This window comes from Streptomyces sp. NPDC005551 (assembly GCF_042871785.1).
GTDB lineage: Bacteria > Actinomycetota > Actinomycetes > Streptomycetales > Streptomycetaceae > Streptomyces.
The window spans coordinates 1-56,686 of record NZ_JBIAJE010000006.1 but is presented as its reverse complement, the minus strand read 5'-3'; the positions used below and the strand labels follow the sequence as shown (position 1 = coordinate 56,686).

The window sequence follows — 56,686 nt, the reverse complement described above, 5'->3', positions numbered from 1 at the left end:
TCCTACCGGGTGGCCGGCTACCGGGTCGGCTGGATGTCGATCTCGGGGCCGCGGGCCCACGCCGACTCGTACATCGAGGGGCTGACGATCCTGGCGAACATGCGCCTGTGCGCGAACATGCCAGGGCAGCACGGCGTGGTCGCCGCGCTGAGCGGACGCCAGACGATCAACGAACTGGTGCTGCCCGGCGGGCGGCTGAAGGAACAGCGGGACGTCGCGTACGAGCTGCTGACCCGGATCCCCGGCGTGAGCTGCGTGAAGCCGAAGGGCGCGCTCTATCTCTTCCCGCGCCTGGACCCGAAGGTCTTCAAGATCAAGGACGACCGGCGGATGGTCCTCGACCTGCTGCGCCAGGAGAAGATCATGGTCGTCCAGGGCACGGGCTTCAACTGGCCCGAACCGGATCACTTCCGGGTGGTCACCCTGCCGTCGGTCGCGGACCTGACCTCCGCCGTCACCCGCATCGGCACCTTCCTGGACGGCTACGGCCAGCCGTGACGCGCACGCCGGTCGGGCACCGACCGGCCACCGGGAACCGACTCAACTTTAGACGCAATCCAAGGTAGGATGGTTTCCTGACAGCACAGGAGGCCTCCCATGTACGAACCGATCCGCTCCAAGTCGGTCCACAGCACGGCGGACGGCCCCAACCCCGGCTTCCCGCACCGCTCCCGCGAGGAGGAGCTGGACATCCAGCTCGCGGGGCATGTGGCGGCCCTGCTCGCGGTGACGGACGAGCTGCGCGCGCTCGCGCCCTCCGCCGACCTCGACCAGGCGGCCGAGCGGCTCGCCGGCCAGGTGACCCGGCTGCGCGGCGGGGCGGCGCCCGTGCGGGCCCCCGTGGCCGCCGCCCACGAACCCCGTCCGGCGATGCTCCACCGGCGGGCGCACGCGCTCGCCGGCCGCGCCCTGGTCGTCGCGGCCTCCCGCGCCGACACGGCCGCCGCGATCCTGGCGGCCGAGCGCATGGACGCCCATGCGGCGGCCATCGGCCCCCGGGCGCTCGCCGCCCGCTGAGCACCCAGGGCTCCCCCGATCGGCCCCGGTCCGCGCGCACCCGCAGCGACGTGCGGACCGGGCGCCACCTTTCCCGGCGCCGGGCGGCGCGACCCGCACTGTCAGCGCCTGCCCAGCACGCAGCCGACGGGCAGCACGACCCTGTGCCCGCGCCCGCGCACCACGACCTCCGCTCTCAGCGCCTGCGCACCACGACCTCCGCCGAGGCCGCCGCCCCCTCGTGCAGGGCGTCGCCCGCGTAGCTCACGGTGTAGGTGACCGTCCGCGTGGTCCGCGGCAGGTCCTCCACGGTGAACGTGCCGTCCGCCCCGACCGCCACCGACGACAGCGCGCCGGAACCGAGCCGGTCGGTGCGCCGCACCTGCACGGAGGCACCGGCCTCCAGGGCCCGCCCCTGCCAGGTCAGCGTGCCCGTGATCCGGACCCCGCCGTCCAGGGTTGCCTCGCTCGGGGCTTTCAGCGTGAGCGCCGTCGGCGCCTTGGCCACCGGGACCGTCAGGCTGACGTCCTCGGCCGGCCGGTGGGTGAGGTCCCCCAGGTAGGAGACGGTGTAGGTGGCGTCCCCCACCGCGTCCGGCTCGTCGAGCACCGTGAAGCTGCCGTCGGCCTTGGCCTCCACGGCGGCGAGGCGGTGCGTGCCGTCCGCGTCGGTGCGTACGGCGGAGACCTTCACCGGTTCCACCGGAGCGGTGCCGTCCAGGGTGAGCCGGCCGCGGACGGCGAGCGGCTCCCCCACGACGGCCCTGCCCGGCGAGTACGTCAGACCGCCGGTGAAGCGGGAGTCGTACTGGGCGGCGGGCGGCTGGATGACGTGCAGCCAGTACTGGCTGCCCGCCGCGTCGGTGGTGACGGCGAACAGCCGCGTCCCGTCCTTGGACCAGCCCAGTCCGCGCGGGGCGACCCGGTTGCCGTCGAGGCTGCCCTCGAAGGCGAACTCCAGCGGCGCGGCCGTGCTCCGCGGGTCGGCCTTCTGCACGAGCAGGTCGGCCGTGCTGCCCGGGGCGTCGGCGCCGCGGGCGAGGTAGGTGCCGTCGCCGCTGAAGGCCACGGCCGACGCCGTGGCACCGGCGGGCAGCGCCCCGTAGGAGCCGTCCGCGTCGGACAGGTCCAAGGTGTTGAGCAGCCTCGTCCCGTACCCGGCGTCGGCGACCGCGAGCAGCTTGCCGTCCGCCGACACCGACATGTCCTTGAAGTTGAGCGCGCCCTTGCCGTCGCCGTCCGCGAACCGGCGGGCGGCGCCCCGCACCAGGGTGTCGCCGCCGGTGTCGAACGACGTGAGGAAGGGGTCGCTCTCGCCGCCGCCGGGCGGCTGCCCCATGAACAGCCGGTCCGGGGCGCCCTCCCCGGTCGCCAGCTGGAGGCGTCCGCCGGCGGACCACTTGGTGTCGTACGCGGTGCCCCCGGTGACGCCGAAGACGCTGTTCGTGTACGAGTGGCAGTCGCCGGTGTTGTAGTTCTGCGTGTACCAGACCTTGCCGCCGGAACGGGCGACCTGCCGCCCGCAGTAGGCGTACCAGGGCGTGTAGGCGTACACGCTCCTGTCCAGCGTCTGCGTGTCGTAGGCGGCGATCATCTCGTAGTTGGACGCGTAGAGCGTGCCGCCGTCCTCGCTGAGCGCCATTCCGGAGACCGGGCCGCTGGAGGACAGCGTGGTCACCTTGCGGCCGGCGAAGTCGTAGACCTGGACGGCGCCGTCGGCGCTGCCGCGGCTGTCCTCGGTGAGGTAGACCCGTTCGTGCGCGGAGTCGATCACCATGGTCGAGTAGGAGGAGATCGGCAGCTTGGCCACGGAGTCCGTCGCGGCGAGCGCCGCGGGTGCCGCGGCCACTGTCAGGCCGGCCCCCGTCATCCCGATTGCGGCCAGCAGGGCCACCGTGCGCCCACGACTGTGTGCGGTTCTCAACTGTGCCCCCCACAGGCTGGAACGAGCGCCCCGCTCGCGTCGAGCGGGGCGCCTGGAGGGGCATGAAACAGCCGCGTGGACCGCCGGGGCAAGGCATTGCCCGGTGCGGCGTGTCGTCGTCACCGCGGCCGGCCTTGACGACGTCGCAGGTCAGGGCAACAGGCCGGCCGCGGAGCAGTGGGGGCGTCAGCCCAGGCGCTGCACCAGCGCGCGGTACTCGTCCCACAGTTCGGTGGGGGTGTGCTCACCGAAGGTGTTGAGGTGCTCGGGCACCAGGGCCGCCTCCTCGCGCCACACCTCCTTGTCGACCGTGAGCAGGAAGTCGAGGTCCGACTCGGACAGTTCCAGCCCCTTGGTGTCCAGCGCGCCCTTGGCCGGCAGCACACCGATCGGCGTCTCGACGCCCGCCGCGGTGCCTTCCAGGCGCTCGACGATCCACTTCAGCACACGGCTGTTCTCGCCGAAGCCGGGCCAGACGAACTTGCCCTCGTCGTTCTTGCGGAACCAGTTGACGTAGTAGATCTTCGGGAGCTTCGAGGCGTCCTTGCCCTTGGCGACGTCGATCCAGTGCCCCATGTAGTCGCCCATGTTGTAGCCGCAGAACGGCAGCATGGCGAAGGGGTCGCGGCGCAGCTCGCCGACCTTGCCCTCGGCGGCGGCGGTCTTCTCGGAGGCGACGTTCGCGCCGAGGAAGACGCCGTGGTTCCAGTCGAAGGACTCGGTCACCAGCGGTACGGCGGTGGCGCGGCGGCCGCCGAAGAGGATCGCGGAGATCGGCACGCCCCTGGGGTCCTCCCATTCGGGCGCGATGATCGGGCACTGTGCGGCGGGCGTCGTGAAGCGGGCGTTGGGGTGGGCCGCCGGGGTGCCGGACTCCGGCGTCCAGTCGTTGCCCTTCCAGTCCGTCAGGTGGGCGGGGGTCTCCTGCGTCATGCCCTCCCACCAGACGTCGTTGTCGTCGGTGAGCGCGACGTTGGTGAAGACGGAGTTGCCCCACAGCGTCTTGATCGCGTTGGCGTTGGTGTGCTCGCCGGTGCCCGGGGCGACGCCGAAGAACCCGGCTTCGGGGTTGATCGCGTACAGGCGGCCGTCCTCGCCGAAGCGCATCCAGGCGATGTCGTCACCGATCGTCTCGACCGTCCAGCCGGAGATCGTGGGCTCCAGCATGGCGAGGTTGGTCTTGCCGCAGGCGCTCGGGAAGGCGGCGGCGACGTACTTCGGCTCGCCCTGCGGAGGGGTCAGCTTCAGGACGAGCATGTGCTCCGCGAGCCAGCCCTCGTCGCGCGCCATGACGGAGGCGATGCGCAGCGCGTAGCACTTCTTGCCGAGGAGGGCGTTGCCGCCGTAGCCCGAGCCGTAGGACCAGATCTCGCGGGTCTCCGGGAAGTGCGAGATGTACTTGGTGGAGTTGCACGGCCACGGCACGTCCTGCTCGCCCTCGGCCAGCGGCGCCCCGAGCGTGTGCACGGCACGCACGAAGAAGCCGTCGGAGCCGAGCTCGTCCAGGACCGGCCGGCCCATGCGGGTCATGGTGCGCATGGACACCGCGACGTAGGCGGAGTCGGTGATCTCGACGCCGATGGCGGAGAGGTCGGAGCCGAGCGGGCCCATGCAGAACGGGACGACGTACATCGTGCGGCCGCGCATCGAACCGCGGAAGACACCGCCCTCGCCGTCCCGCCCCTGGAAGATCTCCCGCATCTCGGCGGGCGCCTTCCAGTGGTTGGTCGGGCCGGCGTCCTCCTCCTTCTCGGAGCAGATGAACGTCCGGTCCTCGACGCGTGCGACATCGGTCGGGTCGGAGGCGGCGTAGTAGGAGTTGGGGCGCTTGATCGGGTCGAGCTTCCGGAAGGTGCCCCTGCGGACGAGCTCCTCGCTCAGTCGCTCGTACTCCGCCTCGGATCCGTCACACCAGACCACACTGTCCGGCTGGGTCAGTTCGGCGATCTCGTCCACCCACGAGATCAGTTCCTGATGCTGGGTGGGGACGTCGGTGGGAGCCGCGATGTCGCGCGCCACGATTGCTCCTAAATGAGGGGTTTTGTTGTTGAATGCCCCTTGGGGGCCGCGACCCGGATGCTTCACGGTGATGGTTCATGGGCGCTCATCCGGTGCCGACCGCACTCATTTGATCATCCGACGCCGCCGCCCATATGTCCAGAGGGCCGCCCACCTGAGCGGCGTGAGCATCGCCACTCCGCCCGAGGTTTCCCCGCACGTATGACGGGCCCCTCCCCCGACCCCTACTCGAAGACCCCCGGCATCCTGTGAGACGCTGGCCGCTGCCGACCGGAGCGGCACGTCGTACTGACGCGTAACTTACGGTTCCGTAGGTACGATCGGCCGTATGACTGCGCCCGTCCCCGACGTGCCCACGGACTCGCCGCCCGCCGGCCGCGGCCCCGTCGAGCTCCCCCTGCCGCACCCCGTCAAGCCCAGGCTGCGAGGCTGGCTGCACCTGGGCATGTTCCCGGCCGTGCTCGTCGCGGGCCTGCTGCTCACCGCCCTCGCCGACACCGGCCGCGGCCGGCTCGCCTGCGGGATCTACACACTGACCGCCTGCCTGCTGTTCGGCGTGAGCGCCGTCTACCACCGCGGCGACTGGAGCCCGCGCATGGACGGCGTGCTGCGCCGGCTCGACCACGCGAACATCTTCCTGATCATCGCGGGCACCTACACACCGCTGACGATGCTGCTGCTGCCCGGCGCGAAGGGCCAGTGGCTCCTGTGGGGCATCTGGGGGGCCGCCGCGGCCGGCATCCTCTTCCGGGTGTGCTGGGTCGGCGCCCCGCGCTGGCTCTACACCCCCTGCTACATCGCCATGGGCTGGGCGGCGGTCTTCTTCCTCCCCGACTTCCTGCACGCGGGCGGGGTGACGGTCCTCGTCCTGGTCGTCGTCGGCGGCCTGCTGTACAGCGCCGGCGGCGTGATCTACGGACTCAAGCGCCCCAACCCCTCCCCCCGGTGGTTCGGCTTCCACGAGGTGTTCCACTCCCTGACCCTCGCGGCGTTCGTCGCCCACTACATCGGCATCTCGCTGGTCGCCTACTAGGGCCTGTCTGACAATTCCCGTCTGCCTCCCTCCTGGCGACGACGGGAATTGTCAGACAGGCCCTAGGCCTGGTGCGGCGAGTTCGGGTTGTCGGACAGGCTGCCCGGAACACGGCCTCCCCGCATCGAAACCGGGAGGCCACCGGCGTTCGCCCGTGGCATCCTGACCCGGTGAACGGACCGGAGATCCATGTCGAATTCGCCCCCGAACTGGGCCTGTTCGTGCCGCCCCCGCGCCGCGTCGGCGCCACCGCCGTCGTCACCGACGGCGCCTCCACCCTCGGGCACGTCGTCGAGTCGCTCGGCGTCCCGCTCACCGAGGTCGGTGCCCTGGTCGTCGACGGCCGGGAGGTGCCCGTGTCGCACATCCCCGCGGCGGGCGAGTCCGTCCACGTGCGGGCCGTCCGGCGCCCGCAGCCCGTACCCGGAGCACCGCTGCGTTTCCTCCTCGACGTCCACCTCGGGACCCTGGCCCGCCGGATGCGCCTGCTCGGCGTGGACACCGCCTACGAGTCCACCGACATCGGCGACCCGGCCCTCGCCACCCGCTCCGCGGCCGAACGGCGCGTCCTGCTCAGCCGGGACCGCGGGCTGCTGCGCCGCCGCGAGCTGTGGGCCGGCGCCTTCGTCTACAGCACCCGGCCCGACGACCAGCTCCGGGACGTCCTGAGCCGGTTCGCCCCCGCCCTGAACCCCTGGACGCGGTGCACCGCGTGCAACGGATCGCTCCGGGAGGCGACCAGGGGGGAGCTCGCCGGCCGGCTCGAAGACGGCACCAGCCGGTCGTACGACGTCTTCGCCCAGTGCGCGGAGTGCGGGCGCGCCTACTGGCGGGGCGCGCACCACGACCGCCTGGAGGCCATCGTGGGACGCGCCCTCGCCGAGTTCGGAAGCTGACCTACGGCTTCCGCAGGTCCCCCTTCCCGCAGGCCGTGCCGTTCCCGTCCCGGTCCAGGCCCAGCGGGTCGTCCCCGCCGTTGACCCTCAGCCGGCCGTACCCGTTCGTCCTGAGCCAGCCGCAGCGGGCGTCCGCCGTCTTCCGCACCCCGCCCGGGAAGACCGTCGGCACGCAGACGTCGACCGGCCCGTAGTGCCGGTCGCAGCCGGAGACGGTGGGGCCGACCTGCTGCGAGGCCCGTTTCCGCCCCGGCTCGCGGACGGTGCCCTCCAGCGAGCCGGCGAAGGCGTGGACGTGCGCCGAGGGGGCGTCCGCGGCCAGGGCGGACGGCCCCTGGAGGTGCACCCACTCGGCCACCGACGGCACCCCGTTGGCATCGACCGCGAAGAGCATGTACCAGCCGGGCGGCGCCAGGTTCGGGTTGCTCGTCACGTTCAGGTCGACGTTGTTCCCGTCCACGCTCAGCGGCAGGTCCACGAAACGCTGGTTCGGGTCGGAGGAGTGCGTCACCGCCGCCGGCCTGATCAGCTCCGCCCTGGCGACCGGCCGGTCGACCGTGATCCGCTGGGTGTCGCCGTACACCCACTCCTTGTCGATCACCGAAGTGATCGCCGGGCGGGGACCCTTGAGCAGATACGGCGGGGTGTAGACGGACACGTCGTGGTTCCAGGTGCCGTTGCCCGGGTTGTCGCCCGTCGTCATCACCCGGCCGTCGGGCAGCAGGAACGCGGACGAGTGGTAGCCGCGCTCCTCCGGGTCGGGCGCCACCGGATCGAAGGCCGAGGTCGCCGGATCGAAGATCGACGACTCGTAGACCGGGTCCGCCCGGTTGTGCAGGGCACCGCCGGTCTCCAGGACCTTGCCGTCCGGCAGCAGGACGGCGGAGACGTACATCTTGCCCTGGGCGCCGGTCTGCTCCGCCCTGCCGTTGCCGAGGTCGACCTTCCCCTGCGGGATCTGCGGGCCCGCGACGTACGCCGGGTCGGCGGACTTGAGGTCGATGATGTCCGTCAGCCGGTTCGCGTCCGGGTTGGAGTCGATGTTGCCGCCGCCGAGCGTCAGCACCCGCTGGTCCTGGGCCGGCGGCAGCAGCACGCTCGCGGACTGGTCGCGCTCGTCCTTGTTCCGCAGCCCCGGGACCGCGGTCGTCGTGTTGGCGTCGTAGTCGTAGACCGCCGAGCCCGTGCCCGGGGTGCCGTTGCCGAAGACATGGCTGCCCGAGTAGAACAGGCGGCCGTCCTGCATCAGGATCATCGACGGGTACAGACCCCAGTACGACCAGGTCTGGTTGACCTTCCACAGCGGCTGCCACCGCCGCTCCGCGTCCGACCAGCGCTCGGCGGCCACCGACCCGGTGGAGTCCTCGCGCAGTCCGCCGAAGGAGAGCACGTCACCGTTGCCCAGCACGGTCGCCGACGGGTACCAGTGCCCGTCGTTCATGTCGTTCGTCCTGCTGTACGTCTCGGTGACCGGGTCGAAGAGGTACGAGTCCCGGTACCCCTCGTAGCCGTGCCCGCCCGCCACCGGGTACGCCTTGTTGCCGCTCATCACCAGCACCCGCCCGTCGGACAGCTGGACGTGCCCGGCGCAGAACATGTCCTTCGGCGTCGGGACGACCTTGTACGTGCCCCCCACCGGGTCGTACACCGCGGAGGTGAACGTGCCCGCCCCGAACGCCTCCTCGCTGTTCCCGGAGCCCGCGATCAGCAGCACCTTGCCGTTGTTCAGCACGACGGAGTGCATGGACCGGACCGGGTTCCGGGTGGGCAGCACGTCCCACCTCCCGTTGGCGCACTGGTCGGCCGTGGCGGTGCACCGGACCGGCGGCGGCGCCTCGGCGACCTGCTCCATCGTGTAGTCGTCGGTGGTCACGGACCCGGTGCCGTAGACGGAGACACCCCACGTGATGCGGTCGGTGCCGGCCGGCACCGCGGGCGTACGGACCGACGCCTCGGTCCAGCCGCCCGCCATCTCCAACGTCTTCAGGTCGGTCCAGTACTGCCAGCCCGCCGTCGCGTCGTGCCGGAAGAGCGTGAGGGACACGTCCGGGGTCGTCGACCGGTACCAGAGCCCGAGGTCGTACTGCCTGCCCGCCGTGACCACCGGCGCACAGGCAGCGCTCTCGGTGATCAGCGCCTTGCGGTCGCCGTCGGCACGCCGGGTCAGCTCGACCTTCATCGCCCTGCCGCCGGAACGGGCGTCCGCGACGGTGGAGAAGGCGAAGTCGTTGTCGCCCCAGCCGGACTTCTCCCAGCAGTACGGCATCCCGTCCGTACCCGCCGTCTCGAAGCCCGGGTTCCGCACGAGGTTCGCCGCGGCGGCGGGCTGCGGTGAGACCAGGAGCAGTCCCGCGGCAAGACCCGTCACGGCCAGCAGGGACGTCCTGCGCCGTGCCCTGGAACGGAACGTCATGCGGCCCTCCCCACCGTGCGGTCGCTGCCCTCGCGCTTCGGCCCGGCACCCCGGCGCGGCAGATAGACCAGCGCCTCGGTCCCCGCGAAGCGCAGGACGAACGTCATCACCAGCGCCAGCGCGGTCGCGGACAGCGCACCCATCCCGAACTCGCGCACGAACAGCGCGATCAGCGGGATGCGCAGCACCAGATCGGCGTTGGCGAGCAGCACGAACCGGCCCGTACGGTCCCACCCGTTGCGATGCCTGCGCCGCTCGCGGAACAGCAGATGCTCGATGAGCAGGAAGTTCCAGACGACCCCGAACTGGTTGGCGACGATCTCGGCCGGCAGGTAGTGCACTCCGGCGGCCGTGAGCGCGTACAGACCGAGCAGGTTCGGCAGGAACCCGGTGGCGCCGATCAGGCCGAAGACCACCATCCGGGCGACGGGTGAGACGGTGCGCAGCCCGGCCAGGTGGCGCAGGAAGCGAAAGCCCTCCCGCGCCGTCGACTTGGACTCGCCCGCGTACCGGTCCTGGAAGACGAACGGCACCTCGGTGACCTCACGGGGGCGGCTGCGCACCGCGAGTTCGAGGAGGATCTTGTAGCCGAGCGGCTGGAGGACCTCCGCGGTGACCGCGCTGCGCCGGATGGCGAAGAAGCCGCTCATCGGGTCGCTGATGCCCCGCAGTCTGCCCGGGAACAGCGCCTTGGTGAGCCAGGTCGCACCGCGCGAGACGGCGACGCGGTAGCCGCCGGCCAGCCCCGCACGGCTGCCGCCCTCGACGTAGCGGCTCGCGACGACGAGCCCGGCGGACGCCCGCTCGCCCGTGGCCACCAGCTCCGGCACCAGGGACGGCGGATGCTGGAGATCGCCGTCCATGACGACGACCCAGTCGGAGGTCGCCGCCTTCAGCCCCTCGACCACGGCGCCGCCGAGACCGCCCACGGGCTCCTCCCGGTGCAGCACGGTAACCGGGAACGGGCAGTCCTGCGCCGCCCGGGAGATCACCTCGGGGGTGTCGTCGGTGGAGTCGTCCACGAAGACGACCTCGCAGGGCAGCCGGGCCGGCACCGACTCGGTGATGCGGCGCAGCAGTTCGCGGACGTTCGCGGACTCGTTGAAGGTCGGCACGACGATGGTCACGGCGCCGGGCTCGGGCACCTCGGCGGCGCGCACCGCGGGGCCGCCGAGCTCCTCGGGGACGGTGGACTCGTAGCTCATCGGGGACCTCCCACGGCCTGGATCCGACGGATCTCGATCCGGTCCTCGCCGGTGCCGAAGGTGGCGACCGGCGTCGAGTGCTGCATCGCGGCCGCGACGTTGGGCAGGTCGGCGGCGTCGCGCCGTACCGTCGGGGAGGCCACCACGTAGTCGAGGTCGCGCCAGCCGCGCGGCATCGTCCTCGTCACCGCCGGGTCCAGGTCGGCCTTGTAGAACCAGATGACGCCGAGCCCCGGCCGGTACCCGTCGTGCACCAGGTCGAGCCAGAGGGCGTCGTCGACCAGGACCCGGGTCTTCTTGGGGTTCTCGACCCGCGTGGCGAGCCAGTGGGACGCCGCCCGGTAGGGGGCGTTCGCGTCGGCGGTCACCGCGGTGCGGTCGCCGTCGTACCAGCGGGGCACGACGTACAGGGCGGCCGCCGCCGCCAGCAGGACCGCCGTCGCCCGGCGTCCCCAGGTGACGTACGGCATCTCCGCGGTGCTCCGCCGCCGGCGCAGCACCGCGTGCGCCACACTCGCGGCGCCCCCGGCGAGGACCAGCGCGAGGAAGGGCAGCGCCTGGATGACGTACATCGCGGGCAGATAGCCGTTCGGCCGCAGTGCCACCAGGGCGAGGACGCCGACGGTGAGCGCCGGCCCGGCCAGCGCGCGGGCGGTCACCGACCAGCGCCAGGTGAGCATGAGCAGCACGGCGCCCGCGAGACCGCCGAGGGGCAGGACGCGGTCGTAGTACAGCCAGGACCGCAGCACCCCGTTCGAGCCGGAGCCGGGGTCGAGGAGGAAACCGGAACCGGGGCGGCTCATCTGGTACACGATGCCGTCCCACAGCGAGACATGCCCGGAGCCGGGGAGCAACTCCCCCTTGAGCAGGGCGAAGAGCGGATACGCCAGGCCGATCAGGACGCAGGCGGTGACGGCTCCGGTGAGGGCGAACTTGCGGGTGTCGCGGTGGCCGTGGCGCCACATGGTGACCACCAGCGCGGGCAGGACGACGAGCATCGTCTCCTTGGTGAGCACCGCCGCCGCGGCCGCGACGCCCGCGGCGAAGTGGTGCCACAGATGACGGTTCGGCGAGGCGGCCAGGCAGAACGCGAGCAGCGTCCACATCACCGCGATGTTGTCCAGGAAGATCTCGCGCTGGAGCACGACCGACAGCGGCGACAGCCCGAAGATCGCCATGGCGAGACCGGCCGCCCAGCGCGGCAGCCGCAGCCGCCGCGCGAGGACGTACAGAAGCACCGCGCTCGCGGCGCTGACCAGCAGCATCGTCGTCCGCATCGGCCCGACCGTCATCGACGACGGGCTGATCTTCGCGGGGATCCAGGTGAGTGCCGCCAACTGGATCCAGCCGAGGGGCGGGTGGTCGTACCAGTAGGTGTAGTGGGCGAGCCCGCCGCCCCGCTGCACGGCCCACGCCTGGGCGAGGTAGGTGCCCTCGTCGTCGCTGAGGGTCGGGTAGTCGGCGATGTTCCAGCCCTGTACGACCATGATCGCCACGAGCAGCAGCCCGCAGAGGACCAGATCGGAACGCGACCGGCGAAAACGCGGGACCGGAAGGACGACGGGGACGTATCTGGGCGCACGAGGCCGCTGCACGGGGACCGTGCCGGTCACCGCGGGAAGGGTGGAGGTCACGCGGGAACGTCCTCTCGGATCGCTTCGGTGAGATGCGCGCCCACATGACTGGTCAACTCCCAGTCGTTGCTGCCCCGTTGCTCCCGCCACACCGCGCGGACGGCCGCGCCAGCCAGAAGCACCTGGTAGAACGGCCCGCCGGCGATGAGCTTGAGGTAGTGCACGAACCGGACCCGCAGCCCGTACTGCCTGCCGAAGTCGTGCAGGCCGACCAGCTCGAAGACGAAGGTGACCATGGCGGTGACCGCCGGCAGGAAGGTGATGAAGGCGATGCCGACCGGCACGTCGAGGAAGAGCGCGACGGCCACGTTGAGCGGGATGATCACCCCGGAGACGGCCTGCAGATAAGGCGTCATCAGCGTGTAGCGGGCGAGCAGCCGCTGCCCGAATCCCGGCAGCTGCTTCCAGTCCCGTTTGCGGTAGACCTGGAGGAAGCCCTGGTTCCAGCGGGTGCGCTGCTTCAGCAGGGACACCAGGCTGCCGGGCGTCTCCTCCCGCGTGACCATGTCGGAGTCGTACGCGACGACGACCTTCTTGCCGACGCTGGACAGCCGTACGCCGAGGTCGCAGTCCTCCGCCAGGCAGTCCGGGTCCCAGCCGCCGGCCTCGCGCAGCACGTCGGTGCGCACGAAGACGGTGTTCCCGCCGAGCGGAATGAACCCTTTCTGCGCGTGCAGATGCAGCCGCGAACGGAACCAGAAGAAGTACTCCAGGCAGTTGCGCAGGCTGTACCAGCTGGAGTGGAAGTTGATCAGCTGCACCCCGCCCTGCACGACGTCCGCGCCCGTGGTGCGGAACGCGTGGTCGACATGGGCGAGCAGCTCCGGATGGACCTGGTCCTCGGCGTCGAAGACCCCGACGACATCGCCGCGGCAGTGCGGCAGCGCCGTGTTCATGGCCTTCGGCTTGTTCTTCTTCTCGTGGGTGTCGACGACGACCCGCACGCGCGGGTCCCGGGCCTCGGCCCGGCGGGCGACCGCGGCGGTCTCCGGGTCGTCGTGTCCCACGATGACGATGATCTCGTAGTCGTCGTGACCCGACTCGAGCAGGCGCTGGATCGTGTGGTCCAGCACGGCCTGCTCGTGCCGCGCGGGCAGCAGCAGCGAGAAGGACAGGCCCTCCCCGCCGTCCGGCCTGCTGAAACGGGTGGAGGCGAGCACCTCGGGCGTACGCCACGCGTGCATCTGCCACCACAGAGTGAAGGCGGCCATCCAGAACAGAGCCAGTGAAACGGCAGCGATGAAGACAGACGTGAGCAACAGATCCCCCCAGATCCCCAAACCCCTGTCGCGACGGCGTGCCACCAACCGTCGCGTCACCGTGAGGAGACTAGGGGGGAACTGTGAAGCCCGTACGCTGTTCAGATAAATAGAGTGTTTCGGAACGCCAGGTCAAGTAAGCGCATGTATGCGACTACGTCGGAAGTTACCCGTCCAGATCTGCCCGATTCAGTCAGAGACCGCGCTGCCCAGCGCCTCCCGGAGCCGCTCGACGTCGGACGTCGGAGCGTCACAGGTGAAGTTGCGGCAGACGTACGCGGCCGGTTCACCGTCCAGCAGCGGCCGGTCCGCCAGCAGCGGCAGTTCGTCACTGCCCGGAGCCCCCACGGCGACCACCGCCCCCGGCGCCGTCCCCAGAAGAGCCGCACGGTGCAGGGCCCTCGTCGCCTCGGCGTCCGCCGGGCCGACGACCGCGACCTCGCGGGGCCCGTCGAGCAGCGCCTCCGCCACCGAAAGACCCCAGCCCACGAAACGCGGAGCGCGCGGCCCGAGCGTCCTCACCACACCCAACGCCCGCTCCGCCGCGATGCGGTGGGGCTCGGCACCGGTCTGCGCCGCGTACGACAGCAGGGCACCGGCCGCCGCGCTCCAGCCGGAGGGCGTGGCGTTGTCGGTGGGGTCCTGCGGGCGACGGATCAGACGCTCCGCGTCGGCCGCGGTGTCGAACAGGGCGCCCGACCCGGCGTCGGCGAACTGCGCGAGAACGTGATCGAGCAGGAACCCGGCGAACTCCAGCCAGACCCCCTCGCCGGTGACCGACGCCAGCGCGAGGAAGCCCTCGGCGACGTCCGCGTAGTCCTCCAGCACCCCGGCGTGCGCGCCGGCCCGGCCGTCCCTGCTGGTCCGCGCCAGCCGGGCACGGTCGTCCAGGTGCAGCCGTACGAGGAGGTCGGCGGCGCCGATCGCGGCCTCCACCAGGTCGGGCCGCCCGAAGTAGGCGCCGGTCTCGGCGAGCGCGGCGACCGCCAGGCCGTTCCAGGCGGCGACCACCTTGTCGTCGCGGCCCGGAGCCGGGCGCCGCGACCGGGCGGCGAGCAGACGCTCCCGGACCGACGCGATCCGCTCCGCGTCGAACACCTCGTCCTGCTGCGGCAGTTGGAGCACGGAGGCACCCTCCTCGAAAGTGCCCTCCTCGGTCACGCCGAAATACCGGGCGGCCAGTTCCGCATCGTCCCCGAGGACGTCGCGGAGCTGCTCCGGCGTCCATACGTAGTACGCGCCCTCGACGTGCCTGCCGGTCCCGTCGTCGCTGTCCGCATCGAGCGCGGAGGCGAACCCGCCCTCGGAGGTGCGCAGTTCGCGCACCATGAAGTCGGCGGTCTCCAGCGCGACACGCCGCGCGAGACCGGACCCGGTGGAACGCCACAGATGCGCGTAGACACGGCACAGCAGGGCGTTGTCATAGAGCATCTTTTCGAAATGCGGGACAATCCAGTCGCGATCCACCGAATAGCGGGCAAACCCGCCGCCGAGCTGGTCGTAGATGCCGCCCCTGGCCATCCGCTCGCAGGTGTCCCGCGCCATCTGCAGGGCGCCCTCGGAACCGGTGCGGGCGTGATGGCGCAGCAGGAACTCGATCACCATGGACGGCGGGAACTTGGGCGCTCCGCCGAAGCCGCCGCGCTGCTCGTCGTACTCCCGGGTCAGCCCGAGCAGGGCACCGGCCAGTTCCTCCTCGCCCGGCGCCCCGGTGCCGCCGTAGTCCAGCTCCCGGCCCGCGAGATCCCGGACGATCTTTCCCGCGACCTCGGTGACCTCGGCGTGACGGTCGGTCCAGGCACCGCGCACGCCCTCCAGAACCTGACCGAAGCCGGGCATCCCGTGGCGGGGCTCGGGCGGGAAGTAGGTGCCGAAGTAGAAGGGTTCCGCGTCGGGGGTGAGGAAGACCGTCATGGGCCAGCCGCCCTGCCCGGTCGCCGCCTGCACCGCCTCCATGTACACGGCGTCGACGTCGGGCCGCTCCTCGCGGTCCACCTTCACGCTCACGAAGTGCTCGTTCAGGTACGCGGCCGTCGCCTCGTCCTCGAAGGACTCGTGCGCCATGACGTGGCACCAGTGGCAGCTGCTGTACCCCACGCTGAGCAGGACGGGCACGTTGCGCCGGCGCGCCTCGTCGAAGGCCTCGGCCGACCAGGGCCACCAGTCGACGGGGTTGTCGGCGTGCTGGAGCAGATACGGGGACGTCTCATGGGCCAGTCGGTTCACCCGTCCACTCTCCCACGGTGTCCCGTGCGGGGCAGAAGCGCGGCTTCACCCGGCGTGCCTTCGCCGCGGTACGGCCCGTAACCGCGGCGGACGCCCCGGCACCGGGCCGCGCCAATGATCGCCGGTCCCCTGTCGCTCCCGCCCCGCACCAAGGACACTCATACGCACAGGAGTTGCCGCCGGAGGGGGACATCAGATGCGGGACGGCCATCGGGCGGAGGCCGAGCGGCTGTTGGGGCGGGCCGTGGAGGAGGAGGTGCGGCGGTCGGGCGGGCGCACCGACGGGGCCGTGCTGCTGTCGCGGGCGCGCGGTGAGCTGGACGCCATGGCCCGGACGGCCGCGGAGGAGTACGAGGCGTACACCCGCGCGCTCGACGAGGCGGCGGCGGACGGGTCGACCTTCGGGCAGCGGTACGCCCGGGCGGGCGCCGGCACGGCGGTGCTGGTCGCGGGCGTCGCCGCGCTGGCGGCCTGCGTCGCCGACCTGGCGCTGGGTACCGGCGCGGGGACGGCCCTGGGTGCCGGGGCCGTGGCCGGCGCGGCCGGGGCGGCGGTCACCGTGGCGAAGGTGACCGCCTCGCATCTGCCCGCGGCGAGCCGCAGCGCGGGCGCCCGGAACCAGCCGGGCGGCGCCGAACAGCTGCGCCTGCAGTGGCTGACCGCCCTGGAGATACGCGGGATCCGGCCCTTCCTCGACCAGCAGCGGGTGCTCAGCGCGTCCGCCGGGGCCAAGAAGGGTGCGCCGCAGCTGCGGCGCACGGACAAGAGCGCAGCCGCCCGCAGGCGCACGGTCCTGGACCAGTCCTTCGCTCAACTTCCGGAGCGGGACCCGGTGTTCACCGGGCGCAGGCAGGAGCTCTCGCGGGTGGCGCAGTGGGTGCACGCGGCCCGGGCGAGTACCGAGACCAAGCCGACGGTCGTGGTGCTGCACGGCGCCCCCGGCTCCGGCCGCAGCACCCTGGCGGTGCGGGTGGCGCACGAGCTCCGGGACCAGTTCCGGGGCGCGTGCGTGGTGGACCTGCGGGGCGACAGCGGGGAGGAGCCGCCGCTGTCCACGCGCGACGCGCTGCTGCATCTGCTGAACCGGCTCGGGGCGCCGCGCGAGCAGCTGCTGTTCCGGGAGCGTTCTTCGGCGGACCAGCAGGTGAGGCGGCTGAGCGAGCTGTACCACCAGCATCTGACGGGGCTGCCGGTCACGATCGTGCTGGACGACGCGTCCGACGCCGAACAGGTCCGCACCCTGGTCCCGGAGCGGTCGGACAGCCTGGTGCTGGTCACGGCCCGCACCCCCCTCACGCTGCCCGCGGATCTGGCCGCCCGGGTGCACCATCTGCCGCTGGAGGCGCTGGAGGCGGGCAGCGCGGAGGAGCTGCTGAACGCGGCGGCGCAGGACCCGTCGGGGCCGTACGACGCCGAGTCGTGCGACCGCGTGCGGGAGCTGTGCGGCGGCCTGCCGCTGGCGCTGCGCATCGCGGGTTCCTCCCTCGGTCCGCGCACCGCGCGTCAGCTGGCCACGGACCTCGGGGCGTACGGTCCGGTCGAGCCGGTCGAGCGGGTCCTGTGGCTGCGCTACACCGACCAGTCGGAGACGGCCCGGCGGCTGCTGCGGCGGCTGGCGCTGGCGGGGCGGGCCTCGCTGGGCGCGGCCGCGGCGGCGTCGCTGCTCGCGACGGACGAGCAGGACGCGGCCCGTCAGCTGGCCGTGCTCGCGCGGGCGGGCCTGATCGGTCATGTGCGCGGCAGCCGCTACCGCCTGCACGACGTCGTGCGGAGTTTCGCGCAGGCGCGTCTGCTGGACGAGGAGGATCCGGCCGAGCGGACGGCGGCGCAGGAGCGGCTGATCGTGAACTACGGGGAGCTGGCCGACTCGGTGATCCGCCTGGTCGACGGGAAGACGTCGACGCGTGCGGACTCCGCGTTCCACTCCAGTGCGGTCGGCCCGCACGGCTTCACCTCGCTCGACGCGGCGCTGCGCTGGCTGGACGACGAGTCGAGCTTCATCACGGCGGCGCTGCGCCACGCGGAGGGCGTGAACCAGGCGGCCGTGCTCAATCTGCTCGGCGCGCTGTGCGACTACTGCCTGCTGCGCGGTGATCTCTACCGCCTGGGCGAGATCAGTGAGCTGACCCAGGCCGTGGACCAGGGGCTGCTGGTGCGCTCGGTGCAGTGGCGGACGGGCATCGCGGCCCGTCAGCTCGGTGAGCTGGACAAGGCGCGCTCGACGCTGTCCTCGGTGGTGGACCTGTACTTCGAGGCGCATCACGACGCGGGTGCGGCCCGTGCGCTGTGCTCCCTGGGGATCACGCTGCACCACCAGGGCAATCTGACGGAGGCGGCGGCGCGGCTCCAGGAGGCCATGGATCTGCAGGCCGCGCCGGAGCTGGCGGGTGACCGGGCGTGGACGATGCACGCCCTGGCGGCGGTGGAACGCGACCGTGCCCGGCTGTCCGCGGCGCTGGACCTGCTCACCGAGGCGCTGGTGCTGCACCGGGAGAGCGAGTCGGTGCACGGCGAGGCGTGGGCGCACTTCCAGCTCGGCCAGCTGGGGCTGCGCATGGGTGACGTTCCGCGAGCCGAGCGGGAGCTGCGGGAGGCGCTGGATCTGTACGTCCGTACGCGCGACGGCCGCGGTGAGGCGTGGGCGCTGACGCAGCTGGCCCGGGCCCGGCTCGTCGGCGGTGATTCCTCGTCCGCGGTCGACGCCCTGCGGCAGGCGGCCTCGCGCCACCGGGACAGCGAGGACGCCCGCGGGGAGGCGTGGACGGTGTACTACCTGGGCCAGGCGCTGGAGGAGACGGGGGATCTGGATCAGGCGGTGCGTGAGCTGGAGCGGTCCCGCACGATGTTCTCCCGGATGCGGGACGTGTACGGCCTTGCCTGCGCCCGTCATCACTCGGCGCGGGTGACCCGCGACCAGCGGGCCGCCCAGACCGGCTCCCTGCGGAACTCCGGCTTCGCGCGGCAGCTTCTGGTGGACGCCCGCGCGGACTTCCATCGCATCGGGGTGGCCCACGGCGAGGCGTGGACGTGTCTGGAGCTGGCGGTGGTGGACGCGGGCAATGCCCGGACTCCGCAGGCGCTGTCCCTGTGCGACGAGGCGATCGGCCTGTTCACGTCGTACGGCGACCGCCGCGGCGAGGACTGGGCCCGGTTCCTGCGCTGCACGCTGCTGCCCTACGGGGCGCCGGGCGGTTCCGAGATCGGCAGCGCGGTGGCGCAGGAGGAGCTGGCCCAGCTGTCCCGCTCACGGCATCCCGCGCGGGACGGGAAGCTGGACGAGTACGTCGAGGCGTACCAGCTGCTGCTGGAGCGGGGCGTCAGCCTGGAGGCGGGCTGGCAGGCCTGGCGGCTGGGCATGGTCCCCGACCGGCACGCCCGCGAGGTGATGGGCGTACCGGTGACGACGCGCCGGTAGCCCGGCGGCACCGTGCCGTCCCTCTCCCGCGCCGGAGGGGGACGGAGGGTGCGGACGGTCCGACGGGCCGGCGGGCGGCGGGTGGTCTCAGCCCTGCCGGGGCTCGGCGGCGGAGGCGCCGGGGGGCGTCCGGCCGGCGGGGGTCTCCGCCGGCTCCGGGTCCTCGAAGTCGACCTTCCGCAGTTGGCGGTTCATCGACTTCATCAGGCCCCAGACGGCCAGGGCCATCACCGCGAACACGATGAAGCCGAGGACGCCGGGGGTGACCTTGTTCTCGTCGACCTCCTTGGCGAGGGAGACGAGGTTCGTCATTGCCAGGCTTGCGCTTGCGCTCATGTCAGGCATTGTCGCGGATGCCCGCAAAGAGGTCGTCCTCGGGGAGGGACGTATCGACGAGGGACTTGGCGAGCTCGTACTCCTCGGTCGGCCAGACCGCCTTCTGGAGCTCCATGGGGACCTTGAACCAGCCGCCGTCGGGGTCGATCTGCGTGGCGTGCGCGATCAGTGCCTTGTCGCGGATCTCGAAGAACTCCGCGCAGGGGATGTGCGTGGTCAGCGTGCGCTCGACGCGCTCGAACTCCGACCAGCGCTTCAGCCAGTCCCCGTAGGGCGACTCCAGGCCGCGGTCCAGCATGGCCTGGTGCAGCGCCTCGGTGCGCGGGCGGTTGAAGCCCTGGTTGTAGTAGAGCTTCTGCGGCTGGTACGCCGGGCCGAACTCCGACTCCGGGTACTTCTCGGTGTCGGCCGCGCCCTCGAAGGCCACCATCGAGATCGTGTGGGTCATGATGTGGTCGGGGTGCGGGTAGCCGCCGTTCTCGTCGTACGTGGTGATCACCTGCGGACGGAACGAGCGGATCTGCTTCACCAGCTCACCGGCGGCCTTGTCGACGTCCTCCAGCGCGAAGCAGCCCTCGGGGAGGGGGGGCAGCGGGTCGCCCTCGGGCAGGCCGGAGTCGACGAAGCCGAGCCACTCCTGCTTGATGCCGAGGATCTCGCGGGCCTCGTCCATCTCCTTCTTGCGCACCTCGTGGATGTGCTCCTCGATGTACGTGTCCCCCTGGAGTTTGGGGTTGAGGATGGAGCCCCGCTCCCCGCCCGTGCAGGTCACGACCAGTACGTCCACCCCTTCGGACACGTACTTCGCCATGGTGGCCGCGCCCTTGCTCGACTCGTCGTCGGGGTGGGCGTGCACGGCCATCAGTCGCAGCTGGTCAGTCAAGACTCAATCCTCAGTCAGTCGGCTGTCGCCTGGTCAAGTCGTCGGTCGGCGCCCGGCGTGGATCGGCGTGGCGGGCGGCTTCTATAGTGACGGAACAGGAGGGTGAAAAATTCCGGGGCCCGGCCCCGGGAGCCCCTGCCGGGACTTCCGCTCCGGCCCCCTGCGAGAGGACGACCATGAGTACGGCGAGCACGCGGCTGCCCGAGGGCCGGTACGGCGGCTCCGCGGACGAGCGTGCCGACCGCAGGCTCAAGGTCATCGGCTCCGTGCTGGGCGTGGCCCTGCTGGCTCTCGTCGGCTGGTTCGCGTACTACTACGTGGGCGGCAGCAGGATCAGCGCCGAGGTGATCACTTTCAGTGCCGTCTCGGACGAGGCGGTCGAGGTACACCTGGAAGTGCGCAAGGACGCGGACGTGAGCGGCTACTGCACGCTGCGTTCGCAGAGTGCGGACGGTGCCGAGGTGGGCCGTGCGGACTTCCGCTTCGGCGGGGACTCCTCGCGGATCGACAGGGTCGTCACGCTGCGGACGACGGCCCGCGGCACCACGGCTCAGCTGCTGGGCTGTCACGCGGGCTGAGCCGGGTCCCCCCGGAGCGGTGCTCGGCGACAGGCGGGCGGCGACCGGCGGCGAAACGCGGCGACACGGCTCGTCCCGCATGCGGCACGTTTCCGCACTGACCTGCGCCGGCGTTATTCTGATGCCTTATGTCCTCCCCCTTCGACCGTTGAATTGTTAGGCTCGTGGTTTCGCCCACCCGAGAAGGAACATTCTTCTGGGTAGGGCGATGCTTTGTATTCCCAGTACCTACGAGGAGCACCTGTGACCCAGACAAGCGAGAACGTCACCTGGCTGACCCAGGAGGCGTACAACCAGCTCAAGGCCGAGCTGGATTACCTGTCTGGTCCTGCGCGCACGGAGATCGCCGCCAAGATCGCGGCAGCGCGCGAGGAGGGGGACCTGCGCGAGAACGGCGGGTACCACGCGGCCAAGGAGGAGCAGGGCAAGCAGGAGCTCCGAGTGCGCCAGCTGACCCAGCTCCTGGAGAACGCCAAGGTCGGCGAGGCTCCCGCGGCGGACGGTGCGGTCGCGCCCGGCATGGTCGTGACCATCGCCTTCGACGGCGACGAGGACGACACCCTGACGTTCCTGCTCGCTTCCCGCGAGTACGCGAGCACCGACATCGAGACGTACTCGCCGCAGTCCCCGCTGGGCTCCGGCGTGAACGGCAAGAAGGTCGGCGACGAGGCCGAGTACGAGCTGCCGAACGGCAAGCGGGCCTCGGTGAAGATCCTGAAGGCCCACCCGTACCAGGGCTGAGCCCGGCCACGGTCTCGACGAAGCCCCCGGCGTCCGTCGCCGGGGGCTTCGTCATGCATGCGTCACCCCGGGTCAGGCGGTGGCGGACCGGTACTTGCGAACCGCCAGTGTGCGGAAGATCAGGATGATCAGGACGGAGTAGATCACCGAGGCGAGGACGGGGTGCTGCATCGGCCAGGCGTCGGACTGCGACTGGCCGGGGTTGGCGAAGAGCACCCGGCAGGCCTGGACGGTGGCGCTGAACGGGTTCCACTCCGCGATGTGCCGCAGCCAGGGCGTCATGTTCGAGGAGTCCACGAACGCGTTCGAGATGAACGTGACCGGGAAGAGCCAGATCAGGCCGCCGGAGGTGGCCGCCTCGGGCGTCCGCACGGAGAGTCCGATGAGGGCGCCGATCCAGGTGAACGCGTACCCGGACAGCAGCAGCAGCGCGAAGGCGCCGAGCACCTTGGCCGCGTTCGTGTCGCCGTCGGAACCCACCCGCCAGCCGACCAGCAGGGCGACGGCGGCGAGGACGAGCAGGGTGAGCGCGGTCTGGACGAGGTCGGCGAGCGTACGCCCGGTGAGCACCGCTCCGCGGGCCATCGGCAGCGAGCGGAACCGGTCGATGAGCCCCTTGTGCATGTCGTCCGCGATGCCCGCTCCGGCGCCGGCGGTGGCGAAGGTGACCGTCTGGGCGAAGATGCCGGCCATCAGGAAGTTGCGGTAGTCGACGGCGCTGGTGCTGCCGCCGATCCGCATGGAGCCGCCGAACACGTACGAGAAGAGCACCACGAACATGACGGGCTGGATGAGCCCGAAGATCACCATCTCCGGGATGCGGGACATCCTGATCAGGTTGCGTCTGGCGATGACGAGGGAGTCCCGCACGGACCGGGTCAGGGCGTTGCTGGGAGCCGCGGGCTGCACGGCGTCGGTGGCGGCGCTCACTTGGCGGTCTCCTCGGGGTGCTTGCGGCTCTTGACGGCTCCGGCGGGCGCGGCGTCCTCCGCCCGCTCCTCGGCGAGATGGCCGGTGAGTGAGATGAACACGTCGTCCAGGGTGGGGCGGCGCAGACCGATGTCGTCGATCTCGATGCCCCGGGCGTCCAGCTCGCGGATGACCTCGGCGAGGAGCTTGGCGCCGCCGGACACCGGGACGGTGAGCTTGCGGGTGTGCTCCTCGACGGCGGTCTCGCCCTTGCCGAAGCCGCGCAGCACCTCGGAGGCGGTCGCGATGTGCTCGCGGTCGTGCACCACGACCTCGACCCGCTCGCCGCCGGTCTGCGCCTTGAGCTCGTCGGAGGTGCCGCGGGCGATGACGCGGCCCTGGTCGACGACGCAGATGTCGTGCGCGAGGTGGTCGGCCTCCTCCAGATACTGGGTGGTGAGCAGCAGGGTCGTGCCCCCGGAGACCAGCTGCTTGATGACCTCCCAGAGCTGCTGGCGGTTGCGCGGGTCGAGGCCGGTCGTCGGCTCGTCCATGAACATCACCGGCGGCGAGACGACCAGGGCCGCGGCCAGGTCGAGCCGGCGGCGCATACCGCCCGAGTACGTCTTGGCGGGGCGGTCGGCGGCGTCGGTGAGGCGGAACTGCTCCAGCAGCTCGGCCGCCCGCGCCTTCGCGGGCTTCGCCCGCATCTGGTAGAGCTGGCCGACCATCTGGAGATTCTCCCGGCCGGTCAGGTACTCGTCGACCGCGGCGAACTGTCCGGACAGGCCGACCGAGCGGCGCACCGCGTCGGGATGCTTGAGCACGTCGATGCCCGCGACGACCGCCCTGCCGCTGTCGGGCCGCAGCAGGGTCGTCAGACAGCGCACGGTGGTGGTCTTGCCCGCGCCGTTCGGACCGAGCAGGCCCAGCACGGTGCCTTCCGGGACATCGAGATCGACGCCGTCCAGAGCCTTGACGTTGCCGAAGGTCTTCACCAGGCCTTCGGCATAGATGGCGCCTGGCATGTGAGGTCTCCCAAAAACGGTTGGAGAATTCCTACGGAAAGATCCTAGGTTTGCGTGGTGTGCGCCGCTCGACGGACGCGATGTCACTCTCCTGGGCGAAAAATGTCGCGTCGCACGGCCGCAGATGTGGCGAGGAACACACCATATCGCGATGTATCGCGTCTCACAACAGATTTTCCCGGCCCGGTCCGGCGGGGTGCCGGCCTCACTCGATGACCGTGTAACCCGCCGTGCGCAGCGCCCTGTTGACCTCGGCGCAGTGCTCGGGCCCCTTCGTCTCCAGGTGCAGCTCGACCTCCACCTCCGTGAGTCCGAGCCGCGGGTCGGTCCGTACGTGGCTCACGTCGAGGACGTTGGCGTCGGCCACCGACAACACCCCGAGGAGCGTCGCCAGGGCGCCCGGCCGGTCGGTCAGCCGCAGCGTGACAGCAAGATAGCGGCCCGCGGCGGCCATGCCGTGACGCAGGATGCGCTGGATCAGCAGCGGGTCCACATTGCCGCCGGAGAGCACCGCGACGACCGGGCCCTCGAAGGTGCCCGGCTCACTCAGCAGCGCCGCCACCGGGCTGGCGCCGGCCGGCTCGACGACCAGCTTGGCCCGCTCCAGGCACAGCAGCAGCGCGCTGGACAGATGGTTCTCCGAGACCGTGCGCACGTCGTCCACCAGGTCGTGCACGATCCGGAACGGCACGTCGCCCGGTCGCCCGACCCTGATGCCGTCGGCCATCGTCACCGGGTTCGCGATCACCGTCGGCCGCCCGGCCGCCAGCGAGGGCGGGTACGCCGCGGCCCCCGCCGCCTGCACACCCACGATCCGTACGTCGGGCCGCAGCGCCTTCACCGCCGTCGCGATCCCGGCGATCAGCCCGCCGCCACCCATCCCCACGACGATCGTGCGGACCTCGGGGCACTGTTCCAGGATCTCCAGGCCGACCGTGCCCTGCCCGGCGATGATGTCGGGGTGGTCGAAGGGGTGGATGAACACGGCGCCCGTCTCGGCCGCGTACTCCTGGGCGGCGGCCAGCGTCTCGTCGACGACCTGCCCGTGCAGCCGTACCTCCGCGCCGTACTCGCGCGTGGCCGCCACCTTCGGCAGTGGGGCGCCGGAGGGCATGAACACCGTCGAGCGCACGCCGAGCAGCGAGGAGGCGAGGGCGACGCCCTGCGCGTGGTTGCCCGCGCTGGCGGCGACGACACCGGCGGCGCGCTCCTCGGGGAGCAGGCCCGCGATCCGCACGTACGCCCCGCGCAGCTTGAAGGAGCCCGTCCGCTGGAGCGTCTCGCACTTGAGGTGCACCGGCGCGCCGACCAGCTGGGACAGGTGCCTGCTGCCCTCGATGGCGGTCACCCGCGACACGCCGGAGAGCATCTTCTGCGCCCCGAGTACGTCGTCCAGGGTCACCGTCGGCAAGGAGTCAGCCGTGCTGTAGCTCATGACCGCCAGTCTCGCAGTTCACAGCGTGCCGCTCCTCGTGTGACCACCGGGCGAGACTGGATTGCGCAGCGCCGGTACGACCCGCGTCCCGGCCGCGTACCCTGTCCCCCAACCCAGGACCCCACGCATGAATTGAGCCCCCGGCCATGCCCACAACACCTGAAATGTCGATGGACATGACGACCGTCGGTGACACCGGTCTCCTCGACACGCTGCAGCACGAGGTCGCGGTGTTCGCCCGCCGTGCCGAACAGACCCGGCTCGGCGGCGTGGGGCAGGTGCGCAACTCGATGGACCGGGCCGCGTACCTGCTGCTCAACCGCCTCGACAAGGAAGGCCCGATGGGCGTCAAGGCGCTCGCCGCGAGCATGGGGATCGACTCCTCGACGGTCACCCGGCAGGTCGCGCCGCTCGTCGACACCGGGCTCGTCAAGCGCACCTCGCACCCCGAGGACGGGCGTGCCGTGGTGCTCCAGCTCTCCCCGCGCGGAGGGTCCCGCCTGGAGGAAGTCCGCTCGTCGAGACGTCAGTTGATGGCCGAGCTGACACACGACTGGGCGCCGGAGGAGCGCGACGCGTTCTGCACGCTCCTCACGCGCTTCAACGGCGCGCTGTCCGCCCGCCAGGCGGCGCAGGGCGGCCCGGTGGCGGAGGCGCAGCCGGGTTCCTGACCGGCGACCGGACGGCAAAGACCGCTGCCCGGCCGACGTCGTGATCGCCCCGCCCGCCCCTTCTCCCGGCTCCCCCGCCGCGTACCGTCCGTTTCCGCACGCCGACCGGCCGCGGACCGTCCGCACCGCCCGGGAGCCGATCCCGCCGCCTCGCCGCCTCGCCGCCCGCGTGCGTGTCTGCCTGTCTGTCTGTCCGCCCGCACGCGTGTCCGTCATCTCTGCCGCACGCGGGCGCGTACCCGTACGCGCGCGTGTGCCCGTGTGCGCCGGACCCTTGACCCCGGGGCCGGACCTGGCCTCATATGAGAGCGGGCCCCGCCGTACACGGTCTGGCATGCCGTACGCGGCCGGGACCACCGGTCCCCTCAGGTCCCACAGACCCCTGCGGGTCGCCCTCAGGCGGGAGGCGCGGTGCGAGAACGGCGGGCGTTGCGTGACGCCCGCCGCGCCCGGGAGTTCGAGGCGTTCGTCGCGGGCGCGGCGGGGCGGCTGCTGCATGCCGCCACCCTGCTCACCGCGGAGCCCCCGGACGCCAACCCCCGCGCGCGGCGCCTGCTGACGCACGCCCTGGCCCTCACGTACGCCCGCTGGGACCGGCTGCGCGGCGAGGACCCGTACGACCGCGCCCGCCAGGAGCTGGCCGTCCGCTTCGCACGCGGGGCCTGGCACCAGTACGGCGCCCTCGGCCGGACCAGGCCCGATCCCGGGAGCGTGCTGGCGCACCTGTCGCCCCAGGAGCGGCTGGTCCTGGTCCTGCGGCTGTACGAGGGGGTCGCCGAGGAGCAGACGGCCGCCCTGCTGGGCCTGCCCGCCGAGCGGGTCCGGGCGCTCTGCGCCCGCGCGATGGCGACCCTGCTGCATCCGCCGCGCGGACCGGCACCGGCCCTGGCAGAGGTGGCGCCGTCGTGAACCTGCCCGAGCGGGAGGCGGCCGTACGGCGGCTGCTGGAGCGGACACCGCCCCCGGTGCCGCCCGGCCTGTATCCGGACGTCGTCCGGCGGGGCGGACGGATGCTGCGGCGCCGCACCGCCGCCCGCCGGCTGCTGTGGCTGCTGCTGCTCGCGGCGGCCGTCGCCTTCGTGGTCTGGGCGTCGACCACCCGGCCCTGGGTGGAGCCGCCGTCGGACACGACCCCACCCCTCACCGGCTGGTGAGCGCCTAGCCCAATGCCTGCTGGAGGTCCTGCAGCAGGTCGTCGACGTTCTCGATGCCCACGGACAGGCGGACCAGGTCGGCGGGCACCTCCAGGAGCGAGCCGGCCGTGGAGGCGTGCGTCATCCGCCCCGGGTGCTCGATCAGGGACTCGACACCGCCCAGGGACTCCCCGAGCGTGAACACCCTGGCGCGGTTGCAGACCTCGACGGCCGCCTCCTCGCCGCCGTCGACCCGGAAGGAGATCATGCCGCCGAACGCCCGCATCTGCTTGGCGGCGACCTCGTGACCGGGGTGCTCCGGCAGACCCGGGTACAGCACACTCGTCACACGCGCGTGCCGCGTCAGCATCTCGGCGACCTTGCCGGCGTTCTCGCTGTGCCGGTCCATGCGCACGGACAGCGTCTTGGTGCCGCGCAGCACCAGCCAGGAGTCGAAGGGCCCAGCGACCGCGCCCATCGCGTTCTGGTGGTACGCCAGCTCCTCGCCCAGTGCCTCGTCGGCGGTGACCAGGGCGCCGCCGACGACGTCCGAGTGGCCGCCCATGTACTTGGTCAGCGAGTGCACGACGACGTCCGCGCCGAGTGCGAGCGGCTGCTGGAGGTAGGGGGTCGCGAAGGTGTTGTCCACGACGAGCCGGGCGCCCGCCTCCCGGGCGACCTGGGCGAGAGCCGCGATGTCGGTGATGTTGAGGAGGGGGTTGGACGGCGTCTCCACCCAGACCGCCTTGGTCTTCGGGGTGAGCGCGGCCCGCACGGCCGTGGGGTCGCTGGTGTCGGCGACCGACCACTCCACGCCCCACCGGGAGACGACCTTCGCGAAGAGCCGGAACGTGCCGCCGTAGGCGTCGTTCGGGATCACCACGTGATCGCCGGGGCTGAGCAGCGTACGCAGCAGGCAGTCCTCGGCGGCCAGTCCGGACGCGAACGCGAGGCCCCGGCGGCCGCCCTCCAGGGCCGCGAGGTTCTCTTCGAGGGCGGTCCTCGTCGGGTTGGCGCTGCGGCTGTACTCGTATCCGCCGCGCAGCCCGCCGACGCCGTCCTGCTTGTAGGTCGAGACCTGGTAGATCGGCGGGACGACCGCGCCGGTGAGGGGATCGGCGGTGTTGCCCGCGTGGATCGCCAGGGTCTCGAAGTGCTGACTGATGTGCCTGTCGCTCATGGGATCCGAGCGTAGTGCGCCCGCGGGGCCGATGCGGGCAGACGTTCGCCCCGAGCGTGATCGTTCCGCGTCGTGCGGGACATCGGGGAGCCTCGGCGGGGTCCGGGCGACCGGGTTGGCCAATTGCCGGACCCGTCTGGTTCGCTTGAGGCATGGAGATTCTCTGGGTCCTGATGGCGCTGCTCATGATGGGGATGGTTCTCGGACCGTTCTTCATGCGCAGGCGGGCCGGCATTCAGCAGGTCGCCCCCGGCGACCCGGACGCCGCGGACCCGGCGAACTACGGCTTCGTACGCCAGGAGGAGCTGGACGTCCGCATGCCCGGCCCGGACGGCGACCTGGTCGACGTGCTGGACCTGGTGCAGCGCACCCGGGACCACCGGGCGGCCGCGCAGCTCCTGGCGGGCACGGAGACGGCCGGTGAACTCCGCTGGCAGCGGGTGCAGGCCTTCGCGGGCGCGGCCTCGCTGGAGCTCCAGCAGCGCCCCGGCGGGGTCAGTGACATACCGGGCGGGCAGTGGCTGCGGGTGTGGCGGGCCGAGGCGCCCAAGGACGCGGGCGGCGCGGCGGTGCACGCGGAGTTCCTCGTGCAGCAGGCGTGGCGGACCTCGACGCCGGGCACGGACGAGTTCCGGATCATCATGGAGGAGGCCCGGCAGGCGTGTGCCGAGGCGGCGCTGCTGGCGCCCGGCGACCCGGTCCCGTACATCATCGAGCTGTCCGTGGCGCGCGGACTGGCCTACGAGCGGGCCGAGTTCGAGAAGCTGTGGCTGAAGATCCTGGACCGGGCGCCGGCCCACATGGGCGCGCACCTGGCGGCACTGCACTACTGGTGCGAGAAGTGGCACGGCTCGCGCGAGACGGCGTACTCCTTCGCGGAGGCGGCCGCCGCCCGTGCCCCGCAGGGGTCCCTGCTGGCCGCCATGCCCCTCTTCGCGGTCTTCGAGCACCTGCCCGAGGTGAATCTGGTCAGCGGCTTCTACCAGAGCGAGGTCGTGACGAAGGCGGTGCACGGCGCGCTCTTCGCGGTGCACGCGGCCCGTCCTGACGACCCGATGCTCGCCCACGTCCGCCATCTCCTGGTCTTCTTCCTGGTCCGGGGCGAGCGCTGGTCCGAGGCGATGAACCAGCTGGTCCACATCGACGGACACATCGGCGCCCTGCCCTGGACCCTGACGTCCGACCCGGCCGCGGACTACGCGGTCTACCGCGCGCTGGCCGTCGCGGGCTACGAGGCGAACGGCGGCAGCCCGGCGACGCTGACGCAGTGACGCGGGGGTTTGGGGAACGGCCTGGTCGTCTCCTGAGTCCTTGTCCTGACGGCACGACGTTGCTGCGGCCCCGGGATCGCCGAGGGGCGCCGCACCGACATGGGGTCCGGCGGCGCCCCCGGGGATTCGGGGCCCCGGGTCGGGATCAGATCGTGGCCGTGTCGATCACGAAGCGGTAGCGGACGTCGCTGGCGAGGACCCGCTCGTACGCCTCGTTGATCTCGGCGGCGCTGATCAGTTCGATCTCGGCGCCGAAGCCGTGCTCGGCGCAGAAGTCGAGCATCTCCTGCGTCTCCTGGATGCCTCCGATGCCGGAGCCCGCGAGGGTCTTCCGGCCGCCGATGACGGAGAACAGGTTGAGCGCGACGGGCTCCTCGGGCGCGCCCACGTTCACGAAGGCGCCGTCCGTCCGCAGGAGGGACAGGTAACGGTCCAGGTCGAGCGGGGCCGAGACCGTGGAGAGGATCAGGTCGAACGTGCCGTGCAGTTCCTCGAAGGTCTTCGGGTCGCTGGTCGCGTAGTAGTGGTCGGCGCCCAGCTTCAGCCCGTCGTCCTTCTTGCGGAGCGACTGGGAGAGCACCGTGACCTCCGCGCCGAGCGCGTGCGCGATCTTGACGCCCATGTGGCCGAGGCCGCCCATGCCGACGACGGCGACCTTCTTGCCGGGGCCCGCGTTCCAGTGCTTCAGCGGGGAGTACGTGGTGATGCCGGCGCACAGCAGCGGCGCGGCCTCGTCCAGGGCCAGCCCCTCGGGGATGCGGACGGTGTAGTTCTCGTCGACGACGATGTGGGTGGAGTAGCCGCCGTAGGTGGGCTCACCGTCCTTGCCGACGGCGTTGTACGTGCCGGTCATGCCCTTCGAGCAGTACTGCTCGAGACCCGCCTTGCAGTTGTCGCACTCGCGGCAGGAGTCGACCATGCAGCCGACGCCCACCCGGTCACCGACGGCGAACCTGGTGACACCGGAGCCGACCTCGGTGACGATGCCGGCGATCTCGTGGCCCGGCACCATGGGGAAGATGGCCTCGCCCCAGCCCTCACGGGCCTGGTGGATGTCCGAGTGGCAGATGCCCGCGAACTTGATCTCGATGAGGACGTCGGACTCGCCGACCGGGCGCCGCTCGATGGTGGTGCGCTCCAGGGGAGCCTTGGCGGCGGGGGCGGCGTACGCAGCAACAGTGGTCATGCCGGGGTTCTCCTCAGGAGGGTTCGTCGCACCCGGTCGCCTGCTGACCGGGCACGTCTCCCAGAGTGCCCCTCCGCGCGACATCCACCCAGGTCACAGCTTCGCCTACGTTCAGTGGTCCTACTACTGACGGGGTCAGGCTCCTGGGCGTACGACCGTGAATACTGGACGCATGGACGATCAGGCCTCACCTCAGCCCGCCGGGGACACCGGGCGGTCGCTGGACCGGCGTGCCGAACTCAGCGAGTTCTTGCGTACCCGCCGGGCCCGGCTGAAGCCGGAGGACGTGGGGCTCCCGGACTTCGGGCGGCACCGCCGGGTGCCGGGACTGCGCCGTGAGGAGCTGGCGCAGCTGGCCGGGGTGTCCGTGGCGTACTACACCCGCCTAGAGCAGGGCAACGGGCGGAACGTGTCCTCGGAGGTCCTGGACGCGATCGCCCACGCCCTGCGCCTCACCGATGCCGAGCACGCGCACTTGACGCACCTCGCCAAACCCAAGCAGCACAAGAAGAAGCAGACCGCCCGGCCGCAGCAGGTGCGGGGCGCGCTGCGGCAGCTCCTGGACACGCTGGACGGCGTTCCCGCGTACATCACGGGACGGCGCTCGGACATCCTCGTCTGGAACCGGATGGCCGCGGCCGTATTCGGCGACTGGGCGGAGCTGCCGCCGCAGGAGCGGAACTGGGCGCGCATGGTGTTCCTGAAGCCCGAGTACCGCGACCTGTTCGTGGACTGGGAGCAGAAGGCGAGCGACATCGTCAGCTTCCTGCGCATGGACGCGGGCTGCCATCCCGACGACCCCCGGCTGTCCGCCCTGGTGGGCGAACTCTCCGTGAAGAGCGAGGAGTTCCGGCGGCTCTGGGCGACGCACGACGTCAGGGAGAAGGGCCACGGGGTGAAGCGGCTGCGGCATCCGCTGGTCGGTGCGCTGGAACTGTCCTTCGAGACGTTCCGGCTCCCGGACGACGCCGAGCAGGCGATGATCACGTATCACGCCGAGCCGGGGTCCGCGTCCGCGGAGGCGTTGCGGTTGCTGGCGGCGTGGGGTGCGGATGCGACGCGTGCGGGGTCGGTGACCCCGCCGTGATCTTCCTACCCCGGGCGCCTTGACCCCGGTGTACGGGCAGCGCGACGCCGGGGCGCGGGCACAGCGCGACGCCGGGGCGCGGGTCGGCGCCTGTGCGGGAACCGCCCAGGGGCTGCCGCCCCCGGACCCCCGCTTCGGCCTGGACGGCCTCGTCCTCAAACGCCGGACGGGCTGGTATCTCCCCGCCGGGCAAGAAGACGCCGGCCCCCGCTCCACACGTCCGACGGCCCGGAATCTCCCGCCCGGGCAACGCGGCACCGCCCCACCCCCACCCGCCGGACGGGCTGGTATCTCCCCGCCGGGCAAGGAGACGCCGCCGCCACCGCTTGCCCCGGCGTATTCGGCGCCCTCCGCCCCTAGCCCCGATACGGCGGCGCAGCCCCCCACGTCCATCTGGGGACCGGCTGGTCCGCCGGAGGGGCCACGTCCGGGGCCGAGAAGTGGACGGCGAGGCGGGTGCCCCACTCGGCGTAGGCGACGAACGCGGAGCGGAACTCGGCGTCGGTGGGCAGGCCGGCGTCGTCGGCCGCGTCCTGGAGGAGATTCACCCAGCGCCGGCGCTGGGGCTCCGTGATCCCCTTGCCGAGGTGCTTGGCGACCATGTGGCCGTGGCCGCCCTGGCTCTCGGAGTACGCGGGCGGCCCGCCGAAGACCTCCCCGAGCCAGAGCGCGACGTGCGCGGCGTGCTCGGGCGCCAGGCCCTCGAAGACGGGGGCGAGGACCTCGTCCCTGAGGACCTTCTCGTAGAAGGCCTCGGTGAGCCGGGCGAACGCCTCGGCGCCGCCCGCCCAGGAGTAGAGGGTCGGCACCGCGGCGCCGGTGCCGCGCACGGTCGTCGGCTTGTAGTGGCGCATCTCCTCGATGTCGCCGACGAAGGGGCGGATCTCGGCGAGGAAGTCGGTGAACAGCTCCGACTTCCTGAACCCCTCCAGGTGATCCTCGGTCGAGGTCCAGGTGATGCGCAGGACGAAGTGCTCGAAGTCCTCCTCGCAGCGGGCCAGCTCGTAGTCCACGCACTGCGGGGCCGCGGCGAGCTGGGCGGCGGCCCGGGTGTAGGCGGCCAGGAACTCCGGCGACTGGTGCTCGGGGATCCGGTACCGGATGTACTCCACGGTCGATATGGTCATGCCCCCACACAAACACGGACGGCCCGTGGAAGCTCTGCTTCCGACGGGCCGTCGCGCATATCAGCGCTGAGCGGAAACCGGTCAGCACTCGGCGGACCACGGGTCCGGGGCCGTCCGGCGGATCAGGCCGGACGGCTCCGGGTCACTTCCCGTAGTACGCGTTGTAGATCGAGATCGTCGACTTGTTGTTCTTCTTGTCGGTGATCTTGGCGTGGAAGGAAATGCCCTTGCCCTTCGCCGGGTTCTTGACGCTGACCTTGCCGTTCCTGACGGTCAGCTTGGTCCACGTCTGGCCGTAGTCGTAGGACGCGTAGACGTACAGCGACTTGAGGTTGCTGCCCGCGGCCGCGCCCTGGACGGTGACCGGGACCGAGACCTTCTTGTCGGCCTCGACGCGGCTGTCCAGGCCGGTGGCGGCGTTGAAGCGGACCGTCGAGGCGGGCAGCTTCGCGGCGTCGACCTTCTTGGAGCGGAAGGTCCAGCTGGCGTCGATCCGGGTGGAGGCCGCGGCGACCCTCACACTGCGCTTGACCGAGGTGGTCAGCTTGTACTCGGCCTCGCCCGCAGGGACCTTGAACTGCCCCTCACCGAAGAGCGGGTCCTCGTTCGAACCGACCTTGGTGCCGTTGCGGTACAGGGTCGTGGCGACCGAGCTGAACGTCGAGGAGCCCGCGTGCGTCTTGCCGTCGGCGAACAGCGGCAGGGAGCCGTAGATGTCGTTGCCCTCGCGGAACAGGCCGTAGGACCCGCCGATCCGCGGACCGAAGACGGCCGTGTTGAAGGTCTTCTCGTAGCTCTTGCCGCCGGTGAAGCTCTGCGCGTTGCCGAGCGTGTAGAACGCCTCACCGACCGGCCAGCCCTCCTCGTCGACCCCGGCGGACTGCTCGAAGTCGATACTCCACTTCACCCCGCCGATGGTGGACACGTGCAGCGTCCGGGTGCCCGGGAGGCTCTGCGGGATGGAGACGGCCGAGCCGCCGGAGCTGCCCGGCAGCCAGCCGAACGCGGTGACGGCGCCCGTCTTGCCGCTCGACGAGGCGCCGAGGCCGATCTTCAGTGAGGCCAGTTCGCTCGCCTTGTAGTGCTTGGTGTAGCCGGTGGCGACCTGCTTCACCTTGGCGGCGGTGGTGGTGTCGTACTCCTCGGAGTCGCCCTTGGTCCAGTGCGCGTCCCACTGCTGGGAGAGCGAACCGTCGGTGATCTGGGGGCCGAGGTGAGCGGTGCGGAAGTTCTCGTACGAGTCGAGCCACCAGCCGTACGAGTAGGAGGCGTCGCCCGCTTCCACGGTGAAGTCCGGGGACATGAAGGACGGCTTGGCCGCGGCGTCCGGCACGGTGATGTCCACCGGCTTCGTCGTCCGCGCGTCCAGCGTGATCGTCGTGTCCTTGACGACGTTCAGCTTGGGCTGGGCGATCCAGTCGGCGCCCTTGGTGAAGTCCTCGCGGTCCACGTAGAGACCGGTGTTGAGGATGTAGCCGCCCTTGGGGACGCGCACCTTGACCGTGCCGGAGGCGTCGTACGGCGAGTACCACTTCTCCTTGGCGAGGCCCGATACGCCCGACAGGTCCGTGCCGTAGTTCACGGCCGGCCCGCCGTCACGGTCGACGTGCTTGAGCGTGACGGTGTACGACTCCACCTCGCGCTGCACCGCGGCGGCCGTGCGGACACTCTGGCCGCCGCCCGTCGCCGTGACGTACGCGGAGTACGCGCCGTCCGTGGTGCCGCCGAGCCTGGTGTTGGCGGTGAGGCCGACGGAGGCCTTGCCCCCCGCCGGGACGGTGACCGTCTTGGCGCCGAGGGTGAAGAAGCCCGCAGGAGCCGCCTGGCCCTTGGGGTTGGTGCCGGCGACCGAGAGGTTCAGCGTGACGTCGGTCGTGCCGAGGTTGCGGTAGGTGACCTCCCTGGTCACCGGGGTGTCGTCGGTGTGCGGCCACTGCTGGAGGCCGAAGCTCGCCGACACCGGCTCGGCGATCACGGACTGCTTGATGGCCTTGTCGACCTGAATGCGGCCCGAACCCTGCTGGAACGGCGTGTACTTGCCGCCCTTGGCCGAGCCGGTCAGCGCGCCCTTGAGTTCGGTGTACGTCCAGCCCGGGTGCTGCTGCTTCAGGATGGCGGCGGCGCCCGCGACGTGCGGGGTGGCCATGGACGTACCGGAGATGCTCAGGTAGCCGGCCGGGTTCTGGCCGACCTCCTTGTCGATGACGCTGCCCGGGGCCGCGGCGGCCGTGATGTCCACGCCGGGCGCGGTGACGTCGGGCTTGATCGCGCCGTCGAGGCCGGGACCGCGGCTGGAGAAGGAGGCCAGCTTGTCGCTGCCGTCGACGGCGCCGACGGTGAGCGCGGCGGCCGCGCTGCCCGGGGAACCGACGGTCTGCTCGCCGAAGTCGCCCTCGTTGCCCGCGGCGATGGCGAAGAGGATGCCCTTCTCCGCCGAGAGCTTGTTGACCTCGGCCTCCAGCGGGTCGATCTCGGGGGTGTCCCCGCCGCCCAGGCTGAGGTTGACGACGTCGGCGCCCTGCGCGGCGGCCCACTCCATGCCGGCGAGGATCTCCGAGTCCTCCCCGTAGCCCTCGTCGCTGAGCACCTTGCCGTTGAGGATCTTCGCGCCGGGCGCGACGCCCTTGAACTTGCCGTTCGACTTCGCGCCCGTGCCCGCGGCGATCGACGCGACGTGCGTGCCGTGGCCGTAGTGGTCGGTGGCGTCGGGCGAGGCGGAGAAGTTCTTGGACTCCAGCACCTGGTCCTTGAGGTCCGGGTGGGTCGCGTCGACACCGGTGTCCAGGACGGCGATCTTGACGCCCTTGCCGTCGTAGCCGGCCGCCCACGCCTTGGGGGCGCCGATCTGCGGCACGGACTTGTCGAGGCTGGCCTTGCGGACGCCGTCCAGCCAGACGTGGGCGATGCCGGCGGCGGCGGAACCGTCGTCGGTGACCGCGGTCCACAGCCGGCCCGCGTCCTGCTTCGGCGTGAGGACGGCGTCCGCGTTCAGGGACTTCAGGGTCCGGCGGACCTTGGTGTCACCCGCGTCGCGGACGTCGGCCTTCGCGCCGGCCGCGGCACCCCGGTAGCCGACGATCAGCTTCAGGCCCTGCTTCTGGGCCTTGCGGGCGGCGGCCTTGTTGAGCTCCGTGACGTCGAAGAGCCGCTGGTCGAGTTTGCCGGTGGCTATCAGACGCTGCGCGTCGGCCGGCACGACGAGCGTGTGCCCGTCGGCCTTGCGCACCTGGACGGGTATGTGCTCGCGTCCCTTGGCGTGTTCGAAGCCGACGACGCGGCCCTTGGGGCCGACGACGACACGGTCGCCGGTGATCAGTGTGACGCGGTGCTTGGCCGTCAGGGCCGTGCCCGCGGCGCTGCTCGCGCTCCCGGCCCCCGCCGCCGACGCCGGGCTGGTCATACCCGCCGCCAGCGCCACCGCGGCCGCCGTGGCGACCGTTGCCGCGCATGCTTTCTTCACTTGTCTGCGCAAGTCTCCCCCTGGAGATGAGGTCCGGGTGAATTCCCCATTCACCCGGCCGGGGGCAGTCCCGCACGTGTGCACGTACACCCCCCGGAACATGCAGTATGCCCGGGAGGTGATCAGCTGCTCAATAGTGTGACGAGGGTGAAGAGTTGATGACTTGCTTCCGTTTTTGGCTCAAAACCTTTTCTTTATCGGAATGTCGTGCCGTCGGTTGTGCGTTCAGGCGCCCGCGTTCTCCTTGACGGAGATCCGGCCCCTGCGGATCGTCGCTAGCCGCGGCGCCTTCTTCGCGATCGCCGAGTCGTGCGTGACCATGATGAAGGTGAGCCCGTGCTCCTTCCACATGGTCTCCAGTACGTCCATGATCTCGTCGCGCATGGATTCGTCGAGGTTGCCGGTGGGTTCGTCGGCAAGAAGGACCTTCGGCTGCTTCACCAGCGCGCGGGCGATGGCGACGCGCTGCTGCTGGCCGCCGGACAGTTCGGCGGGCAGGTGCCCGCGACGCTCGGCGAGGCCCACCGACGCCAGCGCCTCCGCCGCCCGCCGGCGCCGCTCCGCCGCCTTCGGCTTCATCGGTACGAGGGCGGTCTCGACGTTCTCCTGGGCGGTGAGCGTCGGGATCAGGTTGAAGCTCTGGAAGACGAAGCCGATGTTCTCGCTGCGCACCCTGGTGAGCCTGGCCTCGGACAGCTTCGCCAGGTCCGTGCCGTCGAGGGCGACGCTGCCCGAGGTCGGCCGGTCGAGTCCGCCGAGCATCTGCAGCAGCGTGGACTTGCCGCCGCCGGTGGGGCCCTGGATGACGAGCCGGTCGCCGTCCGCGATGGTGAGGTCGACACCGGCGAGCGCGTCGACGGTCTCCTTGCCCCGCTGATAGCGCTTGGTGACGCCGCTGAGTTCGTACATGGTCCAACTCCTGGATCCGGTGCGGGCGATGGTGCGGGCGATGGGCGCGGAGTGCGGTGCCGGCCTACTCGACGCGGCGCAGGGCGTCCGCGGGCCGCAGCCGGGAGGCGCGCCGGCCGCCGAACGCTCCGGCGATCAGGCCGCCGGTGACCGCGAGCCCGACCGCGACCGCGATCGTGCCGAGGCCGACCGGCGCGGTGAGCGTGACGTCGAGGGCCTTGGACGCGGTCTGCCGGGCCGGACCGCCCATGCCGCCCCCGGGGCCACCGCCCCCCGGACCACCGCCGGGTCCGCCCGCACTCCCCGGCTGCGCCTGGAGAGTGGGGCTGACCGCGGTGACGGCGTACGCGCCGGCGAGGCCGAGGGCGATGCCGAGGACACCGCCGACCAGTCCGTTCACGATCGCCTCGCCGACGACCTGACGGGTCACCCGGCCCGACGTCCAGCCGAGCGCCTTGAGGGTGCCGAACTCCCGGACGCGCCGGGACACCGCCGCGGAGGTGAGCAGTCCGGCGACCAGGAAGGCCGCCACGAGCACCGCGACGGACAGCCACTTGCCGACGTTCGAGGCGAGGTCGGACGCGGTCGACAGGGAACCGGAGACGGTGTCCGCGAGGTCGGCGGAGGTGGTGACCGTCGTACCCGGGATGTTCTTCCGGATGGTGCTCTTGACGGCGTCGATCCGCTGCGAGTCGGACGCCTTGACGTAGATCGTGGTGACCTTGTCCTTGGCGTCGCTGAGCGTCTGCGCCCGCTTGAGCGGGATGTACAGGTTGGCCGCCGCGTCACCGCTGTCCGGCGTCGCGATGCCGATGACCTTGAACTTCACGCCCTTGACGGTGACCGTGTCGCCGAGCGCGAGCTTCTTCTCCTTGGCGTACGACGCGTCCGCCACGACCACGTCGGCATCGGTCTCCGAGGCCGTGAAGGTACGTCCGCCGGTGATCTTCGAGGAGGTCAGCGGACCGAGGGCGGGCTCGGTGACGTCGGTGCCGTAGACGGAGTAGCTGTTGACGTCGAACTCGGCGCCGCCGCCCTCGACCCGGCCCTGCGGCGAGGGCTGCGCGCCCGGTCGGCCGCCCGGCCGGCTGCCGCCGTTCTGGTCCTGCCGGAACTGGCCCTGCCGGAACTGGCCGCTGACCTTGACGACTTGGAGGCTCAGCCCGCCGACGGCGTCCGACACGCCCTGCTGCCCTTCGACCTCGGTGACCGTCCTGGCGGCAAGGGTCTGGAAGCCCTGGACCATGACACGGTCACTGCTCTGCTCCGCGTCGGAGTCGTCGGAGCGGGCGTCGAAGTCGAAGCGCGGACGAGCGCTGCCGCTGTCGCCCCGGGCGGCCGCCGCCTTCGTGACCGTCATGTCCGTGCCCAGCCCGTAGAGCGACTGGAGCACCTTGCCCTGCGCCTTCTCCATCCCCGAGGAGACCGAGCCGACCACGATGACGAGGGCGATGCCGAGGGCGAGTCCGGAGGCGACGACGAGGGCCGCTTTTCTGCGGCGGCGCAGTTCGCGCCTCAGGTAGGTGAAGAACATGGCCGCAAGCTAGGTACGCAGCGTGATGCGGGGATAAGGCCGGGATAAGAGAACGATGAGAAGGCTGTGCGGTACGGCCACCGGGGCCTGTGCGCCGCCTCGGAACCCTGTGTGCCGTGGGTCGGGTCCCGGCCCCGGCCAACGGCCCGGCCCCCGGCCGGGCTTGCCCCTCACGCCCGCGAAGGCGCCCCTGCGGGGCGGCGGAACGCGACAGCGGCGGCTCCCCGTCGGGAAGCCGCCGCTGTCAGCGGTACGAGAGGGCGGTCAGGCGGCCGAACCGGCCTGCCAGGCGGCCCAGTCCATGTTCCAGTCGCTCAGACCGTTGTCCGGGGAGATCGTCTTGTCGCCGGTGTTCTTGACGACGACGACGTCACCGATCAGCGAGTTGTCGTAGAACCAGGCCGCGGGCGTGTTCGGGTCGTTCGCGCCCTTGGTGTCCGACAGGCCGACACAGCCGTGACTGGTGTTCACCGAGCCGAAGATGGACTTGGCACCCCAGTAGTTGCCGTGGATGAAGGTGCCGGAGGCGGACAGGCGCATGGCGTGCGGCACGTCCTTGATGTCGTACTCGCCCTTGCCGTCCTCCTTGGTGAAGCCGACCGTCGAGCCGTCCATCCGGGTCTCCTTGAACTTCTCGGAGATCACCATCTGGCCTTCGTACGTCTTGTTCTCCGGGGCGCCCGCGGAGATCGGGATGGTCTTGACGGTCTTGCCGTCCCGGGTGACCTTCATGGTCTTGGTCTCGGCGTCGACGACCGAGACCTGGTTGCGGCCGATCTTGAAGGTGACCGTCTTCTGCTGCACGCCGTACACGCCGTTCGCGCCCTCGACACCGTCGAGGTTCAGCTTGAGGGTGACGGTCGAGCCGGCCTTCCAGTACTCCTCGGGGCGGAAGTCCAGGCGGTTCGGGCTGAACCAGTGGCCGACGACCTCCTGGCCACTGCTGGAGGCGACGGTGATCCCCTTCTGCACGGCGGCCTTGTCGGTGATCGCCTTGTCGAAGTTGATCGAGACCGGCATGCCGACGCCGACGGTGGCGCCGTCCTCGGGAGAGAAGTTGCCGATGAAGCTGTTGGCCGGGGAGACCGTGGTGAAGGAGGCGTTCTCGTGGGCGGCGCGGCCCGCGGAGTCCTTCGCCTCGGCGGTGATCCGGTACTTCGTGGCGCGCTCCAGCTGGCCGGTGGGGGCCCAGCTCTTCTTGTCCGCGGATATCCGGCCGGCGACGGCGGTGCCGTCGGCGCTCTTCAGCGTGACGTCGGTGAGAGTGCCCTTGCTCACGGTGACCTTGGTGCCGGTGTTGATGGAGGCGTTGTCGGAACCGTCCTTCGGCGTGATCTTGATCTGGGCCTCGGACGTCTTCTTGGCGGCTGCCTCGTCGACCTTGGCCTGCGAGGTGCTGTCACCGCCGTCCGACGCGCCGGACGAGTCGTCGCCTCCGCTGCACGCAGAGAGCACCAGCACCCCGCCGAGCAGTGCGGACGCGGCCATCAGACCCTTGCGCCGCTTACTGTCCGTCATCACACGCTTCTCCATCGTTGCCGAAAACCCGAAAACCCCGAGGGCCCCGTCGAACTGTCAACGCTACGACCGGTACGTCCCGTTCCACATCCCTCGGATGTGTGGGGCACACCACGTCGGATCGACCGGGCCGACTGCGGGACCGGGACCGGGCGTGGTGTGTAAGTGGTCAGTGCGCCTGGTGAGACGAGGAAACCCCGGACGGCGGTTGCCACCCGGGGTCACGATTTCCCCAAGCCGCGTCAGCCGAGTCCGTTCTCCTCGTCCTGCGCCGCATCATCCTCGTCCAGGTCCCAATCCGGCGAATCGGGGTCGTAGTCGATGTGCTCGCTGCTCCAGGACGCCTGCGCGAGTTCGATCCCGGGCACCTCGCTGACCAGGTCGAACGGATCGACGATGTACGCGAGGGCCTCGGCAGTGTCTTCCGTCACCGCGCTCTCGGCGTGCGCCCGCTCGTCGGCGGGCAGGTCGGGATCACCGGCGATCCGCTGCAGCGCGGCCTTGGTGACGGCGTCGGTGTCGTCGATCTCCAGCACCAGTTCGACCCGAAGCCGTACAAACCGTGATGTCTCAGGAGTACTCATGGGAGGGAGCGTACGACCCGCACGATGCGCGACTTTCCCACGACCCGCGCCTTTCATTAGCATCGCCCCACACGGCCAATTCGCCAGCGCCACAAGGGGATAGATATTCCGTGTCCGCACGTCGCTCGTTGCTGACCGCCACCGCCGCCGGGACCCTCCTGGGTGCCCTGTGGTTCGTTCCGTCCGCCAACGCCACCCAGGACGAACCGGCGCAGCGCTCGGTGTCCATGACACGGACCTCGTCGAGTGCGGAGGACTCGTCGGCCCGGTCGGACTCGCCGGAGTCCTCGGGTGCGGTCCTTTCCTCGACGTCCGCGGAGATGACGCGGACCTCCGCGGTGTCGGCGGACGCCGGTGCCCGGCTCGCCGACACCGGCGGCATCGACACCACCCCCTACGTCATGGGCGGCACGCTCTTCCTCGGCCTCGGCGCCGGGTTCGTGGCGTACTCGGTGCGGCGGGAACGTGCGACGGCCTGCTGAGCAACGCACGACGGCCCGTTGAGCACGGCGGCCGCGGCCCGCGAGACCCCGGGTGGACCCATGCGAGACCTGATCGAGCTGACCGACGTCGAGGAGCCCGCGTGGCCCCTCGTCGCCGCGGACCTGCACGCGAGCGCGGTGCACGTCGACGTGCTCCCCGTGGACCCGGAGGGGGCGCGCGCGTCCCTGCTCCAGATGCAGATCACCGCCAGGTCCCGGCTCGGGGCGCTCGTCCTCAACTGCGGTGGGCTGGTGCTGGACAGCGGGTGGCTGCGCGTCTACGGCAGCCCCGGACCCGGCCCGTTCACCGGGCCGCCCGCCCTGCGCGAGGTGCCGTCGCTGGCCGACGTCAACGGCTTCCCCGAGCGCTTCGATCCGCTGTGGCGGCCGCGCGACGGCGGGCTCGTCGTCGGCCATGACGTCCTGGGCGGTGTCTTCGTCCTCAACGGGGCCGAGCCCCGGGCACCGGGCCGGCCCGGCGAGCCCGGGGAGATGGTGTACTTCGCGCCGGACTCGCTGCGCTGGGAGGCCCTCGAAACCGGGTACGGCCCGTGGCTGACGTGGCTGCTGACCGGCGGCATGGAGCAGTTCTACGAGACCCTGCGCTGGTCCGGCTGGCGTGCCGAGTCGGGCGCGCTGACCGGGACGCAGGCGCTCTCGTTCACGCCGTTCCTGTGGTCGGCCGAGGCCCGGCGGGACCTCGCCGCGACCAGGCGCCGCGCGGTCCCCCTCGCCGAACTCCTCGGCGTCCAGCGGCACTTCTGCCAGGAACTCGACTCGGTCGACCCCGGCTTCCTGGGTGACGTCTAGGCCGTGTCCGTGGCGACGCGGGGCCGCCCCACCCGGTACGGCGACCGGGCGGAGCGCCGGGCGCCTACGGCCGCGTACGGCCAACATCCGGTGCGGCCGGTCTCCGCGGACCCGCGGGGACCGGCCGGAGGGGAACCTAGGGCGCCCCGCGACGCCGGCAGGCCCTAGGCGGCGCTGCGTCCGCCGCCGCCCTGGCCGCCGCGCTGCGGGGCACGGCCGCGGCCACGTCCTCCCGAGGCCGAACCCGAGCCGGAACGCGTGCCGCCCGCGCCCGCTCCGGACCCGGCGGCGCCACGGCCACCTGCCCCCGAGCCGCCGCGGCCTCCGGTGCCCGTGCCGGTACGGCCCCCGGCAGCGGATCCGGTGCGGCCCGCGGTGCCGGCGGCGGTACGTCCTCCGGTACCGGTGCCGTTCGTACGGCCGCCGGAGCCCGTGCCGGAGCTACGGCCGCCGGTGCCCGCGCCGGTGCCGCTCGTGCGCTTCGCGGTGCCGGTGCGGCGGCCCGTGCCGGTGCCGGCCGCGGACCGCGGCCTCGACCCGGGGCGCTGCCTCGGCTGCTCGACGGGCTGGGGAACCTCGATGACGACCGGGACGCCGGAGGGCTCGCGCGCCCCGGTGAGCCGGGCGAGTTCCTCGTCGCTGGAGGAGACGCGTGCCGTGCGCGGGCTGATACCGGCGTCGGCCATCAGCCGCGTCATCTCCCGCTTCTGCTCGGGCAGTACGAGGGTCACGACGCTGCCGGACTCCCCCGCGCGGGCGGTGCGCCCACCGCGGTGCAGGTAGTCCTTGTGGTCGCACGGCGGGTCGACGTTCACCACGAGGTCCAGGTCGTCGACGTGGATGCCGCGGGCCGCCACGTTGGTCGCGACGAGGGCGGTCACGTCACCGTTCTTGAACTGGTCGAGCGTGCGGTTGCGCTGCGGCTGGCTGCGTCCGCCGTGCAGGGCGGAGGCGCGGACGCCGTTGGCCAGCAGACGCTTGGTGAAGCGGTCGGCGCCGCGCTTGGTGTCCACGAAGAGGATCACCCGGCCCTCGCGGGCCGCGATCCGCATCGCCACGGCCTTCTTGTCGGTCTCGTCGGCGACGTGCAGCACGTGGTGCTCCATCGTCGTCACCGCGCCCGCCGACGGGTCGACGGAGTGCACCACCGGGTCGGTGAGGAACATCCGGACGAGGCGGTCGATGTTCTTGTCCAGCGTCGCCGAGAACAGCATCCGCTGCCCGTCCGGCTCGACCTGCTTGAGCAGCGCCGTGACCTGCGGCATGAAGCCCATGTCGGCCATCTGGTCGGCCTCGTCGAGGACGGTGATCGAGACACGGTCGAGCGCGCAGTCGCCCCGCTCGATGAGGTCCTTGAGGCGGCCGGGGGTGGCGACCAGCACCTCGGCGCCGCGGCGCAGCGATCCGGCCTGCCGGCCGATGGACATGCCGCCTACGGCGACGGTCAGCCGCAGGTTGACGGCGGTCGCGTACGGGGTGAGCGCGTCGGAGACCTGCTGGGCGAGTTCCCGGGTGGGTACCAGGACCAGCGCGAGCGGGGCCTTCGGCTCGGCACGGCGGCCGGCGGTGCGGGCCAGCAGGGCGAGTCCGAACGCGAGCGTCTTGCCCGAGCCGGTGCGGCCGCGGCCGAGCACGTCACGTCCCGCGAGGGTGTTCGGCAGGGTGGCGCCCTGGATCGGGAACGGCTCGGTCACCCCCTGGGCCGCGAGGGTCTTCGTCAGCGCGGCCGGCATGTCCAGCGCGTCGAAGGACTCGACGGCGGGCAGTGCGGGCGTGACGCTCTCGGGCAGCGAGAATTCCTGCGGCGCCACGGCTTTGCGGACCGGGCCGCCCTTGCCGGCGCCCCTGGTGCCGTTCTTCTGGGGCCGCCGGGCGGCGGCGCCGGTGGGCCGGCCGGAAGTGGTACGGGCGGCGCGTTCGGATCGAGTCATGCTGGCTCTGGATTTCCTTCCTGGGCCCCATAAAGAGCAGGAGTCGGGGCCCGCACCCGAGAGGCGCGGGCCCCGGCTCAAAAGAAGAGCGTCCCCGGCTCGGGAGACGGGGGCGTCCTTCCGCAAAACAAAACGCGCCTGCGGAAGATTCCGATCAGGCGCAGAAAGTAAGGGGATAACTGAATAGCGTATCAACGCGACTTTAGCACAGGTGGGGCCGCCGTCCGCTGGACAGCGGCCCCACCAGCACCTTCGCTCACCGCACCGAGCGCCCGGCGCGCGTCGGCGCGGTGAGCGGGCCGGAGCGGCCCTAGGCGAGCGGTCCCGTGACCGCCTCCGCCGCGGTGACGAGGTGCCCGCCCCGGACGAACGTGTCCGCCGCCGCCAGGTCGGGCGCGAGGAAGCGGTCGGGGCCGGGGCCCTGGACGCCGGCCGCGCGCACGGCCTCGATGACGGCCTGCGACGCGGGGGCCGGGGTCAGGCCCTCGCGCAGCTCGATCGCGCGGGTGGCGGCGTACAGCTCGATGGCGACGATGCGGGTGAGGTTGTCCACGGCCGTGCGGAGCTTGCGCGCCGCCGACCAGCCCATGGACACGTGGTCCTCCTGCATCGCGGAGGACGGGATGGAGTCCGCGGACGCCGGTACGGCGAGCCGCTTCATCTCGCTGACCAGGGCGGCCTGCGTGTACTGGGCGATCATCAGCCCGGAGTCGACGCCGGCGTCGTCCGCGAGGAACGGCGGAAGCCCGTGCGAGCGGTTCTTGTCGAGCAGGCGGTCCGTGCGGCGCTCGGCGATGGAACCGAGGTCGGCCGCGGCGATGGCGAGGAAGTCGAGGACGTACGCGACCGGAGCGCCGTGGAAGTTGCCGTTCGACTCCACGCGTCCGTCGGGCAGGACCACCGGGTTGTCGACGGCCGAGGCCAGCTCGCGCTCGGCGACCGTGCGGGCGTGGGCGAGGGTGTCCCGTCCGGCGCCCGCGACCTGCGGGGCGCAGCGCACGGAGTACGCGTCCTGCACGCGCGGCGCGTCGTCCTGGTGGTGGCCGGTGAGCTGCGAACCCTTCAGCACGGCCAGCATGTTGGCGGCGGATGCGCCCTGTCCGGGGTGCGGGCGGATGGCGTGCAGCTCGGGGGCGAGGACCTTGTCCGTGCCGAGCAGGGCCTCCAAGGAAAGGGCTGCGGTGACGTCGGCGGACTTGTAGAGCGTGTCCAGGTCGGCGAGGGCCATGACGAGCATGCCGAGCATGCCGTCGGTGCCGTTGAGGAGGGCGAGGCCCTCCTTCTCGCGCAGCTCGACGGGGGCGATGCCGTGCTCGGCGAGCAGCTCGCCGGCGGGCCGGACGACGCCGTCGGGGCCCTCGGCGTCCCCCTCACCCATGAGGGTCAGCGCGCAGTGGGAGAGCGGTGCAAGATCGCCGGAGCAGCCGAGCGAACCGTACTCGTGCACGACGGGGGTGATGCCCGCGTTCAGGATGTCGGCCATGGTCTGCGCGACCTCGGGCCGCACGCCCGTGTGTCCCGAGCAGACGGTCTTGAGCCGCAGGAACATCAGCGCGCGGACCACCTCGCGCTCGACGCGGGGGCCCATCCCGGCGGCGTGCGAGCGGACGATATTGCGCTGGAGCTGAGCGCGGAGTTCGGGACTGATGTGCCGGGTCGCCAGGGCGCCGAAGCCGGTCGAGACGCCGTACACGGGATCCGGTTTGGCGGCCAGCGCCTCCACGATCCCGCGGGCCGCGGCGAGGGCGGCCACCGCCTCGCCGGAGAGCTCGATCCGGGCGCCGCCGCGCGCCACGGCGAGTACGTCGGACGCGGTCACGCCCGCCGTCCCCACCACCACAGTGTGCATATCCATATTCAGGAGCGTACGCACTGAATTCGACGATGTCACTAGTGGGTGGGCGGTTGACCCCTTACTCCGAGGTACGTCACAGGAGTGGGCCCACGCCGCCCGCGCCCCGGCGGTTCACGGCCGCGGTTCGTGCCGGCCGCGGAAGCGGCGACGTTCCCCGGCGGCGGGCGACGGGGTGTCCGCGAGGCGTACGACCGGGTCGTCCGGTCCCTCGCGCCCGGCGACCACCGGATTCGTGGCCCGCACGGCCTTCGCTCGGTACTGGGCGGCGTCGGCCAGCCGGAAGAGCCTGCGGGCCGACCGTACGGGGCCGATGGGGTCCTCGGTGGAGGCGACGCCGCATGCCACGCCGTCCCCGAGCTCCAGCTCGGCCGCCCGGCGGCACAGCTCGTCGGCGATCCGGACGACGTCGTCGGCCGCGGGGCCGACCGCGAGCAGACAGAACTCGTCCCCGCCCAGCCGGGCGGCCAGCGCGCCGGGGAGCATCGCGCCGCACAGCGACAGCACGGACCCGAAGCGTTCCAGCAGGCGGTCGCCCACGGCGTGTCCGCGGGTGTCGTTGACCCGCTTGAGGCCGTTGAGGTCGCAGACGACGAGACTCACCACGACGCCGTCGCGGCGGTGCAGCTCGACGGCCTCGTCGAGGCGTACGTCGACGGCGCGGCGGTTCGCCAGGCCGGTCAGGGCGTCGGTGAAGGCCAGCCGGCGGGCCTCCTCCAGCCGCTCGGTCTGGGCGATGCCGGCGGCCACGACGGAGGCGAGGACGGTGGCGAAGTCGGCGTCGTCGCCGTCGAAGACGCGGTCGCCCACCGGGCGGGCGACGTACAGCTCGCCCCAGGCGCGGCCGTGCAGGACGATCGGGGCGACGACGCAGCAACCGCGTCCGCGGCGGCGCAGCGCGGCGACCCGCTCGTGGCAGTACTCGGCGCGGCCCTCGGCGGGGCCCTCCGCGGTCTCCACCCAGGCGTTGGGCTCGCCGCCACAGGCCCAGCGCTCGTGCAGGAACTCGGTGATCTCCGGGAACTGGTGCACGGGGTAGGCCTCCCCCTCGGGGAACTCCACCTCGTCGGCCGCGCGCTCGCCCACGTTGACCAGGACGCGGAGCCGGCCGAGTTCGCGCTCCCACACGGAGAGCGCGGCGAAGCTGCCGGTCAGCGCGCGGCACGCGCCGAGTGCGGCGGCCCGCCAGGACTCCCGCGGGCTGTGCGCCGCCGCCATCCCCTGCGCCAGCGCCACCACGGCCTTGAGCCGTCTGTCCTCTCCCATCACCACAGGCTAGGTAAATTTCCGACAATTAGGGCACCCAGCCAAGGAACACACGTCCGACTGGCGGTACCGCCCACCGGCCCAGCCCTCGCGGCGGGCCGGCGGCGGGGCGCCCGTGAGCCATCGCGAGCTGTGGGCGATCGTGCCGGGTGGCCCCGGAGAGCGGGGGCGGCGACAGCGAGGCGGGGCGCCCCACCGACACCGCGCCGCACCCCGCCGAACCCCAATCCGCAGGTCAGAGGATTGCCCGCGAGCGGCGCAACCCGCCAGGCACCGACGCCGCGCCGCATCCGCGGCTGCACGCCCCCTGGGGGCACACCCTCCGCGCCTGCGGTGAAGGCCGGGGCCCCGCACACGCCGCGCACGCTGCGGCGGCGCGCCACACCCCGCAGGCGAGCGGCCCCGCCCCTGCCCTCGGCCCGCCCGCAGCCAAGCGGCTTACGCCCGCAAGCCGGGCGCGAACGTGACGCCGCCCCGGGACGGGCGCCCTCGCCGGGCAGTCGCGAGCCGCGCATGAGCCGGCCGGCCGCGCGACCCGTCCGGGCGTCGGCGCCGCGCCCGTCCCGGCGCGCCGGGCATCCATGTCCCGGCTGTCCCGGCTGTCCCGGCGTGGCGCGGGACCCCCGTCACTCCCCCGGCCAGTCCGGGGTGCGCTTCTCGTTGAAGGCGGCCACTCCTTCCGCGCGGTCGCCGGAGAAGGCGACAGAGCGCCACGCGGCGTCCTCCACCTCGAGGCCCGCGCGGAGGTCGAGGCCGTGCCCCAGCCGCAGTGCCCGCTTGGCGGCCCGCAGGCCGACGGGCGAGTTCGCGGCGATGCGGGCGGCGAGGGCGAGCGCCTCCGCGCGGTCCCGGCCCTCGTCCACCAGCTCGTCGACGAGGCCCAGCTCCCGCGCCTCCTCGGCCCGCAGCCGCCGCGCCGTGAAGATCAGCTCAGCCGCACGGGCCGCACCCACCCGGCGCGGCAGCAACTGCGTTCCGCCCCCGCCCGGGATCACCCCGACGGACACCTCGGGCAGCCCCACCACCGCCGTACGGTCGGCCACGATCAGGTCGCAGGCCAGCGCGAGTTCGAAGCCTCCGCCGAGCGCGAACCCGTGCACGGCGGCGACGGTGGGCATCGGCAGCTCCAGCACCCCGGTGTAGGCGGCCCGCGCCACCGGACGCTGGCGCACCAGATCCGCGTCGCTGAAGGAATTGCGCTCCTTGAGGTCGGCGCCGACGCAGAAGGCGCGCTCGTGGGTGGAGGTCAGCACCACCACCCGCACGTCACGGTCGGCGGCAAGGGCGTCGCAGGCGCCGGCCAGGGAGCGGGCCATGTCCGTCGACACCGCGTTCATGGCCTTGGGCCGGTCGAGCGCGAGCTCCGCGACGTGGCCGGGCCCGTGCCGCCGTACGACGACGAACTCCCCGAACCGACGTTCGTCCCCTTGCTCCGCCATGACGCCCTCCTGGTGAACGCTGGTTAACTTCCGACGTTCCGATCATCCCAGCCGGGCCCGCCCAGGAAAAGGCGTCCCACTGCGCGATGCTCCCCGTTCGGGTGACAACACCCCCGACTCCCCCCGTACACGCGCAAGCGGTGCATAACCTGCGCACCGCCACAGCGCACCGGGGAGCGCCGACGCATCGGGGAGGGATCGCCATGGCGGACACAGCGGAAGCGACGGAACCGGCGGGCACGGCGCGGGCGGCGCGGATGCAGGCACCAGGGGGCGTACAGGACGGCGCTCCTCTGTGGACGCGCCCCGCCCGGGGACGGCACCGCAGGCCACGGCCGCGCCGGGCGCTCGTCGCCGTCGGCGGCCTCGCCCTGGCCGCCGGCGCGCTGAGCCTCGTACGGCCGGCGCACGATCCGCTCGGCGGGGGTACGGGAAGCGCCGAGGCCGGGCCGCGCGGTTCCGGAACGGCCGACGACCCGGCGGGCGGCACCACGGCGGCCGTCAATCCGGCTCCGCCGACGGGTGCCGCGTCGGCGACGGCGGTGATGGGCGGCGCGGGCCCGACCCCGACCTCGGGTGCGACGGTCGTACCGCCACCCACCGCGCGCACGCCCTCGCCGTCCCGGCCCGCGGACCCCGCGACCGCCAGGACCGGCATCCCCGAAGCCCCCGCGGACCCGGTGACCCCGAAGCCGCCCGCGCCGTCCCGGCCACCGGCCGCCTCGTCCGCCCCGCGGCCCGCCCCGGGCCGCAGCACACACGCCCCGGCACCGGCTCCGGACCCGCGGCCGGACGGCCCGGGCCTGTGCGTCCCGCTCATCGGCCTGTGCGTCGACCCCTTGGCCGGACTGCCGCGTCCCGGCGGCTGAGAACCGCCCCGCCCATCCCGTCGTCACCCGAAGACCGGCGTCGGGGCGGGCGCTCGCGCCTAGGGTGCCGCGTCCCGGCGGGTGAGGAGCCAGGGCTCGACCACGCCGAGCCCGCGCACCGGCCGCTGCCACATCGGCTGGAGCGCGAAGCGGTAGACGGGCGGCTCCTCGCCCTCCTTCTCCGCGGCGGCCGCGGCCTCGGCCGCCTCCGCCTCGGAGGCGGGCGCGTCGGTCGTGCGGATCAGCTCCTCCGCGAAGGCCCCGTCCACCAGGACCGCGTCCCGCGGCGCTATCGACGTCAGCCGGCTCGCCAGGTTCACCGTGGTGCCGAAGACGTCACCCATCCGGGTCGTCACCGTGCCGAAGGCGATGCCGACACGCAGCTCCGGCATCGTCTCGTCGTTCGCCATCGTCTCGATGAGGCGCAGCGCGATCTCGGCGGCCACTCCGGCGTCGTCCGCCGCGTAGAGCACCTCGTCGCCCAGGGTCTTGATGAGCCGGCCGCCGTGCGCGGCCACCAGGTCGGCGGCGGTGGTCTCGAAGGCCTCGACGAGTTCGCCGAGCTCCTCCTCCTCCATCCGGCGGGTCAGCCGCGTGAACCCGACCAGGTCCGCGAAGCCGACGGCCAGGCGCCGGTCGACCATCTCCTCGTCGTCCGCGGCCTGCACGACGCGGCCGGTCGCGGCGGCGAGCTGGCGCCGCCACACGTAGACGATGAACTCCTCCAGTTCCGGCAGGAGCAGCTCGACCAGGGGGTACGTCACCTCGGTGCGGGTCATGCCCGGCTCGGGCGGCTCGGTCAGGCCCTCCAGGAAGGAGTCGATCTGCCACTCGGCGAGCCGCGCCGTGGTCTGTCCGGTGGAGCGGGCCACCTGCACGGCCATCGCCTCGCTCAGCAGCCCCGCCTCGACGAGACCGGCGAGGCGGCGCAGGGCGAGGACGTCCGCCTCGGTGAGCGCCTTGGCCTGGCCGATGTCGGCGAAGCCCATGGCCCGCCAGAAACGGGACGCCAGCTCCATGGAGACGCCCGCGCTGCGGGCCGCCTGGAAGGGGGTGTAGCGGCGCTCGGCACCGAGGATGAGCTGTTCGAGCCGCAGGGCGAGCGGGTCACCCTCCGGCGCCTGGCCGTCCTCGGCGTCCACCCGGTCGTGGGTGTCGGACCGGCGGGCCGGTGCGTCCACCCGGTCGTGGGTGCCGGTTTGGCGGGCCGGTGCGTCCGTCCGGCCGTGGGTGTCGGACGGGCCGCGCGGCCCGTCGGCGGCCGGTCCGGCGGCGTGCCCCGGCCCGGCGGCGTCGGGATCGGGGTGTGCACCCGTGCCGGAGCCCGTGTCGTCGACGGTCACGCCTGCTGCCCTTCCGATCTGCCGCGGTCAGGTATCGACCGCGCTCAACTCTACGGCAGGTGTGCGCTGGCTCACTCCTGACTCGTACGGTCGTGGGGCCGGTCCCGAAACCTTTCGCTCCGGCCGCCCTCTCCCGCGCCGACCTGGGACTCCTGCCCCGGGTCCCGCTTCTCGAACGCCACGGGGTCCGGCCGCGGCCGCCCGGCGGTCAGGCGGGCCGCAGATGCACGATGTCGCCCGCACCCACCGGCTGCTGCACGCCCTCCTCGGTGGCCAGCACCAGGCGGCCGTCCCCGTCGACGGCCACCGCTTCTCCGGTGATCGACGTGTCGCCGGGCAGTTCGGCCCGGACCACTCGCCCCAGGGTCGCGCACCCGGCGGCGTACGTCTCCTGGAGACCCGACCGCGCGGGGTCGCCGCCCGCCGCCCGCCACTTTCCGTACCACTCCTCCAGCGAGCGGAGCAGGGACCGCAGGACGGTGTCGCGGTCCGTCGACACCGCTCCGGCCAGCGCGAGCGACCCGGCTCCCGGCACCGGCAGCTCGTCCTTGCGCAGGGTGACGTTGAGGCCGATGCCGATGACGACGCCGTCGGGGCCGGCCCGCTCGGCGAGGATGCCGCCCGCCTTGCGTTCCTCGCCGTCGACGGTGACCAGCAGGTCGTTGGGCCACTTGAGTGCCGTGTCGACGCCCGCGGCGCGGGGCAGCGCCGTCGCCACCGCGACCCCGGCGAGCAGCGGGAGCCAGCCCCAGCGCTCGACGGGCACCTCGGCGGGCCTCAGCAGGACGGAGAAGAAGAGGCCCGAGCGGGCCGGCGCGCTCCACCGGCGGTCCAGACGTCCGCGCCCGGCGTGCTGCTCCTCGGCGACCAGGACGGCCCCTTGGGCCAGGGTTCCGGCCCGCGCGGCCAGGTCGGTGTTGGTGGAGCCGGTCACGGGTACCACGTCGAGCGAGGACCACAGGCCGCCCTCGCGCACCAGCGCCCGGCGCAGAGCGGCGGCGTTCAAGGGCGGGCGGTCCAGGTCCGACCAGCGGCTGCCGCGGGGGGCGTTGCCGGGCTCGTCGTTCGCGTCTGAGGAATCTCGCGGCGTCATGCAACCCACCCTAGGTGTGGTAAACGCCGCACTGCCGAACGGTATGCGCGCCACTACCCTACGAGTCAGTAGCAAGCCTGAGCACATCACCCTCACGTCCCCACTGAGCAGGCAGGGAGCCGCATCCCGATGTCCGAGCCGGAAGAGCTGCACCACCCCGACATCCACACCACCGCGGGCAAGCTCGCGGATCTGCAGCGCCGCATCCAAGAGGCGACGCACGCCGGCTCGGAGCGCGCCGTCGAGAAGCAGCACGCCAAGGGAAAGCTGACGGCGCGTGAGCGCATTGAACTGCTCCTCGACGAGGGTTCGTTCACCGAGCTGGACGAGTTCGCCCGGCACCGCTCCACCGACTTCGGCATGGAGGACAACCGCCCGTACGGCGACGGTGTCGTCACCGGGTACGGCACGGTCGACGGCCGCCCCGTCGCGGTGTTCTCGCAGGACTTCACCGTGTTCGGCGGCGCCCTGGGCGAGGTCTTCGGGCAGAAGATCATGAAGGTCATGGACTTCGCGCTGAAGACGGGCTGCCCGGTCATCGGCATCAACGACTCCGGCGGCGCCCGCATCCAGGAGGGTGTCAGCGCGCTCGGCATGTACGGAGAGATCTTCCGCCGCAACACCCACGCCTCGGGCGTCATCCCGCAGATCAGCCTGGTCGTCGGCCCCTGTGCGGGGGGCGCCGTCTACTCGCCGGCCATCACCGACTTCACGGTCATGGTCGACCAGACCTCGCACATGTTCATCACCGGCCCGGACGTCATCAAGACCGTCACCGGCGAGGACGTCGGCTTCGAGGACCTGGGCGGCGCCCGTACGCACAACGCGACGTCCGGCGTGGCCCACCACATGGCGGGCGACGAGAAGGACGCCATCGAGTACGTCAAGCAGCTGCTGTCGTACCTGCCGTCCAACAACCTCAGCGAGCCCCCCGTCTTCCCCGACGAGGCGGACCTGACGCCGACGGACGAGGACCGCGAGCTGGACACGATCGTGCCGGACAGCGCGAACCAGCCGTACGACATGCACACGGTGATCGAACACGTCCTGGACGACGCGGAGTTCTTCGAGACGCAGGCGCTCTTCGCGCCGAACATCCTCACCGGCTTCGGCCGGGTCGAGGGTCACCCGGTGGGCATCGTCGCCAACCAGCCGATGCAGTTCGCGGGCTGTCTCGACATCGACGCGAGCGAGAAGGCGGCGCGGTTCGTGCGGACCTGCGACGCCTTCAACGTCCCGGTCCTGACCTTCGTGGACGTGCCGGGCTTCCTGCCGGGTGTGGACCAGGAGCACACGGGCATCATCCGCCGCGGCGCCAAGCTCATCTACGCGTACGCCGAGGCGACCGTCCCGCTGATCACGGTCATCACCCGCAAGGCCTTCGGCGGCGCCTACGACGTCATGGGCTCCAAGCACCTGGGCGCCGATCTCAACCTGGCGTGGCCGACCGCGCAGATCGCGGTGATGGGCGCGCAGGGCGCGGTGAACATCCTGCACCGGCGGACCATCGCGGCCGCGGAGGCCGCCGGCGAGGGGGAGGCGACCCGGGCCCGGCTCATCCAGGAGTACGAGGACGCTCTCCTCAACCCGTACACGGCGGCCGAGCGCGGCTACATCGACGGTGTGATCGAGCCGTCCGACACCCGCGCCCATGTCGTCCGGGGCCTGCGCCAGCTGCGGACCAAGCGGGCGTCCCTGCCCCCGAAGAAGCACGGCAACATCCCCCTCTAGCCCCCTGGGAGCGGTTATGACGATCAAGGTCGTACGGGGCAATCCGACCCCGGAGGAGCTGGCCGCCGCACTGGCGGTGGTCCGGGTGCGCGCCGCGGCGGCGGACACGCCGTCCGGCGCGCCCCACGAGCCCGAGGCGTGGGCGGACCCGGCACGGGTGGCGTCCCGCCGCGTGCCCGCCCCCGGCCCGAAGGCGTGGGGCCGCACCTACTGGCCCGGCTAGGGCCTGCCCGGTCGGGGCCCGCCCGGTTGAGGCCTGCCCGGTCAGGGCCCGCCCGGTCCTTCAGAGGAGTTCCGCGACGGCTTCGGCCATCACCGCGTATCCGGCGTCGTTCGGGTGCAGGTGGTCGCCGAAGTCGTAGGCGGGGTGCAGCCGGTCCGGGTCCGCGGGGTCGGCGAGGGCCCGGCGCAGGTCCACCACCGCGTCCCACTCCCCGGCGCAGCGGATCCACTCGTTCACTTCGTGGCTCACCTTCGCCGCGTGCTCGCCCCAGTGGTCGGAGCCGCCGAACGGGAGCAGGGTCGAGCCGATCACCCGCACGCCCCGGGCGCGGGCCTGCCGTATCAACGAGCGGTAGCCGTCGATCAGTTCACCGGCCTCGACGACCGGGGCCGGGTGGTAGGTGGGCTGTTCGCCGGTCTCGCTGAAGCCGATGTCGTTCAGCCCCTGCAGGACGACGAGCGTGTCGACGCCGGGATGGTCGAGGACGTCGCGGGCCAGCCGGTGGACGCCCCTCTCGCCGTACCAGGCCGAGTCGTTGAGCAGCAGGTTGCCGCCGATGCCCGCGTTGAGCACGGGCCGTCCGGTGCACCGCGCGAGCGCGTCGGACCAGCGGCGGTCGGCGTCCGGTGTGGAACCGAAGCCGTCGGTGAGGGAGTCCCCGAAGAGCGCGACGGCGTCGCCGCGGCCCGCGTCGACCTCCACGGCCGTCAGGAAGTACCAGGACTCGTCGCTCTCGTCGAAGCCGTCGCCCGTGACGTCCTCCACCCGGTCGCCCGCGCCCCGGTATCCCGTCGTGAAGGCCTGGGCGTGGAAGGTGGCGGGGCCGGTGACGGCGTCGAAGTGGAGGGTGACGGTCAGTGACTGTCCCGCCTTCATTCTGAGCGGCACCGGGTCGCTGACGGCGCTGCCGCCCGCCGGCACCACGACGTCGTCCGCCCCCTGGAAGGCCAGCCGCCGGAGCGAACCCGGTTCGACGGCGGCTCCCGCGGCCGTACGGGCGACCGTGGCGCCCGCGATCCGCAGCGGCGAGGCCCCGTAGGCGTGGGAGAGACGGACCCTGAGGCGGTCGCCCGCCGCGGTGACGCGGACGGTCTGACGCAGCGACTGACGCCAGAAGCCTTCTCGTGAACGGTTGGGGGTGAAGCCCTCCGCGGGGCGCTGGGGCGACGCGGTCCAGGCGGTGGTGAACATGCAGTTCCCTCCCTAAAAGGGACCGGGGTTCCTTTAGTGACGCCCCTGACGGTAGCAGGCAGTGACAGTTAATGAAACCTCAGAACCATTAGGGAAGTTGAGTACGCGTACTCAGGCGTCCGGAATCCCCGCTACCGCACGATCGGAGACATGCTGTGGTCCGACCCCGAGAACGAGCCGCCCGACGAACTGCGCGACATGCAGGACAAACTGCGCCGCCTCGGCGTCCTCATGGCGCTCGCCATGGTGCTCGCGATGATCGTCCTCGGCGTGCGGTGACCGCGCCGCGTCCGCCGGGACCACGCCGATACCCTGGCCGCATGACCGATCAGCCGCGCCGCCGCCTCGTGCTCGCCTCCCAGTCCCCCGCCCGGCTCGGCCTGCTGCGACAGGCCGGTCTCGATCCCGAGGTGATCGTGAGCGGCTTCGACGAGGACACCGTCACCGCCCCGACCCCCGCCGAACTCGCGCTCGCGCTCGCCGAGGCGAAGGCCTCCGTGGTCGCTGCGCGGCCCGAGGCGCGGGGCGCACTGGTGATCGGCTGCGACTCGGTCCTCGACCTGGACGGCGAGGCGCTCGGCAAGCCCGCCGACGCCGAGGAGGCCACCGCGCGCTGGAAGGCGATGCGCGGCCGGGCCGGGACGCTCAGGACCGGGCACTGCGTCCACGACACGACGGCCGGGCGCCACGTCTCGGCGACCGCGTCCACCGTGGTCCGCTTCGGCGAGCCCACCGACGCCGAGATCGCCGCGTACGTCGCCTCGGGCGAACCCCTCCACGTGGCCGGGGCGTTCACACTCGACGGACGCTCGGCCCCGTTCGTCGAGGGCATCGAGGGCGACCACGGCAACGTCATCGGCATCTCCCTGCCCACAGTGCGCCGGCTGCTGGCCGAACTGGGCGTGGGTATCACGGAGTTGTGGGCGCCGCGCGACAGGTGATCAGGTGGCGGAGGGGGCCGGGGGCGCCGGGACCGGTGCTCCCCCGCCGTCGCCGCCCTTCTCCGGCGAGGCGCCCGCCGGGACCGTCCGGCGGTCGTACGCCATGAGGACGAGCACGATCAGGGCGAGCACCGCCATCATGAAGGCGAACGCGCTCCAGCCGACCAGGCCCACGGCGAGGGCGCCGAGCAGCGCGTGCACCACGGCGGCACTGATGAGCAGGATGCGGCCGATGCCGGCCGGGGGCCGGTCGCGCAGGGCCACCAGCAGCGCGGCCAGGCCGCACAGCGCGAAGTAGAGACCGAAGACCAGCCCGCCGGCCTTCGAGGAGACGGACATCTTGTGCGGGTCGAGCCCGGCCAGGGACATGTCCTGCCGGTCGACGACCATCCCGAGGTACCAGTTCAGCAGCGCAATGCCGACCGCCTCCACGAAGAGCACGATCGCCGCCACCCACGCCGCCGGTCTGCGCACCACCGGTCCCCACCCACTTCCGCGTGCTGTTACCCCAAGTACGTCCGAGAAGTGAACGCTACTAACGGGTAAACCTCGGGACAAGAGCCCGGCGGAGGGCAAAGAATCATTGGGCCATTCGTAGGGACTCCACAAAGAAACCCTGTGGGGCGCGGCACGCTCTCACAGAGACCTTGACCACATCGGAGGGCTAGGGTTCACGGGAGGATTCCCTCGTACCACGGTGCGACAAGGGTTTTCGTCGGTCGAGCGGGCCCCGGATCACGCTCCGTGTGGGCAAGCTCACCACTGGGGACGGGTCGAAAGGTCGTGTCGGCTGTCCCTAAACTCGGCTTGTTTCAAGGAGGGAGCCATCGTGCGCAAGGTGCTCATCGCCAACCGTGGCGAAATCGCTGTCCGCGTGGCCCGGGCGTGCCGGGATGCCGGGATCGCGAGCGTTGCCGTCTATGCC

48 protein-coding genes (1 of these 48 cut by a window edge) are annotated in these 56,686 nt (G+C 72.0%); 20 read left to right on the top strand and 28 right to left on the bottom strand.

Annotated elements, in window-relative coordinates; translation table 11 throughout:
- On the top strand, positions 1-498 hold the final stretch of the coding sequence (locus tag ACFYP4_RS18290) for a pyridoxal phosphate-dependent aminotransferase (protein ID WP_358851722.1). 714 nt of this gene lie to the left of the window's left edge; the window shows 498 of its 1,212 coding nt (coding positions 715-1,212); the start codon falls outside the window, past its left edge; its stop codon occupies positions 496-498.
- 99 nt (positions 499-597) lie between these two features.
- Entirely contained in the window at positions 598-1,017 is a 420-nt protein-coding gene (locus tag ACFYP4_RS18285; RefSeq protein ID WP_358851723.1) for a hypothetical protein, read from the top strand.
- Positions 1,018-1,192: 175 nt separating this feature from the next.
- Here the strand turns inward: ACFYP4_RS18285 and ACFYP4_RS18280 are convergent, their stop codons facing one another.
- Entirely contained in the window at positions 1,193-2,845 is a 1,653-nt protein-coding gene (locus ACFYP4_RS18280) for an Ig-like domain repeat protein (RefSeq protein WP_388786296.1), read from the bottom strand.
- Positions 2,846-3,106: 261 nt separating this feature from the next.
- Complete coding sequence (locus ACFYP4_RS18275; protein ID WP_388786295.1) at positions 3,107-4,939, bottom strand: phosphoenolpyruvate carboxykinase (GTP); 1,833 nt, start codon at positions 4,937-4,939, stop codon at positions 3,107-3,109.
- Positions 4,940-5,267: 328 nt separating this feature from the next.
- On the opposite strand from ACFYP4_RS18275, the gene ACFYP4_RS18270 reads away from it, so the two are divergent.
- Both ACFYP4_RS18270 and ACFYP4_RS18265 read left to right on the top strand, forming a co-directional pair.
- Positions 5,268-5,972 carry a hemolysin III family protein gene (locus tag ACFYP4_RS18270; RefSeq protein WP_358851726.1) on the top strand — a complete coding sequence of 235 codons (705 nt, stop codon included), beginning with the start codon at positions 5,268-5,270 and terminating at the stop codon, positions 5,970-5,972.
- Positions 5,973-6,142: 170 nt separating this feature from the next.
- Positions 6,143-6,868 carry a Mut7-C RNAse domain-containing protein gene (locus tag ACFYP4_RS18265; RefSeq protein WP_388786293.1) on the top strand — a complete coding sequence of 242 codons (726 nt, stop codon included), beginning with the start codon at positions 6,143-6,145 and terminating at the stop codon, positions 6,866-6,868.
- A gap of 1 nt (position 6,869) precedes the next feature.
- Here the strand turns inward: ACFYP4_RS18265 and ACFYP4_RS18260 are convergent, their stop codons facing one another.
- The 5 genes from ACFYP4_RS18260 to ACFYP4_RS18240 form a co-directional block, all read right to left on the bottom strand.
- Positions 6,870-9,281 (bottom strand): galactose oxidase-like domain-containing protein, encoded by a 2,412-nt coding sequence (locus ACFYP4_RS18260; protein WP_358851728.1) that lies wholly within the window; start codon positions 9,279-9,281, stop codon positions 6,870-6,872.
- A complete protein-coding gene (locus ACFYP4_RS18255) occupies positions 9,278-10,486 on the bottom strand; it encodes a glycosyltransferase (RefSeq protein ID WP_388786291.1) in 1,209 nt (402 codons plus the stop codon). Before ACFYP4_RS18255 ends, ACFYP4_RS18260 begins: the two co-directional genes overlap by 4 nt.
- A complete protein-coding gene (locus tag ACFYP4_RS18250) occupies positions 10,483-12,120 on the bottom strand; it encodes a phospholipid carrier-dependent glycosyltransferase (RefSeq protein WP_358851730.1) in 1,638 nt (545 codons plus the stop codon). Before ACFYP4_RS18250 ends, ACFYP4_RS18255 begins: the two co-directional genes overlap by 4 nt.
- Complete coding sequence (locus tag ACFYP4_RS18245; protein WP_358851731.1) at positions 12,117-13,379, bottom strand: glycosyltransferase; 1,263 nt, start codon at positions 13,377-13,379, stop codon at positions 12,117-12,119. The genes ACFYP4_RS18250 and ACFYP4_RS18245 overlap by 4 nt, the downstream gene beginning before the upstream one ends.
- Positions 13,380-13,568: 189 nt before the next feature.
- Positions 13,569-15,605 (bottom strand): thioredoxin domain-containing protein, encoded by a 2,037-nt coding sequence (locus ACFYP4_RS18240; RefSeq protein ID WP_358851732.1) that lies wholly within the window; start codon positions 15,603-15,605, stop codon positions 13,569-13,571.
- 196 nt (positions 15,606-15,801) lie between these two features.
- Between ACFYP4_RS18240 and ACFYP4_RS18235 the strand changes: the two genes are divergently transcribed.
- Positions 15,802-19,020 (top strand): tetratricopeptide repeat protein, encoded by a 3,219-nt coding sequence (locus tag ACFYP4_RS18235; RefSeq protein WP_358851733.1) that lies wholly within the window; start codon positions 15,802-15,804, stop codon positions 19,018-19,020.
- Between the two features lie 87 nt (positions 19,021-19,107).
- Here the strand turns inward: ACFYP4_RS18235 and ACFYP4_RS18230 are convergent, their stop codons facing one another.
- Together ACFYP4_RS18230 and mca are read right to left on the bottom strand one after the other, a co-directional pair.
- On the bottom strand, positions 19,108-19,365 hold the full coding sequence (locus tag ACFYP4_RS18230) for a hypothetical protein (protein WP_358851734.1): 258 nt from the start codon (positions 19,363-19,365) through the stop codon (positions 19,108-19,110).
- Positions 19,358-20,218: a mycothiol conjugate amidase Mca gene (gene mca, locus ACFYP4_RS18225; protein WP_358851765.1), complete on the bottom strand. Its 861-nt coding sequence runs from the start codon at positions 20,216-20,218 to the stop codon at positions 19,358-19,360. Before mca ends, ACFYP4_RS18230 begins: the two co-directional genes overlap by 8 nt.
- 197 nt (positions 20,219-20,415) lie before the next feature.
- Here mca and ACFYP4_RS18220 point away from each other — a divergent pair, with 197 nt between their 5' ends.
- Both ACFYP4_RS18220 and greA read left to right on the top strand, forming a co-directional pair.
- Positions 20,416-20,817: a DUF4307 domain-containing protein gene (locus ACFYP4_RS18220; RefSeq protein ID WP_388786288.1), complete on the top strand. Its 402-nt coding sequence runs from the start codon at positions 20,416-20,418 to the stop codon at positions 20,815-20,817.
- A gap of 243 nt (positions 20,818-21,060) precedes the next feature.
- Positions 21,061-21,558: a transcription elongation factor GreA gene (gene greA / locus ACFYP4_RS18215; RefSeq protein WP_358851736.1), complete on the top strand. Its 498-nt coding sequence runs from the start codon at positions 21,061-21,063 to the stop codon at positions 21,556-21,558.
- Between the two features lie 72 nt (positions 21,559-21,630).
- Here greA and ACFYP4_RS18210 read toward each other — a convergent pair whose 3' ends face one another.
- From ACFYP4_RS18210 to ilvA, 3 genes are all read right to left on the bottom strand, one after another.
- A complete protein-coding gene (locus ACFYP4_RS18210) occupies positions 21,631-22,488 on the bottom strand; it encodes an ABC transporter permease (protein ID WP_358851737.1) in 858 nt (285 codons plus the stop codon).
- The gene (locus tag ACFYP4_RS18205; protein WP_358851738.1) at positions 22,485-23,495 is read right to left on the bottom strand and encodes an ATP-binding cassette domain-containing protein; all 1,011 of its coding nucleotides are present in this window, start codon (positions 23,493-23,495) and stop codon (positions 22,485-22,487) included. Before ACFYP4_RS18205 ends, ACFYP4_RS18210 begins: the two co-directional genes overlap by 4 nt.
- Positions 23,496-23,700: 205 nt before the next feature.
- The gene (gene ilvA, locus ACFYP4_RS18200) at positions 23,701-24,930 is read right to left on the bottom strand and encodes a threonine ammonia-lyase (RefSeq protein WP_358851739.1); all 1,230 of its coding nucleotides are present in this window, start codon (positions 24,928-24,930) and stop codon (positions 23,701-23,703) included.
- 164 nt (positions 24,931-25,094) lie between these two features.
- Between ilvA and ACFYP4_RS18195 the strand changes: the two genes are divergently transcribed.
- The 3 genes from ACFYP4_RS18195 to ACFYP4_RS18185 all read left to right on the top strand — a co-directional run bounded on the left by ACFYP4_RS18195 (position 25,095) and on the right by ACFYP4_RS18185 (position 26,755).
- Positions 25,095-25,601, top strand: a complete 507-nt coding sequence (locus ACFYP4_RS18195; protein WP_388786870.1) for a MarR family winged helix-turn-helix transcriptional regulator — start codon at positions 25,095-25,097, stop codon at positions 25,599-25,601.
- Positions 25,602-26,012: 411 nt separating this feature from the next.
- Complete coding sequence (locus ACFYP4_RS18190; RefSeq protein WP_388786285.1) at positions 26,013-26,510, top strand: sigma factor-like helix-turn-helix DNA-binding protein; 498 nt, start codon at positions 26,013-26,015, stop codon at positions 26,508-26,510.
- A complete protein-coding gene (locus ACFYP4_RS18185) occupies positions 26,507-26,755 on the top strand; it encodes a hypothetical protein (RefSeq protein ID WP_388786283.1) in 249 nt (82 codons plus the stop codon). The genes ACFYP4_RS18190 and ACFYP4_RS18185 overlap by 4 nt, the downstream gene beginning before the upstream one ends.
- A gap of 4 nt (positions 26,756-26,759) precedes the next feature.
- Here ACFYP4_RS18185 and ACFYP4_RS18180 read toward each other — a convergent pair whose 3' ends face one another.
- Positions 26,760-27,914: a cystathionine gamma-synthase gene (locus ACFYP4_RS18180; RefSeq protein WP_358851743.1), complete on the bottom strand. Its 1,155-nt coding sequence runs from the start codon at positions 27,912-27,914 to the stop codon at positions 26,760-26,762.
- 152 nt (positions 27,915-28,066) lie between these two features.
- On the opposite strand from ACFYP4_RS18180, the gene ACFYP4_RS18175 reads away from it, so the two are divergent.
- Positions 28,067-29,185: a hypothetical protein gene (locus ACFYP4_RS18175; RefSeq protein WP_358851744.1), complete on the top strand. Its 1,119-nt coding sequence runs from the start codon at positions 28,067-28,069 to the stop codon at positions 29,183-29,185.
- A gap of 145 nt (positions 29,186-29,330) precedes the next feature.
- On the opposite strand, the gene ACFYP4_RS18170 is transcribed toward ACFYP4_RS18175, so the two are convergent.
- Complete coding sequence (locus ACFYP4_RS18170; RefSeq protein WP_358851745.1) at positions 29,331-30,371, bottom strand: NAD(P)-dependent alcohol dehydrogenase; 1,041 nt, start codon at positions 30,369-30,371, stop codon at positions 29,331-29,333.
- A 172-nt stretch (positions 30,372-30,543) separates the two neighbouring features.
- Between ACFYP4_RS18170 and ACFYP4_RS18165 the strand changes: the two genes are divergently transcribed.
- Positions 30,544-31,458 carry a helix-turn-helix domain-containing protein gene (locus ACFYP4_RS18165; RefSeq protein ID WP_388786281.1) on the top strand — a complete coding sequence of 305 codons (915 nt, stop codon included), beginning with the start codon at positions 30,544-30,546 and terminating at the stop codon, positions 31,456-31,458.
- Positions 31,459-31,814: 356 nt separating this feature from the next.
- On the opposite strand, the gene ACFYP4_RS18160 is transcribed toward ACFYP4_RS18165, so the two are convergent.
- The 6 genes from ACFYP4_RS18160 to ACFYP4_RS18135 all read right to left on the bottom strand — a co-directional run bounded on the left by ACFYP4_RS18160 (position 31,815) and on the right by ACFYP4_RS18135 (position 40,590).
- Positions 31,815-32,585, bottom strand: coding sequence for an antibiotic biosynthesis monooxygenase (locus tag ACFYP4_RS18160; RefSeq protein ID WP_358851747.1), 771 nt, complete (start codon positions 32,583-32,585; stop codon positions 31,815-31,817).
- Between the two features lie 142 nt (positions 32,586-32,727).
- Positions 32,728-36,045, bottom strand: a complete 3,318-nt coding sequence (locus ACFYP4_RS18155; RefSeq protein ID WP_358851748.1) for a S8 family peptidase — start codon at positions 36,043-36,045, stop codon at positions 32,728-32,730.
- Positions 36,046-36,270: 225 nt separating this feature from the next.
- Positions 36,271-36,954 carry an ABC transporter ATP-binding protein gene (locus ACFYP4_RS18150; protein ID WP_388786278.1) on the bottom strand — a complete coding sequence of 228 codons (684 nt, stop codon included), beginning with the start codon at positions 36,952-36,954 and terminating at the stop codon, positions 36,271-36,273.
- A 64-nt stretch (positions 36,955-37,018) separates the two neighbouring features.
- Entirely contained in the window at positions 37,019-38,488 is a 1,470-nt protein-coding gene (locus tag ACFYP4_RS18145; RefSeq protein WP_388786276.1) for an ABC transporter permease, read from the bottom strand.
- A gap of 264 nt (positions 38,489-38,752) precedes the next feature.
- On the bottom strand, positions 38,753-40,021 hold the full coding sequence (locus tag ACFYP4_RS18140) for an Ig-like domain-containing protein (RefSeq protein ID WP_388786274.1): 1,269 nt from the start codon (positions 40,019-40,021) through the stop codon (positions 38,753-38,755).
- Positions 40,022-40,248: 227 nt separating this feature from the next.
- A complete protein-coding gene (locus ACFYP4_RS18135) occupies positions 40,249-40,590 on the bottom strand; it encodes a hypothetical protein (RefSeq protein ID WP_388786272.1) in 342 nt (113 codons plus the stop codon).
- Between the two features lie 128 nt (positions 40,591-40,718).
- On the opposite strand from ACFYP4_RS18135, the gene ACFYP4_RS18130 reads away from it, so the two are divergent.
- Positions 40,719-41,072, top strand: a complete 354-nt coding sequence (locus ACFYP4_RS18130) for an LPXTG cell wall anchor domain-containing protein (protein ID WP_358851766.1) — start codon at positions 40,719-40,721, stop codon at positions 41,070-41,072.
- Positions 41,073-41,132: 60 nt separating this feature from the next.
- Positions 41,133-41,882 carry a DUF2625 family protein gene (locus ACFYP4_RS18125; RefSeq protein ID WP_388786270.1) on the top strand — a complete coding sequence of 250 codons (750 nt, stop codon included), beginning with the start codon at positions 41,133-41,135 and terminating at the stop codon, positions 41,880-41,882.
- Positions 41,883-42,046: 164 nt separating this feature from the next.
- Here the strand turns inward: ACFYP4_RS18125 and ACFYP4_RS18120 are convergent, their stop codons facing one another.
- From ACFYP4_RS18120 to ACFYP4_RS18105, 4 genes are all read right to left on the bottom strand, one after another.
- Complete coding sequence (locus tag ACFYP4_RS18120) at positions 42,047-43,813, bottom strand: DEAD/DEAH box helicase (RefSeq protein WP_388786268.1); 1,767 nt, start codon at positions 43,811-43,813, stop codon at positions 42,047-42,049.
- 310 nt (positions 43,814-44,123) lie between these two features.
- A complete protein-coding gene (gene hutH / locus ACFYP4_RS18115) occupies positions 44,124-45,662 on the bottom strand; it encodes a histidine ammonia-lyase (RefSeq protein WP_358851767.1) in 1,539 nt (512 codons plus the stop codon).
- 117 nt (positions 45,663-45,779) lie between these two features.
- Complete coding sequence (locus ACFYP4_RS18110) at positions 45,780-46,931, bottom strand: diguanylate cyclase domain-containing protein (RefSeq protein WP_388786266.1); 1,152 nt, start codon at positions 46,929-46,931, stop codon at positions 45,780-45,782.
- A 626-nt stretch (positions 46,932-47,557) separates the two neighbouring features.
- A complete protein-coding gene (locus ACFYP4_RS18105; protein ID WP_358851756.1) occupies positions 47,558-48,370 on the bottom strand; it encodes an enoyl-CoA hydratase-related protein in 813 nt (270 codons plus the stop codon).
- A 203-nt stretch (positions 48,371-48,573) separates the two neighbouring features.
- On the opposite strand from ACFYP4_RS18105, the gene ACFYP4_RS18100 reads away from it, so the two are divergent.
- Positions 48,574-49,239 carry a hypothetical protein gene (locus ACFYP4_RS18100; RefSeq protein WP_388786264.1) on the top strand — a complete coding sequence of 222 codons (666 nt, stop codon included), beginning with the start codon at positions 48,574-48,576 and terminating at the stop codon, positions 49,237-49,239.
- 59 nt (positions 49,240-49,298) lie between these two features.
- Here the strand turns inward: ACFYP4_RS18100 and ACFYP4_RS18095 are convergent, their stop codons facing one another.
- A complete protein-coding gene (locus ACFYP4_RS18095) occupies positions 49,299-50,582 on the bottom strand; it encodes an adenylate/guanylate cyclase domain-containing protein (protein WP_388786262.1) in 1,284 nt (427 codons plus the stop codon).
- Between the two features lie 208 nt (positions 50,583-50,790).
- Positions 50,791-51,675 carry a biotin--[acetyl-CoA-carboxylase] ligase gene (locus ACFYP4_RS18090; protein WP_388786260.1) on the bottom strand — a complete coding sequence of 295 codons (885 nt, stop codon included), beginning with the start codon at positions 51,673-51,675 and terminating at the stop codon, positions 50,791-50,793.
- Positions 51,676-51,804: 129 nt separating this feature from the next.
- Between ACFYP4_RS18090 and ACFYP4_RS18085 the strand changes: the two genes are divergently transcribed.
- Together ACFYP4_RS18085 and ACFYP4_RS18080 are read left to right on the top strand one after the other, a co-directional pair.
- Complete coding sequence (locus tag ACFYP4_RS18085; protein ID WP_388786258.1) at positions 51,805-53,406, top strand: acyl-CoA carboxylase subunit beta; 1,602 nt, start codon at positions 51,805-51,807, stop codon at positions 53,404-53,406.
- Between the two features lie 16 nt (positions 53,407-53,422).
- Positions 53,423-53,629 carry an acyl-CoA carboxylase epsilon subunit gene (locus ACFYP4_RS18080; RefSeq protein ID WP_358851760.1) on the top strand — a complete coding sequence of 69 codons (207 nt, stop codon included), beginning with the start codon at positions 53,423-53,425 and terminating at the stop codon, positions 53,627-53,629.
- A 60-nt stretch (positions 53,630-53,689) separates the two neighbouring features.
- Here ACFYP4_RS18080 and ACFYP4_RS18075 read toward each other — a convergent pair whose 3' ends face one another.
- Complete coding sequence (locus ACFYP4_RS18075; protein WP_388786256.1) at positions 53,690-54,820, bottom strand: SGNH/GDSL hydrolase family protein; 1,131 nt, start codon at positions 54,818-54,820, stop codon at positions 53,690-53,692.
- Positions 54,821-54,970: 150 nt separating this feature from the next.
- Here ACFYP4_RS18075 and mmpB point away from each other — a divergent pair, with 150 nt between their 5' ends.
- Together mmpB and ACFYP4_RS18065 are read left to right on the top strand one after the other, a co-directional pair.
- Entirely contained in the window at positions 54,971-55,099 is a 129-nt protein-coding gene (gene mmpB / locus ACFYP4_RS18070; protein WP_358851762.1) for a morphogenic membrane protein MmpB, read from the top strand.
- A gap of 41 nt (positions 55,100-55,140) precedes the next feature.
- Entirely contained in the window at positions 55,141-55,761 is a 621-nt protein-coding gene (locus ACFYP4_RS18065; protein ID WP_358851763.1) for a nucleoside triphosphate pyrophosphatase, read from the top strand.
- Here the strand turns inward: ACFYP4_RS18065 and ACFYP4_RS18060 are convergent, their stop codons facing one another.
- Positions 55,762-56,238, bottom strand: a complete 477-nt coding sequence (locus ACFYP4_RS18060) for a hypothetical protein (RefSeq protein WP_358851764.1) — start codon at positions 56,236-56,238, stop codon at positions 55,762-55,764.
- A 352-nt stretch (positions 56,239-56,590) separates the two neighbouring features.
- Here ACFYP4_RS18060 and ACFYP4_RS18055 point away from each other — a divergent pair.
- Positions 56,591-56,686, top strand: a 96-nt coding sequence (locus tag ACFYP4_RS18055; protein WP_279617129.1) for a biotin carboxylase N-terminal domain-containing protein, incomplete at its 3' end; no start/stop codon positions are given.

Bases quoted from the DNA above. Each gene is read 5' to 3' on its own strand.
- ACFYP4_RS18285 (WP_358851723.1), top strand. From the start codon at position 598: ATGTACGAACCGATCCGCTCCAAGTCGGTCCACAGCACGGCGGACGGC.
- ACFYP4_RS18270 (WP_358851726.1), top strand. From the start codon at position 5,268: ATGACTGCGCCCGTCCCCGACGTGCCCACGGACTCGCCGCCCGCCGGC.
- ACFYP4_RS18260 (WP_358851728.1), bottom strand. From the start codon at position 9,281: ATGACGTTCCGTTCCAGGGCACGGCGCAGGACGTCCCTGCTGGCCGTG.
- ACFYP4_RS18255 (WP_388786291.1), bottom strand. From the start codon at position 10,486: ATGAGCTACGAGTCCACCGTCCCCGAGGAGCTCGGCGGCCCCGCGGTG.
- ACFYP4_RS18235 (WP_358851733.1), top strand. From the start codon at position 15,802: ATGCGGGACGGCCATCGGGCGGAGGCCGAGCGGCTGTTGGGGCGGGCC.
- ACFYP4_RS18230 (WP_358851734.1), bottom strand. From the start codon at position 19,365: ATGCCTGACATGAGCGCAAGCGCAAGCCTGGCAATGACGAACCTCGTC.
- mca (WP_358851765.1), bottom strand. From the start codon at position 20,218: ATGGCCGTGCACGCCCACCCCGACGACGAGTCGAGCAAGGGCGCGGCC.
- ACFYP4_RS18220 (WP_388786288.1), top strand. From the start codon at position 20,416: ATGAGTACGGCGAGCACGCGGCTGCCCGAGGGCCGGTACGGCGGCTCC.
- ACFYP4_RS18205 (WP_358851738.1), bottom strand. From the start codon at position 23,495: ATGCCAGGCGCCATCTATGCCGAAGGCCTGGTGAAGACCTTCGGCAAC.
- ilvA (WP_358851739.1), bottom strand. From the start codon at position 24,930: ATGAGCTACAGCACGGCTGACTCCTTGCCGACGGTGACCCTGGACGAC.
- ACFYP4_RS18195 (WP_388786870.1), top strand. From the start codon at position 25,095: ATGTCGATGGACATGACGACCGTCGGTGACACCGGTCTCCTCGACACG.
- ACFYP4_RS18180 (WP_358851743.1), bottom strand. From the start codon at position 27,914: ATGAGCGACAGGCACATCAGTCAGCACTTCGAGACCCTGGCGATCCAC.
- ACFYP4_RS18175 (WP_358851744.1), top strand. From the start codon at position 28,067: ATGGAGATTCTCTGGGTCCTGATGGCGCTGCTCATGATGGGGATGGTT.
- ACFYP4_RS18170 (WP_358851745.1), bottom strand. From the start codon at position 30,371: ATGACCACTGTTGCTGCGTACGCCGCCCCCGCCGCCAAGGCTCCCCTG.
- ACFYP4_RS18165 (WP_388786281.1), top strand. From the start codon at position 30,544: ATGGACGATCAGGCCTCACCTCAGCCCGCCGGGGACACCGGGCGGTCG.
- ACFYP4_RS18160 (WP_358851747.1), bottom strand. From the start codon at position 32,585: ATGACCATATCGACCGTGGAGTACATCCGGTACCGGATCCCCGAGCAC.
- ACFYP4_RS18150 (WP_388786278.1), bottom strand. From the start codon at position 36,954: ATGTACGAACTCAGCGGCGTCACCAAGCGCTATCAGCGGGGCAAGGAG.
- ACFYP4_RS18145 (WP_388786276.1), bottom strand. From the start codon at position 38,488: ATGTTCTTCACCTACCTGAGGCGCGAACTGCGCCGCCGCAGAAAAGCG.
- ACFYP4_RS18140 (WP_388786274.1), bottom strand. From the start codon at position 40,021: ATGGAGAAGCGTGTGATGACGGACAGTAAGCGGCGCAAGGGTCTGATG.
- ACFYP4_RS18135 (WP_388786272.1), bottom strand. From the start codon at position 40,590: ATGAGTACTCCTGAGACATCACGGTTTGTACGGCTTCGGGTCGAACTG.
- ACFYP4_RS18125 (WP_388786270.1), top strand. From the start codon at position 41,133: ATGCGAGACCTGATCGAGCTGACCGACGTCGAGGAGCCCGCGTGGCCC.
- ACFYP4_RS18120 (WP_388786268.1), bottom strand. From the start codon at position 43,813: ATGACTCGATCCGAACGCGCCGCCCGTACCACTTCCGGCCGGCCCACC.
- hutH (WP_358851767.1), bottom strand. From the start codon at position 45,662: ATGCACACTGTGGTGGTGGGGACGGCGGGCGTGACCGCGTCCGACGTA.
- ACFYP4_RS18110 (WP_388786266.1), bottom strand. From the start codon at position 46,931: ATGGGAGAGGACAGACGGCTCAAGGCCGTGGTGGCGCTGGCGCAGGGG.
- ACFYP4_RS18105 (WP_358851756.1), bottom strand. From the start codon at position 48,370: ATGGCGGAGCAAGGGGACGAACGTCGGTTCGGGGAGTTCGTCGTCGTA.
- ACFYP4_RS18100 (WP_388786264.1), top strand. From the start codon at position 48,574: ATGGCGGACACAGCGGAAGCGACGGAACCGGCGGGCACGGCGCGGGCG.
- ACFYP4_RS18090 (WP_388786260.1), bottom strand. From the start codon at position 51,675: ATGACGCCGCGAGATTCCTCAGACGCGAACGACGAGCCCGGCAACGCC.
- ACFYP4_RS18085 (WP_388786258.1), top strand. From the start codon at position 51,805: ATGTCCGAGCCGGAAGAGCTGCACCACCCCGACATCCACACCACCGCG.
- ACFYP4_RS18080 (WP_358851760.1), top strand. From the start codon at position 53,423: ATGACGATCAAGGTCGTACGGGGCAATCCGACCCCGGAGGAGCTGGCC.
- ACFYP4_RS18075 (WP_388786256.1), bottom strand. From the start codon at position 54,820: ATGTTCACCACCGCCTGGACCGCGTCGCCCCAGCGCCCCGCGGAGGGC.
- mmpB (WP_358851762.1), top strand. From the start codon at position 54,971: ATGCTGTGGTCCGACCCCGAGAACGAGCCGCCCGACGAACTGCGCGAC.
- ACFYP4_RS18065 (WP_358851763.1), top strand. From the start codon at position 55,141: ATGACCGATCAGCCGCGCCGCCGCCTCGTGCTCGCCTCCCAGTCCCCC.